Here is a 57,671-nt window from a genome sequence, read left to right as displayed (position 1 = left end):
AGGTCACGGGCATCCTGGACCAGGTGCGTCCCGACGGGCAGCGGATGCTGTTCTCCGCGACCCTCGACGGCGACGTCGACCAACTGGTGCATCGCTACCTGCGCGACCCCGCCGTCCACTCGGTGGACCCTTCGTCCAGTGCCGTCTCCGCGATCGAGCACCACGTCTTCGTCGTGCACGGCCCTGACCGGTACGCCGTGACCACGGAGATCGCCGCTCGGGACGGCCGCGTTCTGCTGTTCCTGGACACCAAGCACGGCGTCGACCAGCTCACGCGGCATCTGCGGGCCAACGGCGTGGCCGCCGCCGCCCTGCACAGCGGGAAGTCCCAGCCGCAGCGTGCCCGGACCCTGGCCCAGTTCAAGAACGGGCAGATCACCGCGCTGGTAGCGACGAACGTCGCCGCACGCGGCCTGCACGTCGACGACCTCGACCTCGTGGTCAACGTCGACCCGGCCGACGACCCCAAGGACTATCTGCACCGCGCGGGCCGCACGGCCCGGGCCGGCCGCTCCGGCACCGTCGTGACACTCGTCCTGCCGGGACAGCGCCGCGAGACGAGCCAGGTCATGGCGGACGCCGACGTCGCCCCCAAGGTCACCAAAGTGCGGTCCGGCGAGGCGCAGCTGAGCCGGATCACCGGCGCCAAGGCACCCTCCGGGAAGCCTCTCGACGGCGGGCCGGCCGTACCCCGCCCCAAGAACCACAACGTCCCGTTCGGCGGCCTGGGCAGCACCAAGGACGCGAAGAGCGGCTCCGGTGGCAGGTCGTCGTCCCGCAAGAGCAGCGAGGCCCGCAAGCTCGCGGAGGCCCGCAAGGCGGCCCGCGTGCGGCGCAGCGGCTGAGACCGGCTTCCCGGACTGCCGGGCGGTGTCCTCGCCTGCTGATCCGCCCCGTCGTACGAAGGCTCTTCCCGGTGCGAAATACTCTCCCGATGAGTTCACGCCCTCGCCCGACCAGCCAGCCGATCACGATACGGAGGGCCGTCGCGCGGGATGCCAGACGGCTCACGCGGCTCGTGCGTGGCTCACGCGCCTACGAGGGTAAGTACGCGTCCGCAGTCGCGGGCTACCGGGTCGGCCCTGATTACATCGAGGCCCACCGCACCTTCGTGGCCGTCGGCACCGACGAGCATGAAGACCGGGTCCTCGGGTTCTACTCGCTCGTCCTCGCGCCCCCGGAGCTCGACCTGCTGTTCGTCGCCGACGAAGCGCAAGGACGGGGCATCGGACGGCTGCTCGTGGCTCACATGCAGTCCGAGGCCCGTGCCGCCGGGCTCGACCGTCTCAAGGTCGTGTCGCATCTTCCCGCCGAGGACTTCTACCACCGCGTCGGTGCGGTGCGGACCGGGACCGCGCTCGCGAACCCGCCCGCCGTGCCGTGGGACCGTCCCGAATTCGAGTTTCGCATTCCTCCGGAATGACGCGGCGGGCCGGTTGGCGGGGACCGGCCGTCGAGATCGCCAACGGATCGGACCACGGACTGCCGCCGGGAGTCTGGCGTTGCCACCCCGGCGGCCGGGGTGGCTGCCGGCCCCCGTGCCCGGCGTCGATGCGGCGAGGCCGCGGCCGGAACCGGGACCGTGCTGCCGCGCTGCGGCTCAGGCGTCGATGATGACAGGGATGATGAGGGGCTTGCGGCGGTGGGTGCGGAACGCCCAGTTCGCCACGGCGCGGGCGACAAGTTGTTCGAGTTGGCGCGCGTCCCCGACGCCTTCCTCGGCCGCGGTGGCCAGGGTCTTCTCGATGACGGGGATGACCGGCTCGAAGGTGGTGTCATCGTGGACGAAGCCCCGGGCCAGGAAGTCGGGGGCCTCGGCCAGTGCGCCGGTGTCCGCGTCGACGATCGCCACCACCGTGACCACGCCTTCGGCGGCGAGGGTGAGGCGGTCCTTGAGGGACGCTTCCGTGGCGCCGCCGACTTCCATGCCGTCCACGTAGACGTTGCCGGCGGGGACCTTGCCGGTGACGGACGCGCGCCCGTCGACAAGGTCGACGACGACGCCGTCCTCGGCGATGACGACCCGGTCGGGGTCGACACCGGTACGGATGGCGAGGTCGCCGTTGGCCCGCAGGTGGCGCCATTCGCCGTGCACGGGCATGACGTTGCGGGGTTTGACGATGTTGTAGCAGTAGACGAGTTCGCCGGCGCTGGCGTGCCCGGAGACGTGCACCTTGGCGTTGCCCTTGTGAACCACATGGGCGCCCCACCGGGTGAGGCCGTTGATCACCCGGTAGATGGCGTTCTCGTTGCCGGGGATGAGGGAGCTGGCCAGCAGGACGGTGTCGCCCTTGCCGATGCGGATCATGTGGTCGCGGTTGGCCATCCGTGACAACGCGGCCATCGGTTCGCCCTGGGAGCCGGTGCACACCAGAGTGATCTTGTGGTCCGGGAGCTTCTCCAGCTCCTTCGTGCTCACCACCAGACCGGACGGGACCTTCAGATAGCCGAGGTCACGGGCGATGCCCATGTTGCGGACCATCGACCGGCCGACGAAGGCGACCTTGCGGCCGTGCTCGTGGGCGGCGTCCAGTACCTGCTGGATGCGGTGCACATGGCTGGCGAAGCTGGAGACGATGACCCGGCGCGGCGCGGTGCGCATCACCTGCTCGATCGCCGGATTCAGCTCACGCTCGGAGGTGGTGAAGCCAGGTACTTCGGCGTTGGTGGAGTCGGTGAGGAACAGGTCCACGCCCTCCTCGCCGAGGCGGGCGAAGGCGCGCAGATCGGTGATGCGGTCGTCGAGAGGGAACTGGTCCATCTTGAAGTCGCCGGTGTGCAGTACCATCCCGGCGCGGGTGCGGATAGCGAGTGCGAGGCTGTCGGGGATGGAGTGGTTGACCGCCACGAACTCGCAGTCGAAGGGCCCGAAACCACGCCGGTCGCCCTCCCGCACCCGCACCGTGCGCGGCCGGATGCCGTGTTCCTTGAGCTTGGCCTCCAGGAACGCCAGCGTCAGCTTGGAGCCGACGACGGGAATGTCGGACCGCTCCCGTAGTAGATAGGGCACCCCGCCGATGTGGTCCTCGTGGCCGTGAGTGAGGACCACGGCCACGACGTCGTCCAGGCGGTCCCGGATCGAGGTGAAGTCCGGCAGGATCACGTCCACGCCGGGCTGGGTCTCCTCGGGGAACAGCACGCCGCAGTCGACGATGAGCAGCTTGCCCGCGTGCTCGAAGACGGTCATGTTGCGGCCGATCTCGCCCAGGCCGCCCAGGGCGACGACCCGCAGCCCTCCTTCGGGAAGGGGCGGTGCGGCTTTCAGCTCGGGGTGCGGATGACTCATACCCTGACGGTACCCGGAGAGCGGGACGGAGTGATCCATTGCCTGTGCGATCTCCTTTTTCCCGACGGAGCGGGAGACCCGCAGTGGATGCCTGGCCTTGGCACTGGTCCACTCGAAGGGGTCGAGACGCGGGTGCCATCGGCGCACGACGTCCGGGTGGCGTGGGACCGCGGCGCAGCCGCAGCGATACCCGAAGCGACTGTGGCCGTTACTCGGGTTGCCTGGAGCGCGATGATGCCTCCAGGCAACCGACTTCAGGCTCTAGAAGAAGCCGAGCTTCTGAGGGCTGTAAGAACAAAGAATGTTCTTCGTCTACTGGTGGTACACGGCTCAGATGCAGCTTGACCAGCTAAAACAGCTCCGATCGCCACAAGCTGCGGACGGCTGGTCCGGGTATGGTCCGGATCTTGGTTCGAAGGTTCGTGGTGATGAGCGCTGCTCGCATGTTGCGCTTGTACGACGATGACGACCTCGGCACTGCTTCGAGAGGCGACGCAGAAGACTGTCCTGACCGGGCTGCACCAAGGCTGGATCCGGCGCTGGCGGAGGCCAGCTGCGGTTTCTTCGACCCGGCCCTACAACCGTGGCGCTGTCCTCGCAGGAACGCGACGACACCGCGTTGAGAATCGTCCTGTGAGGGCTCGGTTGGCCGAGGCGTCGCGGCGGCGGGTTGATCAGTGTCTACCAGTGCCTCCCGACCCTGTGACGCCCCCGGACCGTGGTCGCAGTACCACGGTTCGAAGGGGCGGCTCCGGCGCACTATGGCTGTGAGTGCGCCTCCGCTGCTTTTCGCCATTCGTCGGCAGAGATCCGCTTGGCGTGACCGGGGCTGTTTCCGCAGGTGAGAGACGGACGGTCACGCGCCGTATGAGGGCTGGCGGAAAGGGCCATGGTGAACCGCTTGGGAGCTGAGAAGGGCATTCGCCCAGCTGATCTGCCTCAGGCTCGCTGCCCCGTGAATTGGCCAGACAGTGTGGGCCCTCCTGGCCTGATGGCGACTCGACCGGGGCGTAGTGCCGTGATGACCCATCAGCTGCTGTCAGTGCCCACTGCTACACCCTTTTGTTGGGATGAGCCGCGTTCCGCGGCCCACCGACGGGAGGGGGAAACATGTCGAAGGTGCCGGACGGGTTCCACCGGGTACGCGGACACATCCGTCGCAATCCGAAGCCCAGGAGCGCCAAGCGCATGAGCGGTTGGATGATTGCTGGCTTACTGGCCGGCGTGTGGCTGTGGGGGCAGGTGTTCGGGTTCAGTGAGTCCACCGCCACGACACCGCCGACGGATCCGAAGCCGGCGGCCAGCGCGACGGCCGACCGCTGATGGGACGGATACGTCTGCGGCGCCCTCGCGGTGGCGCGGAACTGGTCGCAGCGGCTGTGGTCGCCCTGGCCGTGCTCGTGCTGGTGACGCGGACGGCGGCCACGGCGGTCGGCGCACTGAAGGCGGCCTGGCCTGCCCTGCTGGCTCTCGCCCTGCTCACGGGAGCCGTCGCGGCGTGGCGGATCAGGCAGGCGACCACGATGCGGCGTCGAGAGAAGGAGCGGCTGGCCACTCAGCGGATCACGCTCGCGGAGTTCGACGCCATGGACGACCGTCGCTTCGAGTACGCCCTGCGGGATCTGCTGGTCCGCGACGGCTGGCCGGCCCGCAGAGTGGGTGGCGGCGGCGATCAGGCCGCCGACGTCATCGGTGACCATCCGCAGCGCGGCCGGATCGTGGTGCAGGCAAAGCACACCCGCGTCGGCGGGAAGGTGGGCTCAGCTGTGATGTACGCGGTGAAGGGGACGGCCGGGCCGGTCCACAAAGCCGATCACGCTGTCGTCGTCACCAACGGAGCCTTCACCCGCGATGCCATGGCGTGGGGCGACCGGCACGGCGTCCACTGGATCGATCGGGAAAAGCTACGGCGCTGGGCCGAGGACGGTGCCGCTCTGCACGAGCTCCTCGGATTGTCCGGGCGCTCGCGCCCGAGCCGATTCAGGCGTGCGGCATGACTGGCAAAGAGTGTGATCGCTGCCCAAGACGTTTGGAGGTGTGGTGTTCGACGAGGACGGGTCGCTCGACCCGCTGCTGAAGTTCCTGCTGTATGCGGTCATTGCGCTGGCCGTCGGAAAGATGCTCTGGGAGTGGCTCACCGAGGACGTCGGCCAATGGATCACCGTAGATTTGTGGGGGCTGATAGCCGATCACCCGTGGTGGACCGGGCTCTTCGTGGTCGGCGGACTGCCCATGCTGCTCCTGCTCGGCAGAATCCTGTCGTTCCTGTTCGGCGCCAACACCTACGCCTACGCGGACGACACGTTCGCCGCTCCCTCTGGCGATGCGATCGAAGCGGACGCGCTGACCTCCAAGATGAAGCAGCTTTCGGCGATGAGCGCGACGGGTTTCGAGCAGGCGTGCACTGATCTCCTGGCCCGTGACGGATTCCGGCGTCCCAAGCGGGTCGGAGGTGCCGGTGACCTCGGCGTGGACATCACTGCCCGCGATGACGAAGACCGCCTCCTGATCGTGCAGTGCAAGCAGTATCAGAGCCCAGTCGGGTCAGGCCACGTGCAGAAGTTCAACGGGACAGCCCGACCGCATCACGGAGCCGATCTGCCGATCATGATTGCGCTCAACGGCTTCACGCAGCCGGCGATCGACTTCGCCCGGCATCACCAGCTCCTCCTTATGGGGCGCCCGGAATTGAAACGATGGGCCCACGGCGAGCACCTCTACGACGTCCTCGGTATCCAAAGCACGACACAGTGACGTCAGCGCACACGCAGCAGAGCCAGTCCCGGGAGCTCCCGCCTATCCGTCGGTGGTCCCTTCTCGGGATCACTCCGGAAGGCCCTACCCAGTGGGCCCGCGTCGGGATCCGCTTGCCCGCTACCCGGCCTGCAGCGTACGAGCGCTTTGATCAAACGGGCACGCTACGGAGTCACAGGGCCGCCGGTGTCAAACGCCCATCAGGGCTCCTTCGCGCTCAGTAGGATCACCGGCAAAGTGGGGCGGGAGGCGCACGGGGTGGGGAGCAGCGGTATGGCAGCGGGGGGCTGGCGACCGTCGGCGGAGCGTGCGCGGCAGCGCCGGTCGGCCGCTGTGCGCAGGCGTGTGCACGAGAAGGCGCTGGTCGAGGTGCGCGGCTGTCTGCGGGACTGGGACGACGGCCGTGACGCGGCCCGCGAGGCCAAGGCCGTGGCCGAGACGATCATCGCGCCCGAGTACGAGGGCCGGGTGCTCATCGAGTTGTTGCAGAACGCGCACGACGCGAACCCGGCCAGAGCCACCGACGGACGCATCGAGATCCGGTTGGACGAGGAAGAGGGTGAGCACGGCACCCTTTATGTGGCCAATCGAGGTAAGCCGTTCGGCGGCAAGAACTTCAAGGACCTGTGCAGCATCGCCCTTTCCAGCAAGCGTGCCGACGCCGGGATCGGCCACAAGGGCGTTGGTTTCAAGAGCGTGCTGCACCTGTGCGACGCGCCCGAGGTCTACAGCGTGGCCAGGGAGGGGTCCCGGCTCCTCGACGGGTTCACCTTCCGGTTCGCCCGGCTCGATGACTTCGACGCGCTCGCCCGGGAGGTGGCGCCCGAACGCGAGGGTTTGGCTGACTACTTGAAGGAGAACCTGCTCACGCTGAAGGTGCCGGTCTTCCTGGAGGAGCCACCGAAGACCGTCCAAAGCTTCGCGCGCCGGGGCTTTGTCACCGTCATCCGTCTGCCGCTGAAGTCGGCCGACGCGCGCTCGGCCGCCGGGGCGCAGGTGCGGGAACTCATGGACGACAACGCCCCGTTCGAGCTGTTCCTCGACCGGCTGGAACGTGTCCGGCTGGAGTGGCGGGCAGCTGGGGAGACCCGGCGCAGGACGTACGACCGTCAGGTGGAGGTGCTGCACCACGCCCGTGGCCTGAGGGTGCAGCAGATCACCTTGCGTCGGCGGATGCGTCTGATCGTCATCTGCGGGAAGGCCGACCCGGACCGCGCCCGGGAGGCGCTCGCCGCGTCGATCGAGAAGAGCGGGATGCGACGCGACTGGATGGCCTGGGAGAAGAAGGCCGAGGTACGCGTCGCCGTACCGGTCGCCGATCCCCTACGGGACGGGCGGCTCTACGCCTTCCTGCCGATGGGCGAGCAAATCCCGGCACCCGTCCGCGGCTATGTCCACGCACCGTTCTTCGCGGAGATGAACCGTCGTTCGTTCAACGAGGCGGTGCCGTGGAACGGCCTGCTGCTCGACACAGTGGCTGAGGTGTGTGCCCGCGCGGTGCTCGCAGCGGCGGATGGGCGGGCACCGATTCCGCCCGGCGCGCTCGTCGACCTGATGTGCTGGCAGCCCAAGGCACTGGCACGGCTGACTTCTGCCTTCCAACGGCTGGAGCGTGGCATCGCCCACGTGCCGTTCATCCCGGTGATCGGAACGACACCCGAGGCTCGCACCTCCCTGCACCGTGCCCTTCTGTGGGAAGCGAAGGACGGCTCCACGATCTTCACCCCGCACGCCGTCGCCGCCACGGGGGTCACGGATCTCCTCGATCCGCATCTGCACCCCATCCGGTTGCGGCGGCTGGCGTCCCTGGCCAGGAGCGCGGGCACGCGCCTCGAACCCCCCACAGAACGCCTCGCGTCCTGGGCGGAGGGACTCGCCAAGACCGCCGAATGCGACCCCTTCGATCCCGGATGGTGGGCGGACTTCTACTACGACCTCTCCCAGGCGTTCCCCGACGGCTCGGCCCTCACTGGCAAGCGGATCGTCATTACTTCCAGGTCGACGACGGCACCGGCCGGCGCGGACGGCGTCTTCTTCGACCGCGACACTCCGCAGGGCGGCTCCCTGCCAGCCCTGCCCGACGGCCTGTCCGACCGCCTGCACTTCGTGCACGAGGGCATCGCCTGGTCCGGCACGGGCCGCAAGCGCAGAGCCCAAGGCCGCAAGTGGCTCAGGACCGCGAACCTCGTCCACGACTACGGCGCCGACCGGGTGCTCGCGGTCGTCGCAGCCGCACTGAGCGCGGACAGCGAGGACAACGGCGTACGCCTGGCCTGCCTCCGCTACGCCTGCGCGGTCTCCCACGCACTGGAGACGGAGGGCCGCAGGGCTCCCTTCCTGGGGAATCTCCACGTACTGACCCGGGCCGGCTGGATCGACGCGAGCCGCGCCATGTTCGGGCCGGGCTGGCCCGGAGAGCACTCCTCCGTCGACGACACCCTGACCCGATTCCTGGAGCGCGTCCGGGAACTGTCTCCCGTGCTCACCCAGACGGAAGGACAGCTCCTTGTCCGCCCCGGCGAGCTGTGCGGCGACGCGATCCCCGTGGAGGCCATGCGGCGCTTCCTCGAACGGCACCACGTCGCTCATGGCCTCCGTCCCCGGCACGAGACCTTCCGCACCGGGGTCAGGGGAGACGCCCTCAACCGGCCCTCCCGTTTCTGGGCCCCGGACCGGCCGGATCTGCTGCCGCAGTGGCGGACGAGCGCCGAGCGCTGGCGGAACCGGCGTAGGGTCGGCTACATCAGCGTGGAGTACCACTCACGCTCCCGTGCCGCGGCCACGTTGCCCGGTCAGGACGACTACGCTGCCTTCTCCGAGGAGGACCGCAGACTCTACGCGGAGCTCATCGTGCACGGCCTCGCCTTCGCCTGGACCGACTCCGCACTGGAGATGCAATTCGTACGCCACAGCGATCCCACCGGGACCCCCTGGCCCACTCCGCTGTCCGCCTTCCTGACCCACGCACCGTGGATCCCGCAGACGGCCGCCTTGAGCGCCACCTCGGAGGGGACCGTGTTCGCCACCGCCGGCACGGCCTGGTGGTGGCACGGCACGCAGCCCCCGCCCCAATTCCTCGGCGTTGTGCCGGCTTCCTTGCGCAGCAGGCGGTCCACCAAGCTCGTGGCACGGCTCGGCCTGCTCGGCATTCGCTCCTGGGATGATCCCGGCACCGCGCTCGACCGGCTCCGCCACCTGCCGGACCTGGTGCAGGCCGACGTCCACCTCAGGGAAGGAAGACTCGCGCACGAGATCGGACGGGAGTACGAGAAGGCGTGGGCGCAGCTGCTGCCGGCGGAGGGCGGGACGCGCACCGCCGACGGCGGGCAGCCGGCGGCGCCGCGCCGGCTGCTGGTGACCCGCGCTGGTGCCCTCGCCTCGCTGGACCCGGCGGAGACGGACGAGACGGTCTTCGTCCCGGATCCTGACGGGGCCCAGAACCGGGCCCTTCTGGACCGGGTCCTCGTGCCCGTGATCCCAGTACGGGACAGGGCACTGGGCGGGCGGGTCCACGCCTTCCTCCAACGGAGGACGACGTTCGACGTCCAGCGGTGCGGCGAGGCCGCGCACGACATCCAGGCCGACGGGTTGCCCGTCCGTGACGCACCGCACGTGCCGTTGACGGAGTACGCGGGATCCTGGCTGCTCACCCTGGTCGCGGCCCTGGTGGAGTTCGACGACGAACGAGCGTCCCGTTCGGAGCCCGTTGCCGCGGCCGACGTGGCCGGCCTACTGCATCGCTGCGACGTGACCGTGGCCGGCGAGGCCGTCCTCTGGATCGCCGGCCACCGCCTCACCGAGCACGGAGCGGACCGAGCTCTGTTGCACCCGCACCCAGACCGGCCCCGTGTGGTCGTCGTGCACAGCGAGCCGCGTACCGGCTGGCGAGTGCTCCGCACCGCCGCCCCCGCCGTGGCTGCCCTGATCGGCGCACCCTACCTCGCAGACCCGCTGTGGAAGGCGCTAACCAAACTGGAGGAACGCGGCCTGAAGACCGACCACGTCCCGGAGGAGGATCTCACGGACGTCCTGGACCTGCGGCCGCACCAACTGCACGCCGTCCTCGCCGAGCGGGCGTCACAGCGTTCTGGCAGCGCGCGGCTTGTCCCCCTCCTCGCCTGCCTCGATCTCGACCTCGCGGAGCAACTGCGGCAACACGCCGAGGACTTCTCCGACCGCGCCGCCCTCCTCACATAGCTCACCGACCGGATCGGCGCACCGAACGCGGAACAGCTCATGCGGTTGCTGGAGGACGACGACCGGGAACGGCAACTGAGCGCCATATCCGTGCCCCTTGCCGACGCCAACCGCGCATGGCGCGCCCTGGGCCTCCCGGAGATCGACAACAGGGACCGGCATGAACGGCATTTCGCGGCATGGCTTCAGCGGAACCGTCCCGCGCTCGCCGAGCGGATCAGGGACGCCTCTAGGGACGTCCACCGGTCCGGTCGGTCCCTGGCCGGGTACGTGAAGCTGCGCGACCTCTCCCTACTCGCGCCGGACCCGGCCTGGCACACGACGCTGTGGCATCTCTCCGACGAACTCCTCCAAGCCCACGCGGACGCCTGGCTGATGAAACAGCTTCCCGCACCCGCGTCGACGTCACGCCCGCTGAGGCCGCTGGCCGAGGTACGCGAGGCATCCAGCACAGCGGTGCACAAGCAGGTACCACGGCTACGGCAACTAATCGAAGAATGGGAGCGCCTCCATCCCGCAAGCCGCCCCACGGTGCTGCCCCCCTCCCAGGAAGTCCTGCGGGAACTGGACGACGACGGCCTGCTGGACTTCGAAGTCTTGTCCGTGAAGGCATTGATCGCCTGGCTTAGGGCTCGCGACCACTGGCCCCAAGACATGCCTCTGTCGGACCGGCGCGCGGACCTCGGACTGGCCGCGACACGTCTCCCGGAGTCCGCGGGGAACACCGGCGGAGCCACGGGCGGAGGCCGACCCGGAGGGTCCGCACCCGGCCCCCATGCAATGCTGAACGGCAGGCCCGTGTCGGCCCTGCCCGACGACCTCGCGGCGCTCGCCCGCCAGGTGGCCGCAGACCTCACGCCTGAGCAGCGGGCCACCTCGGCCACGTCCGCCACGGCGCTCGCGCCCCGCATTCCGCAGCCACGCACCTCCTCGTCTTCCGGTGCAAGGCCGCACAGCGGTTCGTACCAGGTCCCCGCGAGCGACCAGGACCGGACATTGGCCGTGGGCCTTGCGGGGGAGGCGGCGGTGGGCGCGTGGCTGCAAGAGCAGTTCGGGGTCGAACCACAGGACTCATGGAAGTCCGGCCTGCGAGTCCACGGGCTCGCCGGCGCGCAGCCGGGGGACGACCGGCTCGGCTACGACTTCCTCATCCACGACGGCGACGCGACCTACCTCTACGAGGTCAAGGCATCCACCGGCGACAGTGGCGAGATCATCCTCGGCGAGTCCGAGGTTCGACGCGCTTCTCGCCTGAAGCCGGACGAGACGTACTTCATCGTGTACGTCTCTCACGTCCTCGACCGCGACCGCCGCAACATCACCGTCCTGCCCAACCCATTCGGCGCCCCGGACCTCGCTGGCTACGAACTGGTCAGCACCCAGTTGAGGCTCCGATTCAACCTTGGCTGAATTAACAAGTTCGTGCCCGGCTGACTGTGGGACGACGGAGGTGGAAAGTACAGGACTCGGCCACCGGGCTGGTCCGCCACCTCATTAGCCGTTCGCGGCACCAGCCCACCACGCGGGCCTCGGTCTGTGCGGGAGCTCCGACGGCTCGGGCGTATCGAGAGGTCACCATGTGGTGGGCTCGCACCACCAGCACCAACGAGTGGTCATGGCGAGGGGTGTTGACGCTCGAAGGCGCCGGGCATCGCCGCTCTGCACGGAGGCATCGGGGCCAGGTAGAGGGCAGGCGTCCGCCCGGCGCCCACGAGCGCCAGCCCCTCGCTTTGCGGTGGTGGCCGCGGGGATGCGAACGCCGCCGCTCTGTTGTGAGACGTCGACGACGCCAGGGCCTCTTGAGTAGTCCGTCCGACACCACACACGACCACCACCATGAGCATCGAGGCAAACACCGTTCTCAGTGGAGGCCTCAACTTCCAGGGTCCAGAAAGGCGTCGCAGTTCCGCGCTCGAACAGTCCGGCGTGGGGGTAGCCAGGGCTGCTGGAGATGTTGACAACGAATTAGGGCACTTTTCTTCTCGTCGGACTCGACAACCGCGAGCTACCAAGAGGCCCTTCTTGCATGCGCATGGATCCCCACTCACCTGCACCAATACGCTGTTCGAATCCCATCTGTCGGCGACGGGAGCGGATAGAGAACACCCAGTCAGCAGGCGGAAGCAGCCGCTACTACCGCTTCCGTGTCCGCTTCGGCTTCCGCTCAACGATCACCGTCTGCGGCGCGGCAGGTGCCTCATCCTCGGAAGCCGGTTCAAAGCGTCCCGGAGTGCTCCTGCGCATCGCCTCGATGTATGGCGGAAGTTCGAAGGTTCGCTGATCTCGATCGACCGGGATCTCTCCGAGGTGCCCAGAGGCGTCCCTGGCCCCGCGGGCTCCTCCTCGCCGTGTGAGCACATCGAGTGTGCCGTGGATGCGGTCGACCCAGTCACCGCGGTTCAGCCTGGGGTGCCAGCGCTGCTCCTCTCGCTTGGGGTCCCAGGGCGGGAAACCGAAGGCGTACGACCAGGGAAGGGCCGCCGACAGGTACTTCTGCACGCGGAATCTTGCGGCTGTGGGCCCGACGATGTCGCCATCGCTGAGCTTCTTGACGTCGTAGGAAGAGATGATGGCGCAGCCGTAATGGCGAGGCTCGGCGTGCTTGCAATCCTTGTACGAGCTCAGCCCGGGACAGGCGTTCCACTGGGCCGGTGGTGCCCAGTACGTTCCTTCCTCGAAGGTGCCCTCTGGCCAGCCGTTGTAAAAGACATGAAAGGCGTAGCGGGCCTGATCAGGGTCACAGCCCTTGAGTAACGTGTCGTACTGGAAGGCGTCTTCGCCTGCTCCAGGGTGTTTCAGCATCCGGTAGGTGTTGTCCTCGTAGACGCGCTTGGCCTGGATTCGAAGGCAGACCCACCCCGCCTGGTCGTCTCCGATCCACCACTCCCAGTCAGCGCCCGAATTCCGCTCTTGCACTTGGTTGCTCTGGTAAGTCAGTAGTCCAGGGACTTGGTTCTGGAGCGTGAAGAGCAAGTTGTCCGTGACGGACGCCTCGTCGAACCGTCGCCCGGGAAGTCGTCCGAACTCGATGCGTCTCCAGGTGTCTATTGCTGCCGTGTCCATAGCGGTGCACAGGACACGGAGACTCTCAATCGCCACAGTTGCACTCTCTCATGATGCAGCGATCAGCACGGGGCGCTGCGTGAGCTGGACTGCGCGATCGGTCCCAACGCACGTCTGAGTCTGTGCGGGTCCAGCAGTCCGACGCTCGCTGTGGCTCTGTGCGGCATCTACAGCGCTGACCTGGGGCCCTGTCTCGTGCCATCGAGGTGGACGTGAGGGTGAGAGAGGGCGCTGTCGAAGGTGGTGAGGGGCGGTCGTCACGAACTTCAGGCTGCTGCCGAATGGCGCTGGTCGTCTGCGGCGTTGTGGCTGGATACGGTTCACGAGCGCGCTGGACGGGATTGACGCGCGGACCCGAGCGCGGGGCGATGAGCGGCCCTACAACTGCTGTCCCACCTCGTTCGTCCTGGCCGAGAGTACATTGACAGAGTCAACGCGTAGGCTTTGCTCGCCAGTCGTATTGCACATCGGGTGCGTCGTTGCCCGCCCCATCCAGCCACACCATCCTTGAGACGAGAGACCATGGAGCAGCAGGACGAACCGGTCACGCTCAGCCTTGCCGGGATCGCACGGCTCGCTGGAGTCGGTCGTGCCGCCGTGAGTAACTGGAGGCGACGGCACAGCGACTTCCCGGATCCTGTTGGCGGTACGGATGCCAGCCCCCTGTTTTCCTTGTCGGACGCGGAGTCCTGGCTTCTCAGTCATGGCAAGATCGATGAGTCCTCTAGTGGCTGGGACCGTCTGTGGCCACGAATCGAGGACCTCGGTGACCGGGATCGGATGGCCCATCTTTTGGCCTCGGCAGGTGAACGCTTGGCAACCCCGATGATGGAGCCGCCGTCTGAAGCCCCGGGCCCCGGCGCTGCAGACCGGAGACTTGCGGACGAGGTCGTGCGGCTGGCCCGTCGTCAGTCACCCGCGGAAGCCTTCACGGTGCTGCTGGATCGTTGGCACGCCGTCCACGTCCGCCAGTTGACCGTCACTCCCCGTCAACTGGCCGACACCATGGTGGCTTTGGCTGCCGAGCTGCATGACGGCAGTACGCCGGTGCGTCGGGTGCTGGACCCCGCGTGTGGGATGGGCTCGCTGCTGGCCGCGTCAGGTCGGAGGTGGTCGGACCAGGTGCCCCCGCTTGTGCTCGCCGGGGTCGACAGCGACGCCGCTTTGGCCCGCCTGACCCGGGCCAGGCTGGCCTTGGAGTTCCCGGACTGCGAGCGCCACGTGCAGTCCGCCGACACAATGCGTGACGCACCCCTGCCGCAAGCCTCCCGCGCTGATGTCGTTCTGAGCTATCCACCGTCCAACGAACGTTCCTGGGGACACAGCGAGCTGGCGACCGACCCCCGCTGGGTGTGCGGCGTACCGCCGCGGACCGAGCCTGAGCTGGCCTGGGTGCAGCACTGTCTGTCCGTGCTGGAGCCCGGGGGTGTCGCAGTCCTGGTCCTGCCGCCCGGTGTCGCTTCGCGCAGGGCCGGACGGCGAATCCGGGCTGGGCTGGTGCGTTCCGGAGCTGTGCGAGCCGTAGTCGCGCTGCCGCCTGGGAGTGCGCCGCCTCACGGGGTGGGGCTCCACTTGTGGCTGCTGGCAACGCCCCGTGAGTGCCCTGGGAACGAGGTGACCTTCGTTGATGCAGCGGACTGCCGGACGACCGCACTCACCGGCCGTGGCACGGCTGTTGACTGGGACGGTCTGCGTGAGCGCACCGTGGCGGCCCTGCGTGGCAGTGCCGTACCAGGCATCACACGGGTGCCGGTCATGGAACTACTCAGCGACGACACCGATCTGACGCCCTCACGGCGCACCGTGACTGAGCGGTCCGTGGGGCCAGTAGAACTGCGCTGCGCCTGGGCCGCCTGGGACAAGGCACTGATGGACGTGGACGACGCCGCCAAGGCCGTTCGCGACCACGAGGTGGGTGCCGCGGTGCCGGACGACCTCAGCTACACCGTCGTAGGCGACTTGGAACGTTCCGGCGCCCTGGACGTGACGGCCGGAAAGGCCGTCGCCGGTGATCTGATCCAGCAGGGAACGCGGGCCGAGGGCGCGCTCTGCGTTATTACCCCCTGGGCCGTCCGGGGCGAGGAACCCTGGGTTGCGGCGGCGCAGGCCGCCGGGCTGGAAGATGAGGGGCAGGGGGTTCTGACGTCCTTCGGTGATGTCGTGGTCGTGACCGAAGCTGGCGGATTCGATGTCTGGGTCGAGACGGCCGGCCCACGCCTGCTCGGTGCCCACACTGTTCGGCTGCGCACCGACCTTTCGCTGCTCGACCCGTTCTTCCTCGCCGCGTGTCTGCGGGCGCCAGGCAACGACCAGCGGGCAGGAATTCGTGCCTCCGCCACATCCCGGATCGACGTACGCCGACTGCGCGTCCTGCGCGCGACAATGGCGCAGCAGCGGCGGATCGGGGAGGCTTACCGCCAGCTCGTGCGGTTCCGAGAGGCGGTGGCCGATCTGGACAGGAACGGTGAACTGCTCTCAGCCATGTTGTCGGGGCTGCTGGCCCAGGGCAGGCTGACGGGGGACTGAGGAACTGGGGCTTGGCAGGCGCTGGCTTCAGTTTCTGCGAGGCTCGTCAAGCTGGCTGTTGAGGCGGGCCAGCAGCTTGTGGATTGTTTCGGGCAGACCCGGAGACACTTCTCCTGGCCTCGCGTCCAAAGCAAGTTCCTCCACCTCGACGCCCACCTCCCGGCACAATTCCATGATCTGGTGGGAGGGCCCCGGCCCCGGCCAAAACGTGAGACCTTCGGTAAGTTCCCGCCAGTCGTCGGCCACGGCCTGGACTGGGCTTCCTTCCGCAGCCATCACCTGGACCGCTCCGAGCTGCGCCCGGACCCGCAGTTCACCGGTTTCCGTGCCCGCCTGTGCGTCTGCGAGCCGCCTGGCGACGTCCCGATAGGTGCGGCCGGCGGCGGCCGTCTCCCCACGCAGCAGCTGAGCACGGGCCACAATGAGGCGTGCGCCCTGCACTTCGCGGACCGCCCCAGGGAGGCACTGCTCGGCGCGCACCAGCATTGCGGTCAGCTCGTCGACGGCCGCGCCTGGTTCGCCGCGTTCGACTTCGATCTCGGCCTCGGCGCACAGATTCCGCAGGGCGGACCGCGTAGGACCGCCGACAGGGCGACGATGCACCCGGGGGCGGCGCACGCTGGCGGGCGATGCTGCGGCGGGCGGGGCCGCAGTGGTGTGCGCGGCGCGATGGGGCAGCGTCGGGTCAGGATCGAAGCCGGGACGCGGAGCCGGGTCGCCGGGCGAGGGTAGTAGCGGACGCCAGATCTCAAGGGCCAGTTCCAAAGGCGGCCTGTCGGTAGGTGACTTGGCAAGCATGCGGTCTGTGATGTCCACAATCCCGGACGGCAGGGTGGGGATGTCGTCGCTGAGCAGTGGTGGTCGCTCCTCGCAGTGCAGGCGGGCCAAGTCGTAGTCGGAGTGGCCGGCCTCGAAAACCAGCCGTCCGGTCACCATCTGGAAGGCGATGCAGGCGACACCGTAGAGGTCGGCCTCCGGGCCCGGGTTACGCTCGCCGCGGTGGATCTCCGGGGCCATGTAGCCGATGGTGCCGGGTGTCCGGCCGTTGGTGTATCGGGTTGCCGTCGGGTCTTGTGGCAGGGCGATGCCGAAGTCGGTGAGATACACAACGCCGTCGCGCCGGGCCAGCAGAACGTTGGCGGGCTTGACGTCCCGGTGCACCACGCCCGCCCCATGTACCCGCCCGAGTACCTCCAGCAGTGGAACAACCACACACGCCGCTGCCGAGAGCGTGGGTCTGTTCCGGGTCAGGAAAGCGTGCAGGTCCTCGCCATCGACGTACTCCGTGACGAGGTACGGGCGCGGCGGTGAGAGATCCGCGTGCACGAAGGCCGGCACGCCCTGGCCACCGAAGCGTCGGTGCATCTCGCACTCGCGGTCAAAACGCCTTAACTCTCGGGAGGTGGGGGCCCGGTATCCGCGTAGGGCGGCCTCGGAATCTCGCGGCCATAGGAACTTCACTGCGACCGCCCGCCCGGCGTGGCTGTCGTCGGTCGCCCGGTAGACGACGCCCATCCCGCCCCAAGTGCCTTCCCCGGCACGGCTGAATCTGCCCGCGAGCTTCTTCCCCGCCGGCCATGGCTCCACCACGCACGCTCCCTGCTTCTTCTGGCGAACCGTCAGACGTCAAGCTACAGCAGATTATTGCGTGCCTTGACTTTGTTCACAGACTTCTGTCACGGTGATGCACCTCACCGTCGAGACCGCAAGGAGTCCGCACCGTGCAGCCTTGGGTCAATCCCCCCGGTACGGTCGGCGCCGGGCGCCTGGCCCGCATCCCGGTCCGTCACCTGCGGGACGAGGAGCCCGGTTGTCCGATGAACCGTGCTCTCAGTGTCCGCCGCGATGTGTTCGCTGTGGACCGGGTTTCGTCCAAGACACCGCGCGAGGACTTCCCGTTCGCGCTCGCGCAGGAGCTGCTCGACCAGCTGGAGTCCGGTGCGGCGCAGAGCATCGAAGAGGCCCTGGAGCGGTGTCGCGGGACGCGGTCCCGGTGCCTGCCGCAGCATGTGGCCTGGTCGACGGCGGCCGCCGAGCGTTACCTCGATGCCCGCCGCAGGGACCAGGAAAGCCGCAATGGCGCTAATTTCCCCCGCACGTTCTGTGCCCCAGACGCATGGGTCGCGTTCCGTACGCTCGAGGAGCCCGACGTGCGCGGCATCACCGACTACGAGCGCAGTGTCTGGGGGCGGCAGTATGTCTCGGGCGACGGAACGCTGCGCGAACTCGTCATTCCCGCCAAAGGAAATGCCAAAGAGCGCCTTCCATTGCCCGAACTCGCCGCTGTCGCCTTTGTCCTGTACTACGGGATCCCGGCCCGCATTCCTTCCTTCAAGCACCAGTCCCCAGCCCTCAGGCACCCGGCGCCACCGCCGCGGCCAGAACGCGTCCGGGTCTACTCTGCCGGCCTCACCGAAGGCCGTATTCGTCTTCTGCGCGCAACCGAGACGGACGCCTTCGCGGATTGGAGCGCCGAAGAGATCCGGGACTTGCATGAGCAACACGTCGTGCCCCGGCTCGGCCGTGTCCTCGACGGCCGCGAACGCATCGCCGGTGCTCACTGCGCGGGTTGCAAGGTGTTATCCGAGTGCTCCGCTATACCGCGGGTGCCCGCTCTCCTCGTGGTTCCACCTCCCACGCGGCCTCGCAAGCGGCGCACCGTATCGGTCAGCGACCTGAGAGCACATCACGACTGCCCCGCCCGCTACCACCTGACCCGCGTGCTCAAACTGCCGAACTCGGTTCGAGAGAACGAGGCCGTGCGCAGAGGCCGGGCCGTCGACAGCTGGCTTAACGCCCGTCACGCCTCGGCGGACGCCCCGGCGTGTCACGAGGTGCCTCTGCCCCCGCACTTGCCGGGCCTCGCGGAGGACGAGCTGGCTTCTGCCCTCGGGATGCTCCGGGCCCACCGGGCCCGGTGCCCGCTCGACAATCCGGCGGCGACGCAGTTCCGCCCGCAGTACCGAGTGGCAGCCCACGATCCGCAGTCCGACGTCGTGGTCATCGCCTCCTGCGACCTGGTTTACGAGGAACGCGGCGGAGTCGTCGTTCGCGAGACCAAGACCAGCGCGTTTCCGCCGGGCGGTCGGTCCGTTCTGCTGGAGAAGTATCCGCAACTCGCCCTCGCAGTACTGCTGCTGGCGGCTGGCGTGCTCGGCGGCGATTTGCGACGGTCCCGTGTGGAGCTGGAGCTCCTGCGCCCGGACGGGGTGGCCCTTGAGGAGTTCGATCCGGGCGACGAGGCCACGGTCGAGCACGCCCGTAACGTTCTTGCCTCGTACACCGTGCCCTGGTCCGCCGAGACCCGCTACGACGCGGCGCCCCGGCCCGGTTACGACTGCACCGACTGCGAGGCGCTGTCCTGGTGTGGCACGGGTAAGGAGCGCGTGGCTGCCGCAGGTTGAGGGAAGTTCCCGCCTTCTCCGTCAAGTCGCTCGTCGCAGTAACTGGAGTGAGAGCCGTGCCCGCAAGTCCCCTTGCCGCTTTCGATTCGTCCGCCGAAACGCTCGATGCCTGGGCCCCCCACGACGGCGTCCCGCTGCTGGCCACTGTGGCCCGGGCTCTGTGCGTGCTGGACCACACCACTGGGTTGGACGCCTTCTCTCTGCCATACCCTCCCGTCGTCCAACTCGCCCTGGACCGGGCGGTCGTCGCCTGGCTGCGCCGCGGACTCCGGCCACCCGCCTCGCTCGCGGAACTCGTCCAGCGGTGTGCCGACATCCCGTTGGAAGACTGGCCCCTGTCTCTGCCGTCGGACGCCGTCGGCCCGGACGACGTTTTGCTCGACCCGTACTCTCATCGCCCCACCCAGTTGTGCCATGAGTGGAGTGAATGGGAGCGTTCGGCACCTGACCCGGCTGTGCGGCATCGTGACCAGCAGGTGATGCGGACCGCTCTGGACCGGTGTCGCAGTCACGGAGAGGAGGACGCGTACACCGAGTTCCGCGGTCTGCTGGTCCGGCGGCCGGTCTTGACGGCTCAAGAACTCTTCGCCCTGCATGGCGACTTCACGTTGGAGCCGGTCTGGGAGCTCATCGACTTGATCTACCCGGAGGTCCCTCTTTCCTGGAGCCGGGAGGGTTGCTACGCGGTGTGCGGCCGCTGCGGGACACTGCTGACGCCGCTTGCGGGCGGAGAGTGGTGGTGCGAGCGGGATCGCTGTCGACGGCAGGGAGATCCACCGGTCGGCCGTCTGATCGAAGCGGCCCACGCTGGCACTGTTTACCAGTTGGAGCGCCCGTTGCGCCGACACGTCACCGGGCCTGGACTGGCCGAGGTGGAACTGGAGGAGCGGCTCGCCGGTCTGGGCCTGAGCGTCACCATGTGGCCCGGCTTTGACGCCTACGACCTTCTGGTGGTCTTCCCCGACGGCCACCGCTGGGCCATCGATGTCAAAGACTGGGCGCATCCAGCCTTCCTCGGCCGAGCCGCCCGCCCCGTGCGGCCCGAGCCTCCGTACGACGAGGCGTTCTGGGTGGTGCCTGTCTACCGGGTACGCGAGCGCCCCGGATATCAGCAGGCGTTTCAGCGAGCTCGGCCCGCAGCGGCCGCTGCTGTACGCCTGCTTACTGATGACGAAATAATCCGGGCCGCCCGGCAGCGGCTGGCCGAGTCGCGCCGTGGCACCCGCGGCGACAGCCGGGAGAGAACAGATGCGTGACGAGAAAGTCTGGTGCGAGTCGGTAGCGGGGGAGCTGGGGGACGAGTGGTCGAAGGCCGGTGCCCCGGACGGCTTCGGCCCGGTCGAGTTGTGCCGTGTCGAGTTGGGGCTGCGGCTGCTTGAACTGCTCGCCCCTTCGGCGGATGCCGCAGACGCGTACGTGCTGTTCGGAGGCTATCCGTTCGCGCAGCGTGCCGGGTTGGCGCAGCAGCCGTGGCAGCGCATGGCCCTCGCAGCCGCCCGGCACCTCCTGTGGCAGTTCCGGAGGCGCGCCTGGCGGCAGGCGCTGGACTCCTACCGGTTGGTCTCCGACAGGCTGCGGGCTTACGAGCTGCCGCCTGACGGAACTGCCGGCGGTCCCCGACCCGTGGTGCCGATGGTGGCCGGGCGCCGGATGGACGTCTACGACCAGGCCCTTACCCAGTTGCCGAGCCTGGTCACCCGTGCCCTGAAATCGGCCCCCGCAGGGACAAGTTCCTTCCAGGAACGCCGCCGCATTGCCTCGGTCACCATTCCTGAGGAACTCGTCTTCGCCAACCCACCCGGCCACGACCTTGCCGCGGGCCGGCCCGGTGGCGGCGAGCCCCTCAGCGTGTGTCGCGCCGAACTGTGTGCGGCGGCGCGATGGATGGACGAGCGCGAGCGTGAGGCGGGGGTCCAGCATCCCGGTCACTGGGAACAGCGGCTGGAGGGGGTCAGGTTCGCACCCCGCGATGCCGCGGGAATGGACTATACCGAGGCAGACGAGGTTGAACTGGCCGGAATGGTCCACCTGGCCGGCATGGTCGGTGCGGGCAAGAGCACTTTCATGATTTTGGTGGCCGTATGGGCCGCCCGGCGGGCAATTCCGCTGCGCACCACGCTCGTTGTCGGCGATGTCGCCGAACAGCTACGGCTGTGCGGTCTCTTCGACCTCCTCGGTATCGCCGTCGCGCCGGTGCTCGGCGCTACCACTCGTGAGCAGCACGTCCAGCGTATGCATCGACGGCTCTCCGCCCGAGGGCTCGACAACCTACTCGACCACGATGACCCCGGCTTCGACCTGCTGAGCACCGCGTGCCCGGTGAGCGGTCTGCGCGGTATCGAGGGTGATCCGCTGGAATACCGCGACGCACCCTGCACCCGGCTGCACCCTGAGCCACAGCGCGGCGCGGCAGAACCGGAAACGGTTGTTCTGGAGCAATGGGATCCCGACCGGAGGGCCACTGCTCCCCGCATGTCCCACGCCCAGGACCGCCTGCTCGGCCGCCCGCACGGTTGCCCTCTGTGGGCTGAGTGCCCGCGTCATGCGGCTGCCCGTGCGCAAGTCGACGCTCTGATCTGGGTGGCCAACCCGGCCAGCCTGGTGCAGAGCCAGGTGCCCGAGCACCTCAATGAAGAGCGCTTGCGTCAGCTGGAACTGGCTTGCCTGCGCAGCGACTTGATTTTCGTGGACGAGGCGGACAGCGTCCAGATGGCATTGGACCGCCTTTTCACCCCATCTGGCACCCTGGTCCGCCCCGACACCGACTCCTGGCTCGACCAGCTCAACCGCTACAAGATTGAAGAGTTGAGCAGGCGGGCCCGCCTGCCGTTGACCGACGGCCAGGTCGCCCAGTGGAATCGGGCCCTGGGAACTGTCACTCTTGCCGTCGACCCGCTCTGCGCTCTGCTGATCAAGAACGAAGACCTCAGGGAGTGGGCTGATCCCGCCTACTTCAGTCCGTGGACGCTCCAGCAGAGCCTGCTCGACGACCTGTTCCGCGACGTGACCCAGCGTTACCGCGAAAGCGTGCAGGGTCAGGCCGCACAGGAGGCGTCCGCTGCAGACGACACCGCTGCCGACAGCGCTGAGCTCTACGAGGGCTATGACGACGTGGCGCAAGGGCCCGACCCTTCCCCGCACCTCGCGCTCTCCCCGGTCCGCCGCCTGCTTGAGGAAGCCTGGGATACCTTCCGCGACGATCCGTTCGGGGAAGGCGAAGCCCTCGACCCGCTCAGCCACGTCCTTGCTGATACAGCCGACGCTCTTCTGCACCATATGGCAGCAGGCCGCACGAAGGAGCGGGTGCGCAAGCTAGCCGGTCAGCTCGTCGACCAAGTGACCGAGGAGGTACGGGCGGAACAGCCCGCAGCCGCCACGCCCCCGCCCGAGCCAACGCAGGACTGGTGGGATGCCCTGTGTTTGCGGCTCTCCTTCCTCCTGCTGCTCAGCACCCTGCATCACCGGCTGGAGCGGCTCACGTTCCTGTGGCCGCATGTGGAGGCCGCCCTCCGACTGGACTCCCAGGGCAGGGAGCTGGCCCGGCGCGTCCCGCTGGACTACGCCCCGCTGGTGCCCGAGGCGCCCATGGGGAACATCCTCGGCTACCAGTACCTCCCGGACGGCGAGGAACGTGACGACGCCGGACGCCGCGGCGGCACCCTGCGCTTCTTCCGGTGTGCGGGAGTCGGGCGCGAGCTGCTGCTGAATCTGAACAGCCTCGGCGCCGACCCGGCCACCGGCCTTTGCGGCCCGCACGTCGTGTTGATGTCCGGCACCAGCTGGGCCGGCGAGTCCAGCCGGGCCCACGTCCGCGTCCCGGTGAGCCTCGTCCTCAAGCCCACTGACGCGTCCCTGGCTGCCGTGGCCCGAACCTCGTTCGCCACCCGTTTCCTCTACGACCGCGACGGCCGCCCGATGAGCCTCTCCGGCACACCGCCGCGCGACCGCCTCGCCCAAGCGGTCGCGATGGCCCGGCGGCTCGGTGAACCTGGCCTGGGGGGCACTTCGGTGCTGGGCCAGGAGATCAGCCGTATCCCCGAGACGACCCGGCGTCGAGCGCTGATCCTCGTAGGCAGCTACCGGGAAGCTACTGCAGTGGCCGAGGCGCTGCACCGGTTCGACGCCTGGCGCGGCAAGGTGAGTGCGCTGATCCCGGACGACGAAGCCCGCGGCAGCGGTGGACCAGCCGGCACTGCACCCGGGCAGCCGGACGATACTCCGGCGACGCTAAGGCGTGGCGACGTCGCCCGCTTCGCCGACGATGACACCGCAGAAGTCCTGGTCGCTCCGCTGCTGGCCGTCGAGCGTGGCCACAACATCCTCAACGAGGAGGGTAAAGCGGCCTTCGGCACCGCCCTGTTCCTGGTCCGCCCGCACCCCCGCCCCGACGACCTCGACCTGTCCGTCTTTGCAGTCAACGACTGGCTGAGCGGCATGCTGCGTGACGAGCCGCGCCGCGACACTCTCGACGGCCCGCACACGCTCACCGAACTCATGGAAAAGGAAGGTTCGCTGGACGAAGCGGCCCGAGCCCTGCGCCACCAGGGTCGCCGCGAATGGCGCAGACTGCTCAACCGCAGGTACGCCTACAGCTCACTGTCCGTCTGGGAGAAGCGCGCCTTTGCCTGGGACCAGCTTGTCACGCTGTGGCAGGTCATCGGCCGTCTGGTACGCGGCGGAGTGCCTGCGCGGGTGGTCTTCGTCGATGCCGCCTTCTCGCCACGCCTGGCGAGGCAGCTCGCACCCGGCAGTACAAGCCAGCCGTCCTCCGTGAACGATGTGCCGGGCACCGACGGCCTGCTCCATGCCCTCGGTGGCATCCTCGACCCCTACTTGACAGACCGGCCACGCGCCGAACAGGCCGAGCCCGACTCCTCATCGCCCCACCCCGATGCGGCGGCTCGCGCGCTGGTCCGTCTCCTGTACCAGCCGTTCTACAACGCCCTCAGCACGATGACCCACCGCTGACCCCCCGCCTCTGCTCGCGAGGAGTTGTCCCATGCCACCCGTCTACCGCTCCGCCCGCACCACAGCCTGGCGCCCGACTGACGCCTTCGCCTCTCATACCGCGCCCTACCGCGTCCTGCCCTTCCCTGAGCAGTGGCGGGACGCCGTCCTGACCCTGTGCAACGCGCCCCGGGTGGCAACGGGCAAGGAGCCGTGGAAGACAGCACCGACCTGGCGCCTGGAACAGGTCCTGCAGGCGTTCGCACCCGACGTCCTCGCGCTGCCACGCCCCTTCCACGACCGCGACCCGGGCGCGCCGGCCCACTGGCTGTGTGCGCCCGCCGACCTCCCCGACCCGCTCCCCGGCCCGGTCCTGGACACCGTGCTCAAGCACTGGCTGCGGGACTTGCGGCCCGAGCCCGAGTACCGCGGCCTGCTGAAGGAGACCATCGCAGAACTGGCCGCCCATCCGCCGCGCTGGGAGACCGTCCACCATGAACTCCTGCCGCGCGACGTCCCGACCGATGGCGGCACCGCACGTCCATCACCGCACCAGTACAGCCTCAGCCCCGACTGGCTGGCCCGCCGGATCCTCGCTCTTGGCCCATACCTGTACGACGGTGGGCAGCTCATCTTCCGGGCCATGCCACGTGGACCACGTGACCAGGGTGCCCAACTCGTCTCCGAGCCGATCCGGTTCCCCGGGCCGGACGAGAAGCAGGACTCCTGGTGGTCGGTGACGCTGTCGATCACGCTCCAGACCGTGCCGTTCGACCCGCTGCCGCGCTTCAACCTCCGCTGGTCGGTTCGCCGTTGGGCCACTCGTACCAACGCCAAGACGGGCCGCTTGCGCCTCCCGTGGGGTGCGAGCACCACCGTCCTGCTGCGTCCGCGCAGGCCGTTCCTGCCGGGCACCCCCCGCAGCGAGCGGTTCGCCGTCGCCGCTCTGGAGCGCTACTGGGACAAGGACCTGGGCGAGAAGGGCGACTTCGCCGACCGGTGGCGCGCGGGCGGCCCCGCAGCGATGCTCGCCGGGCTGCCCCTGGGCGAGCCCTTCCCGGACGTCGACGCGATCCTGACCGACCCCGCGTCCTGGCTGCGCGACGATGCCCGAGCCGGCATTCTGTACCGCACCGCTATGGGTCGGCACGACGTGGGCCCCGGCTTCATGGCACACCAGCTCTCGCAGCTCACAGCCTGGGCGGAAGGCGCCCTCACGTCGGAACTGCGCCGCGCCCCGGACCTCTCGCTGATCGACCGAGGCACGCCCGCGAACATCCCCAAGGGCGATAAGGAGACGGCCGAAGCGGAACGGTGCGCTCAGCGTCGGCTGGCGACGGCCTACGCGCTGAATGCTCTCGACGGCGTAGCGCGCCAGGGCGGCGCTCCCGTGCTTGAGGCACGGCTGCTGTGGCAGTCGCCGCGGCTGCGCGACGCCGCCTTGGCCTCCCTCGGCGAGCTTTTGGGCCTCAAGGGCGACGGCGGATCCTTCACCGCACAGCAGTACGACGACGCCACGGCCGGCGCACCGGTCGTGCACGAGTGGTCCGCTCCGGAGCTGACCGTGCGGGTCCACTGCATGCGCCCGCTCGTCGCGCTCGGTGACCGTACCGCCGACAGCCTCCTTGCCCCCCTCGACCTGCCCACCGGCACCCATATCAAGGACGTCCAGGTGACCGCCGCGACAGTGGCCCGGCGCGACAGCGCCGCACAGTGGCTGGCCGCGGAACGCACCACCGACGCGCCGGCCCTCGCCCTTGTAGAGATCGGCCGCGCCGCGTCATATCCAAGCAGGCTGCACGACCCGAAGTTCGCCATGCGACTCGGCTGTGCCAAGGCAGGCTTCGTCACACAATTCACCACAGTGCCCGAAGCAGGCGACGAGAACGGCAAGGGCGCGGAAACAGCGTCCAGCCTGCGGCACCGCACGCTAAGTGCCTGGAACGACGGCCTGCGGCAGCTCGGCGCGCGCACCCTCCCCCGGCTCGCCAAGGACGACGGGCTGCCCGACGGACTGCGGCATGCCGCACTGTGGATGGTCCGCAAGAACCGTACGACCCGGAATCGCTGGGCCGCGTACCTTCCGGTCGGCGTCATGGTCACCCCCGATCCGGCCGGCACTGACGCGGCCCGTGTCGAAGGCTGGGACCCCGAGGCGCGCTCTGGCGCAGGCGCCTGGGTCCCCTACCCCGAACTCCTGCTGAGGTTGACCACAAAAGCTGAGGTCAAGCCCGTTCTGCCCAGCCAGCGCGGCTCACAGGACGACGAGGCCGACACCTCTGAGGTACAGACGGAAAATGGGACCGAGCGCCCGAAACGCTACCAAGAACGCGAACGGCAGCGCCGTGAGGCCGCCGAGTGGCTTCAGGGTCTGCGTACCTCCTTGCGCACCGCACCAACGGTCCTGTTCGCCGAGGCCCACAACGCCCGCTCGCACTGGACCTGGCTCCAGGACGGCCGGATCGAACGGGATCGCCTGCAGGACGGCCTCGCTCCCGCTCGTCGCCTCGACCCCGACCTGCGGATGGTTCGGGTCCGCGCAGGCGCCCGGAACGAGACTCCGCAGTGGTGGGGGAGAGCCCCGGAGGGCAAGGCGAACGGCATCCAGCAGGGCTTGTGGGTGCCAGAGGATGCCGCTGAAGACGCCCGTGTGTTCTTCAGCACGACGGCCAAGCCCGTGCAGTTCAAGCACGCGGCGGTGACCGCCGACAAGCTCTCGCCCCGGCCGATCGCTCAGGGCAAGCGCAAGGGTGAACCCACCATCGACACCGGCCAGGCGGCCTGGATGCCGGGGCTGCTGGAGATCGCCGTCGTCGGTTGCCATCGGGACGACGGCGACGACCCGAGGTCCCTCGCGCTCCTCACCCATGTTCTGCGCCAGCCCTCGGACTACGACCAGGCCCTTGCGCTGCCCCTGCCACTTCACCTGGCCGGCCTGGCACAGGAGTACGTACTGCCGACACCGAAGGACGACGAGGCGGAAACGGGAGACGCAGGGGACGCGGTCCAATCCGCTGCTTCGGACGATTTGGATGACGCGCAGGACGCATCGCCGGTGGAACAGCCTGTGCCGGACTTGGAGTTGGAGGCACTCGACGTCGACACTGAAGGGCAGCTGCAACTGTTCGAGATGTAGGTCTGGCCGTATTCGGTGGTGACGGTGGGTAGCCATCACCGATCATGACCGTTCAGTCGCTGTGCCATGCGGCCGGTGGCCGCCGCGCCCAGGGCCGCGGCCACGCTCACACAGAACCCGCCCTCACAGACCAGATTTTGCTGGGTAGGGTGATCCGTGTTGCCGCGGGGCTCGGCACCGAGTCAGGAGCGGGGGTGGGGACGGGTGTCGATACCCGCACTGCAGGCCATGGAGCGCGCCCGGGCCGCCGGAGGCCGCCTTGTGGACTTCACTCAGCGGGAGAGCCGCGGCATCGGACAGGTGTGCCCGTGGGACTTGGTGGTAACCATCGGGCCGGAGCCCGAGGACCTTGATGCGGCAGCCTGGATCATCGCCGACGAGATCATGCGGGCCCGCACCGACCTGGACGACCTCGCATACCGGCTCTGGCGCGACAGCGTCCTGGCCGGCACCCCGCTGACCGGCCCCGATCGCGCCCACGTCCTGCTCTACGCCGGCCCGGTATTCGAGGCCAACGACACCACCGGCATTACCGGCTACGTAGGCGAGTGGCTCTGGTATCTCTCCACCCGCGACCTTCCCCCCGAGCCGGGGCGCAGTGTGGAGATCCTGGACCCGCCCTCATCGACGGTGACGGACAGCGGGCCGGACGGGCTGGTGATCCACCGAGTGCCCGGCAGCGAGCTGGGGTTCGTCTTCCGGTTGTGGGAGATGAAGAAATTCACCGCGGAAAAGACGAAGCCGAGCGACACGATCCGCAAGGCATGGCAGCAGTTGAACACCTGGGGGGCGCGGTACCTGGGCCAGATCTCGTGGGGAGGCAGGGAGCTGGCCCCCGACACCCGGGAGTTCGTCGCCTCAATGGCTCGGCAATGGGTGGACGCGAAGGCGTCGGGGAACGGCGGGGTCAGCATCGCGCTCGACGCCGCTTACACCCCGGACACGGCCTTCGAGCGCTCGCACCAGCACTTCACCACTCACACCCACCTGGGCGCGCTGCAGGGCGTGGTGGTGGCGATCGAGGATCTTGAAGGCTTCGCGAAGGACGTGAGGAGGTACGTGTGGAGCGCACTCTAGACCCGGAGGTGCTCGCGTCCGCGCTCGGCGAGTACCGGGCGGGCGGGGTGCTGCCCAGCGCACAGGACCTGCTGGCGGCAATGACCGAGCTAGAGGTCGCGGCCTTCCGCGGTGAACGGGAGATCGAGGACGAGACCCTCGCCACGGCGTGGTACCTGCACGGGCTCGCCGCGCTCGCCCCGGAGACTCCTGGCTACGACCCAGTGCGGGTGCGGCGAGCCTTCGCCGCAAGCGCGCACCTGATGGACCTCGCCCTGGGCGACGAACGCAGACCCGAGGCTGAGCGGCTCCAGATCGCCTTCGCTGCCCAAGCCGGGTACCGGCGCAGCGAGCAGGACCCGAACGCCACCGCCGTCTACCGGCAGGTTCGCGCTCTCGTCGACATCAGCGGTGAACTGCGCGGGCACATCGGTACCCTGGCGGTGGAGGCTGGCATCGTCTTCCTCGGCTTCGACCGCCCGGAGCTGGGCCGGGCGGTGCGTGCGTGGCGGCGGCAGCTGCGCGGGGTGCGGGCGGTGATGCGCCGCGAGTCCCTAGCGGGGACCATGTACGGGCCCGCAGAGGCCGTCGTGGAGGCTGTTGTCCACCTGTACCAGTTCCTGGGGTTCGGCGAGGAACGGGACCTGCTGGCGGCGCAGCGGCTGCTGCGGGACGTGATGACGCAGACGGCTGGCCGAGGCGACCGGCTGGCGCGGTGGGTCGCCGCGCACCTGTTCCAGATGAGCGGGGAGATGGCGGCCAGCAGCCTGTACCAGCTGCTCCCCCCGGGAACTCCTCCAGAAGTGGCGCGGAGCTTCGCACTGTCGAAGCCGCCGGTGATGACGCTCTGGCCGCCGCAGCGCCAGCTCCTGAAGCTCGAGCGTGGCAACCCGCTCGACCCGGCGACGTCGCGAAGCCTGATCAGCGTGCCGACCAGCGCGGGCAAGACGCTGATGGCCCAGCTGGTGATCTGCTCGCACCTGGCACAGCGCTCCGGGCGCGTGGTGTACGTGTCCCCGATGCGCAGCCTGGGGCGAGAGATGCGCGGGACGCTGCGAGGCCGGCTGCGCGTGCTCGGGCGGCGCCTGGCCGCAGAGCAACCGGAGTTCCCGCTGGGCCCCTGGAGCTCCCCGGCCGAGTCGGACGGCGGGGACGTGGAGATCGTCACCCCCGAGCGGCTCATGCACATGATCCGAAACAACCCCGGCGAAGCACTGGCGGAGGTCGGGCTGGTCGTCGTCGACGAGGCCCACCACCTGGGCCAGGGGCGGCGCGGCTTCGTGCTGGAGAGCCTGCTCACGCTGCTGCAGGCCCGTAGCGACATCCGACTCGTGCTGCTGTCCGCGGCAGTCGGCAACAAGGGCGACATCGCCTCGTGGCTCGACCCGCATCGCCCCGAACGAGAGGTTTACTTCACCGACACCTGGCGGGGCCCGCGCCGGATGCACGGGCTCATGTACCCGAACCTCATGACGGAGCAGGCCGAGCTGACGCAGCGGCGACCGACGGCAAAGCACGCCTCGCCGGTGCTTGCCACCGTGCCCGTCGAGACCCTCCTCGATGTCCGGCCGACCGCCTCCTCCGCCATCGCCCGGCTGACCACCGGCGAGGTAGGCACACGGCGCTTCGCTGGCACCGCAGGCCGGTGGACCGCGCGGACCCGCCTCGCCGGCGGGGTCCCCGACTACCAGGTCTTCGCCGCCGGCGCCGCGGAACTCACCGCGAACGGCAGCGTCCTGATGGTCGTCGGCACCCGGCGGGCAGCCCGTGACGCGGCACTCGCCATCGCCGAACGCCTGCCCGAGCGGCCCGAGTCCGCGGCCCTGACCGACTACCTCGCCGACACCCTCGGCGCGGAGCACCCGCTGGTGCGCTGCACCCTGCACGGCGTCGCCTACCACCACGGCGCCCTGCCCGAAGACGTCCTCCACGCTGTCGAGGGCGCGCTGCGCCGCGACCAGCTCCTGGCGATCGCCAGCACCAGTACCCTCACCGACGGCGTCAACCTGCCCGTGCGCACCGTCATCGTCCACCACAAAGTCGACGGCGACCCGCTCACCTACGACGGCCAGCGCGCCCTGTCCCCTGCCGAACTCCTCAACGCCATCGGCCGCGCCGGGCGGGCCGGCCGGGAGAGCGAGGGATGGATCTTCCTGACCCGCCCCTACCCGCCCCGCCCCGCAGAGTTCGACTCCCTCAACCCCGACCCGGAACAGTTGCGCGTCGTCTCCGCACTGCTGACCAGCGAGGCCCTGGCCGAACTCGCCGCCGCCGAGGACACCCTGCGGCAGGACGCTGACGGTGTCTTCGCGCTGGCGGACAGCATCGCCGCGGACTTCGCCTCCTTCGTCTGGCTCGTCCTGCAGCTCCATGCCTCCTCGGCGGCGCCGCAGGGCAATCCCATCGACGCCTTGGACGCACTGTTCGCCCTGTCCCAGACCGGCAACGGCCGGCACACCAGCCGGTGGCTCATCCTCGCGGACAAGGTCGCCACCGTGTTCGAGACCACCGACCCCACTCAGGCCGGCCGGTGGGCCGCCACCGGCACCAGCCTGAGGTCGGCCCGCTACCTCGACTGGCTCGCGAACCAGCTGGCCGTGCTGCTCGAGCGGCACACGGTGGACAACGCCACCGGAGGCGACCGGCTCGCCGAGCCGGAGGAATGGCCACTGCAGCGCACCCTCGATTTCCTCACCGAGCACCAAGTTTTCGACCGTCTGCTCGACCATGTCCCGGAGGTCACCAAGACCTGGAGCTTCAAGGATAAGGAGACGCGGGGCACTCAGATGAACGTCCCGATCGCCCCCGCGCTCCGCGAGTGGATCTCCGGCACCACGATCCCCGACCTCGCCCGTTCCTGGCAGCCCGGCGTCGCTGCCGCGTGGGCGCTCGAACAGGCGGTACGCAACATCAGCACCGCCTTCGGGCACGCTCTGAGCTGGACCGTCGGCGCCCTCATCAACCTGGTCAACACCAGCCCCGCGCTCTCTCCCGGCGCACCCAGGCTCAACACGCACACCGCGTGGCACATCCGCCACGGCGTCGACACCGAGCAGGCCCTGACCCTGCTCACCTCCGGCATCACCTCCCGACGCATCGCCCACCTCCTCGGCCGCGATGCCGCCCGCCTGGGGCACCGGTCGGCCGGCCTACGGCAGTGGACCGCCCAGCACCACATCGACGGCTGGACACGGCGGTACGAGGCGAACGACTACGAGATCCAGGACCTCCTCGACTACGTCCGAACCCCCTCCGACCCGATCAACCAGCTCCTCGACAACCGCGCCGCCACCACCCCGCTAACTCGGCTGGCAGCAGGGACACCGGACGGCCCAGTCAGCGTCGCACGGCCCAGCGAGCGCCACCCGACCATCCGCGTCGGCCGCGACCGCCGCCGGGTGGCGACCGTGCCCGCCGACCGCCACCTCGATGTCCTCGCGATGCTCGACAGCGGCCTCGACCTCAACCACCGCCTCCACAACGGTCAGCTCATCACCACCCGGCGCGCCCGGTAGCGCTTGGCCCTGTCGCAGGGAACCAAGCGCGGGGACTGCGGTTCAAGAGGAGGGCGATGACCGCAGAGTCACCGACTTGCCGCCGCCCGTGGAGGCTTTGACGCGGAAGTACGGGTGCCGACGGTTCGGCGCTGCTTACCGGTATCGACGGATCGCTGCGCTCATGAGGTGCGGCTCGTGGGTTGGGCCCTTCGGAGATCTTTGGTCCGCGAATGGTCCTACGGGAACTCCCCTGGACGCCAGACTGTAGCTCTAAAAACTCAATTGATTACAGTGAGTATCTTCTATGATGGGTTGCCTGGAGCGCAACGATGCCTCCAAGCAACCCGACTTCAGGCTCTAGAAGAAACCAAGCTTCTGAGGGCTGTAAGAACAAAGAATGTTCTTCGTCTGCTGGTAATGGTCGAGCATCATCTTGTGCGTCTCGCGTCCCATCCCCGACTTCTTGTAGCCGCCGAACGCCGCGTGCGCCGGGTAGGCGTGGTAGCAGTTGGTCCACACCCGGCCCGCCTTGATCTCACGGCCCAGGCGGTAGGCCGTCGTGCCGTCGCGGGTCCAGACCCCCGCGCCGAGGCCGTACAGCGTGTCGTTGGCGATCTTCAGGGCCTCGTCGACCGAGTCGTACGTCGTGACGGAGACGACCGGGCCGAAGATCTCCTCCTGGAAGATCCGCATGTCGTTGGTGCCGCGGAAGATGGTCGGCTCGATGTAGTAGCCGCCCTCCAGACCGGGCACCGTGCGGGGGTTGCCGCCCGTGACGAGCTCCGCGCCCTCCTTCCTCCCGATGTCGAGGTAGGAGAGGATCTTCTCGTACTGGTCGTTGCTCGCCTGCGCGCCGATCATGGTGGCCGGGTCCAGCGGGTCGCCGCCGACGATGGCCCGGGTGCGTTCGACGCAGCGGGCCATGAAGTCGTCGTAGATCGACGAGGGGATGAGCGCGCGGGACGGGCAGGTGCAGACCTCTCCCTGGTTGAGGGCGAACATCACGAAGCCCTCGACCGCCTTGTCCAGGAAGTCGTCGTCGGCCGCCATGACGTCGGGCAGGAAGATGTTGGGGCTCTTGCCGCCCAGTTCCAGGGTGACGGGGATGATGTTCTCGCTCGCGTACTGCATGATCAGACGGCCGGTGGTCGTCTCACCGGTGAACGCCACCTTCGCCACCCGCGGGCTGGACGCCAGCGGTTTGCCCGCTTCCACGCCGAAGCCGTTGACGACGTTGACCACGCCGGGCGGGAGCAGATCGGCGATCAGGTCGATCACGTAGAGCAGGCTGACCGGGGTCTGCTCGGCCGGTTTGATGACGACGCAGTTGCCTGCGGCCAGAGCCGGGGCGAGCTTCCATGTGGCCATGAGGACGGGGAAGTTCCACGGGATGATCTGGCCGACCACGCCCAGCGGTTCGTGGAAGTGGTACGCGACGGTGTCGGCGTCGATCTCCGCGATGCTGCCCTCCTGCGCGCGGACTACTCCGGCGAAGTACCGGAAGTGGTCCACGGCCAGCGGGATGTCGGCGGCCAGGGTCTCGCGGACCGGCTTTCCGTTCTCCCACGTCTCGGCGACCGCGACCTTCTCCAGGTTCTGCTCGATGCGGTCCGCGATCCTGTTGAGGATGTTCGCGCGTTCCGTCGTGGACGTGCGACCCCACTGGTCGGCCGCCCGGTGCGCGGCGTCCAGGGCGAGGTCGACGTCGGCCGCGGTGGAACGGGCGACCTCGCAGAAGGCCTCGCCGGTCACGGGCGTCCGGTTCTCGAAGTAGCGGCCCTCGACGGGCGCGGTCCAGTCGCCGTCGATGAAGTTGTCGTAGCGGCGGGCGAAGGTGACGATGCTGCCTTCGGTTCCTGGCTGCGCGTACACCATGGCGGCTCTCCTCGGTGAAGGGCGGTGCGGGACGGTTGCGACGTCCCTCACTGTGCTCCGGGGAGGTTGGCGCAAGGTTGGCGCCGCTGAACGCGGACGTCAGTCGCGCAGGGCCGCCGTCAGCCGGCCCTTCGCGATCGCGCGGCGCGTGTCGTCCGGGCCGAGCAGCCGCAGCGCGTGCTCGTGGACCCCGGCGTCGTACGGGGCCCGTTCGCCGTAGCGCAGGGCGTGTTCCGGGTGCGTGCTCGCCAGCACGGCCTCGCGTACCGCCACTTCGAGGCGCGTGCGCCACTCCTCGATGCCGGGGGCTTCGGAGCGGGGCAGCAGCGGGCCGCCCCAGCGGCGCAGCGCGGTGTCCGTGTCGCCCTGCTCCAGTGCGCGCAGGACGTCGGCGGCGTCGCAGGACACCGGGGCGGTGAGGGCGTAGTGGCGTGGGGATATCGCACCGCCCAGCGCCCGGCGCAGGTGGGAGATCTCCGCCTTGAAGGTGGAGGACGTGACCGGCCGGTCGCCGTACAGGGCCGCCCGCAGCCGTTGCGGTGAGAAGCCCTCGGGTTCGAGGGCGAGGAGGGTGAGGATCTCCAGCTGGCGAGGGCGCAGGGGCAGTGGCCGCCCCTCGTGCACGGCCTGTTCGGAGCCCAGGCACGTGAGCCGCAGCCGGCCCGGTCGGGGTGCCTCCGTCGTCAGGCGGGCCTCGATCGTCGACACCAGCGTGCGGACGGTGGACATGGCCAGGGGGTGCGAGCGGTCCCAGGTCGTGGACAGGTCCAGCACGCCGAGGACGCGGCCGTCGCGGCCGTGCACGGGTGCGCAGTAGCAGACCCAGCCGTGCAGGGCGGACACCAGGTGCTCGGCCGAGAAGACGGAGCTGGGACGGCCGGTGCGCAGGGCGAGGGAGAGCGCGTTGGTGCCCATGGCCTGCTCGTCCCAGCGGCCACCCGGCGCGAAGTTGACCCGTTCGGCACGGCGGCGCATGGTCGGGCCGCCGCACGTCCACAGGATGGTGCCGGCCTCGTCGGTGACCGCGGTGACGAACCCGGCGTCCTCGGCGATGCTGTGCAGTTCCCCGGCGAGGGCGGAGACCGGCCGGTACAGCGGTGAGGACATCCAGCGCCGGTGCACCTGGCCGCCGTCAGTGACCGGGGCGCTGTCCCGGCCCGGGTCCACACTGCCCAGCGAACGCGCCCAGGAATCGGTCACCTCGTGGCGCAGCGCGGCGGTGCCGCCGGGCCGCGCGCCCGGGACGCTCAGCCGCGGCACCCAGCGGGACCACTCGTGCTCCAGCACGGCCCTGCGCCGCTTGAGGTCAGGGCGCTGTGACATGGCCTCTCCCTGCCGTCGTACCGTTTCTCGGCGTGAGGTCAGTGTTACCGGATGCGCCCGCCCGGGTCGAGAATTCCGCCGGACCCAAGTCAGCTGTTCTGAACGGGCGACCGCCTGACTGGATGTTTGTCCGGTGCCCGGGTGCCGCCGTCCGGGTGACGGGTTCACTCGACCCGACGGACGGGGCCCGGCCCGCGTGCCACCGGTGTGCGGCGCCGCGTTCCCCTGGCATGGACAGCACGGAGACGGCGCGGCGCCTTCCCGGGAACGACGCCGCGCCCCGCTCGTACGCCGAACTCACCGCCGGATACGCGGGACATCCGCCGATCTACGCGGCCCTGGTCGCCGAGTGGGAGGCGCGCGGCCACACGGTGCCGGAGCACCGCGACGGCCAGTGGGTCTCCTTCGCCGCACCGGCCGAGAGCGAGACCTGGACCGCCGTCACCTCGTGGACCGCCGGCCGGCACATGGGCCCGGTCGTCCCCGCGGCTCCTCACCCCACTGCCGGACGGAACCCCGCAGGGGCCGCCCCCGGCGGCACCCGCCCCGGCTCCGGCCGTCACCCGGGGCCGGCGGGGCTCTCCGCCGGAGCCCGTCTCACCAGCCGTCCGGCACCGCCGGCTCCGCGCTGACCGGCGCCAGCACCGCGAGGGTTCCGCTGGCCTCCCGCAGCGCCGATTCGAGGGTGCCCGGGGTGTGCAGCGCGCCGGTTCCGTCCGGCGGGACGAGCCACTCCAGACGGCCGGCGGGCCGGTACGGCGGCGGCACGGCGACCCAGGAGCCCCGGCCGACGTGCCGCACGCCGAAGCCGACCCATTCGCTGACCGGGTCGGGCGGCAGGAAGAACCCCACTCTGCGGGCCGTGCAGTCCACCAGGGTGGGGCCGGGCACCTTCAGCGGATCGCGCCACAGGATGTCCAGCGCCAGGAGGCCGAGCCGGTCGGGGACGCTGAGCACGTCCCAGTACCGCCCGGCCTCCACGAGCACCGTTCCCGCGCCGTAGTCCCACTCCCGCTTGCACTCCTGGGGGTCCGTGGCGGCCGCGGCGAGCCACTCGACGGCTTGCTTCCACATGACGCTCTGCATGGCCACCCCAGCACAGTCGGCGGCGCCGCGGTCGGGCGCGCACTGGACACGGGCCGGTGACCCGCTGGTTCCGCGTGCCGCCCGGCCGTAGCCATGCTCGTAGATATTTCTACGGCCCGGAAGGGGTGGCGCGGTCTGGCGTTTGGGTCGGACATGGCCCGGTCGGAAAGGGGCACCTGTGGGTGCCGTCCCGTAAGGCCGCGATCAACTTCGTGCTTGGCCGGTACGCAGCAGGAGGCCGTCGGGGCGGGTCTCCGCCCCCATCGGCCGCCCTCACGGCTGTCACCAGCGGGGGAGCTTCAGCTCGTACTCCGGCTGGAACCGCCGCATGTAGCCGGTGTCGTCCCGGCTGCGCATCCCGGAGTCGACGTACCTCCGGTGCAGGCGCTCCAGCCGGTCGTGGTCGAGCTCGACCCCCAGGCCCGGGCCGGTGGGCACCCTGACCTCGCCGTCGCGCAACTCCAGCACTCCGGGGACGATCACGTCGTCCGCCGAGTTCCAGGGGTAGTGCGTGTCGCAGGAGTGGTCGAGGTTGGGGATGGCCGCGGCGACATGGGTCATGGCGGCGAGGCTGATGCCCAGGTGCGAGTTGGAGTGCATCGACAGGGCGAGTCCGAACGCCTCGCACACGGCGGCCAGTTCACGGGTGCGCCGCAGACCGCCCCAGTAGTGGTGGTCGGTGAGCAGCACCTGGATCGCGTCGTGCTCCACGGCCGGCTTCAGATGCTCCCAGGCGATCACGCACATGTTGGTCGCGAGCGGCATGGGGGAGTCCTTCGCCACCTCCGCCATGCCCTCGATGCCCTTGGTGGGGTCCTCCAAGTACTCCAGGACACCGTCGAGTTCCCTGGCGACGTACTTCGACGTCCCGACCGTCCACGCCACGTTCGGGTCCAGCCGCAGCGGCTGCCCGGGGAAGGCGTCCGCCAGGGCCCGCATCGCGGCGATCTCCTCGTCGGGCGGGAAGACGCCGCCCTTGAGCTTGAACGACCGGAAGCCGTAGCGCTCCTGCATCAGCCGGGCCTGCTCGACGATCCCGGCCGGATCGAGGGCCTCGCCCCAGTCGTCGCCGACCGCCGCACGTCCGTCGAGCTCCGGGTGCTCGGCCCACTTGTAGAAGAGGTAGGCGGCGAACGGCACCGCCTCACGGACCCTGCCGCCCAGCAGGTCGCTGACCGGACGGCCGAGGAGCTTGCCCTGCGCGTCGAGACAGGCCACCTCGACCGCCGAGGTGGTCCAGCCGCGCTCGTGGGAGCTCGGCACGGCCGGCAGCAGCGCCGCGTCGATCGCGGCCGACACGGCGGTGGTGTCGAAGACGTCCATGCCTGCGACGACCTGCGCGGCCGCGTGCAGCCGCTCCAGCCGGGCCGCACCGCCCGGCGACTCCCCGAGCCCCACCGTGCCGTCTTCCAGTACCAGTTGGAGGATGATCCTCAGGGCGAGCGGCTCGTGCACGCCGTTGGAGTTGAGCAGCGGCGGGTCGCCGAAGGCGATCGGGGTGACGATCAGCTCGCGGATGCGTGTGGCGCTCATGCGGCGGCCACCTCCAGTCCGTGGTCGAGCAGTTTCGCGAGCCGGGCGAGGTGCTCCGGCGTCGGGTCGAGCAGCGGCGCCCGTACGCCGCCGACGTCCAGGCCGCGCAGGGTCACTCCCGCCTTGACGAGCGACACGGCGTACCCGGGGACCTCGTCGCGCAGGGCGACCAGCGGGCCGTAGAACTCGTCGAGGAGCCGGGAGACCAGGGCGTCGTCGCCGTCGGCGAGCGCCCGGTGGAAGGCCAGGGCGATCTCCGGGGCGAAGGCGAACACCGCCGAGGAGTACAGCTCCACGCCGACGCCCCGGTAGGCGGGCGCGGTCATCTCGGCGGTGGGCAGGCCGTTGAAGAACTGGAAATCCTCCGTGCCCGGCACGGCACGCACCGCGCGCACGATCCGGTGCATCCGCTCGATGTCCCCGATGCCGTCCTTCAGGCCGACCACCCCGGGCAGGGCGGCGATCCCGGCGGCCGTCTCCGCGGTGAGCCGGGCGGTACCCCGCTGGTAGAAGACGACGGGCAGGTCCGTGGCCGCGGTGACCTCCTCGACGTACCGCACGAGGCCCTGCTGAGGGGCGCTGACGAGGTACGGCGGGAGCAGCAGGATGCCGTCGGCGCCCGCGCGTTCGACGCGGGCGGCCTGGTCCCGGGCGACCGGGGCGGGACCGCCGGCCGCCGCCAGGACCGGCACCCGTCCGGCCGTGGTGCGCACGGCGACCCGGGTGGCCCGCTCGATCTCCTCGGCCGACAAAGCGTGGAACTCACCGGTGCCGCAGGCGACGAACACGCCTCCCGCGCCCGCGGCGACCCCCGACTCGATGTGCTGGGCCAGCCGTTCCTCGTCCAGTGAACCGTCCGCCGCGAACGGCGTGACCGGGAAGAACAGCACTCCGTGGAACTTCATGTCTCCCTCATACGTGGGGGGTTGTCAGCCCTTGGTGGCCCCGGCGGCGATGCCGGTGACCAGCGAGCGCTGGAGGAGCAGATAGACGATCAGGCTGGGGACGAGGGCGATGACCGCACCGGCCAGGACCACCCCGGAGCCGACCTCGGGGTCGGTGCGCAGAATGGACAGGGCGACGGTCACCGTGTAGTCGGTGGGGTCCTTGGCGGCGATCAGGGGCAGCAGGTACTGGTCCCAGATCATGATGAAGCCGAGCACCCCGGCGACACCGAGCGCGGGCTTGCACAGCGGCAGGACGACCTGCCACAGCATGCGCAGCTCGCCGACGCCGTCGATGCGGGCGGCCTCCTCGATCTCGGCGGGGATGTCCTTCATGAACTCCGTCAGCAGCATCACGGAGAACCCCCAGGCGCCGAGCGGCAGGATCACGCCCCAGACGGTTCCCTTCAGGTCGACGCCGACCACGGGCACATGCCCGAGGACCAGGGACAGCGGGATGGCGATGACCTCCTCCGGGAGCATCATCGTCAGCATGAACAGGGTCAGGATCAGCGCCTGCCCGCGGAACTTGTGCCGGGCCAGCGCGTACGCGGCCAGCGTGCACACGGCGAGCTGGAGCAGCAGTCCGCCGCCCGCGATGACCAGGGAGTTGCCGAAGTAGTCCCAGATGCCGCGCTCGCCCGCGACCCGGAAGTTCAGCAGGGTCGGGTGGTGCGGGAGGAACGACAGGGTCGAACCGCTGGCCTTCTCGCTGAAGGAGCCGGAGAAGATCGTCAGGAACGGTGCCGCGAAGACGCCCAGAGCGAGCAGGCAGAGCAGGACGCGCAACGCCCAGGCGGGGCCCGGCCGGTCGCTCCAGCCGAGGGCCGTGTCGAAGCGGGCGGGGGTGGTGCGCTGTTTCCCGGCGGACTTGCGCGCGGCAGTGGTGCTCACCGGAGTCCGGACGGGGTCGATGGCGGGGGCGCTCATCTCACGTCTCCCCTCTTGCGGAGGTAGTTGACCGTGACGGTGAGCAGCAGCGTCACGCAGAGCAGGACCACGGAGGCGGCAGAGGCGCCGCCGATGTCGTTACGGGTGAAGCCGAGGGTGTACGCGCGGGTCATCCACACGTCGGTGGAACCGGCCGGACCGCCGCCGGTGAGGACGTAGACCTCGGTGAAGACGCGCAGTCCGCGGATGGCGGCGAGGGTGAGGACGATGCCGAGGGCGGGCCGGATCGCCGGCAGCGTGATGTGCCGCAGCCGCTGCCACAGTGAGACGCCGTCCATCGCGGCGGCCTCGTACAGCGACCGGTCCACGCCCGCCAGCCCGGCGAGGATGATCACCATGTTGTACGGGGCGAGCATCCATATGCCCATGGCCATCGTCGCCCACAGCGCGGTGTCGGGGTTGTCGAGGTAGGGCACCGGCCCGAGCCCCAGGAGTCCGAGACCGCTGTTGATCAGGCCGTCCGAGGTCGGGTAGTACATCAGCCGCCACATCTCGCCGACCACCGCGGTCGCGGTGACCACGGGCAGGAACACGGCGGTGCGGATGAGCTTCAGTGAACGGGCCTGACCCTCCAGCAGCAGCGCCAGCGCGGATCCGACGAGGATCCCGCCGAGGGACATCCCGACCCCGAGGAGCAGGGTGTGGCCGATGGCGTCCTGGAAGCGGTGGTCGGTCAGGACCCGCGTGTAGTTGTCGAGGCCGACCCACCGGTCACCGAGGAAGGGGCGCACCTCGAAGAAGCTGAGCCAGACGCCCTTGCCCATCGGCAGGAACTTGAAGACGAGGGCCAGCAGCAGCCCCGGGGCGAGGAACAGCCAGGGCAGGACGGCCTTCTTGCTGATGATCCGGGCTCTGCGCGGCCCGGGTGTCGTGACGGTCGCGCTCATTTCAACAGGTCCTGGTCCTTGAGGTCACCGGCGAGGGTGTCGTTGAGTTCCTTCAGGCCGGAGCCGACGTCGCTGCCGCAGTAGGTGAAGATCGCGTTGAGCGCGTCGGCGGTGTCCTGCTTGATCGGGGCGAAGTTCGGCGCGTTGGGGAACTGCACGGAGGCGGTCTCGTACGCCTTCTGCACCACGCTCCAGCGGGGGTCGTCGCGCACCTTCGCGGCGTCGAGCGTGGAGTTGACCGGGATGCGTACGACGGGCTGGTGGTCGCCGGTCATGGCGAGTTCCTGGCCCTCGGGGGAGACGAGGAACGCGGCGAGCGTCTGCTCCTGCTTCGCCTTGCCGGTCCTGGCGCCGAAGTAGATGTTCTCGCCGTCGGCCAGCACGTCGTTGTTGCCGACCGGGCCCGAGGGGGCCGGCAGCACCTCGTACTTGTCCTTGCCGAGCGCCTTGTCGAACGTGGAGATGTTGTACGGGCCGGTGAGGTACATCCCGGCGTTGTCGTCCTGGAAGTTGGTGGTGTTCGCGGTGACGGAGGTCAGGGCGCTGGGCTGGATGACACCGTTGTCGCCGCAGAAGAGGTTCTTCTTCATCCAGCTGACGGTGTGCAGGGCCGCCGCCGAGTCCATGGCGGGCCGGTAGCCCGACCCCTCCTTCCGGATGATCTGCACACCGCCCTGCCACAGATAGCTGGCGCCCCACCAGGCGACGTAACCGTTCTGCGCGCTGCCCGGGACGACCATGCCGTACGTGTTCTTCCTGCCGTCCCCGTCGGGGTCGCGGGTGGCGAAGGCCTTGGCGAGGGCGAGGGTGTCCTGCCAGGTCTTCGGCTGCGGCAGGCCGAGCTTCTCGCGCCAGTCCTTGCGGACGAACAGCGTCATGGCCTGCCGGGAGTACGGGACGCCGTAGTGCCTGCCGTCGAGGCCGACGGTGGACGACCAGGACTTGGCGGTGATCTCGTCGTGTCCGGATATCGAGGCCGGGGTGATCGGCTCGAGCAGGCCCTGGGCCTGGTAGCTGCCCATCAGGGCCGTGTCGTTGATCATGACGTCCGGCAGGTCCTTGACGGACGCGCGGCTCTGCAGCTGCTGGTCGAAGTTCATGACCGGCTTGTAGTCGATCCTGATGCCGGTCTTCTCCGTGAAGGCGGCGAACACGCGGTCGTAGGTCTGGGCGGACTCCGGGTCGCTCCGGGTCCACACCTCCAGGGTGTTCGGGTCACCGGCCCGGGCGCTGCCTGCGCCGGAGCCGCAGGCGGCCGTTCCGAGCAGGAGCCCCGAGACGGCGAAGGTGGCAGCCAGGCGGTGCACGCGGCGGAGCCGCATGGCGATACAGCGTCGGCGATCCCGCATGGATGGTTCTCCGTTCATATCCGTGAACCCGCTTCACGAATCTAAATGATCGGCCAAGTTACGGATCGCTTCAACGTCATGTCAATACATGGCCGAAAGATTTCACCGACACCGCACGAGGCCCGGGAACACCGAGGAAATGGCGACGGCCCCCACCGGATCATCCGGTGGGGGCCGTCCGAAAAGGAGGGGCGCTCAGGTCAGGCCGGGCGCTCGGCGTTCTTCTTCTTGATCCGCTCCGCTTCCTTGCGGACCTCCGCCTGGGTGGCGCGTTCCCGCTCCAGCCACTGGGGGTCTTCCTTCTTCAGGGCCTCGATCTGCTCGGTGGTGAGGGGCTCGGTGACGCCGGCGCGCGCGAGGCCCGCGATGGAGACGCCGAGCTTCGCGGCGACCACCGGCCGGGGATGCGGGCCGTTGCGCCGCAGGTCTTGCAGCCACTGCGGCGGGTTCGCCTGGAGCTCGTTCAGCTCGGCGCGCGAGACGACATGTTCCCGGAAATCGGCGGGGGTGGCCTCTAGGTACACACCCAGCTTCTTCGCCGCGGTCGCGGGCTTCATCGTCTGGGTGTTCTGGTGCGACGTCATGGACCCCAGGGTAACGAGCATGTGCACGGCCCCTGACCACGGCCGGTAACCTGGCGAGGTGACAGGCTCGGATGCAACCCCCTCGTTCCGGCTCGCCTACGTTCCCGGGGTGATGCCCGACAAATGGGTGCGCATCTGGAACGAGCGGCAGCCCGGCGTCCCGCTGACCCTCACGCAGGTGCCCGCCGGGGCGGTGGCCGAGCGGCTGCTGGGCGGCGACGCCGACGCGGGCCTCGTCCGCACCCCCGTGGACCGCTCGGTCTTCAGCGCGATCCCCCTCTACACCGAGCAGACCGTCGTCGTGGTGCCCAAGGACCACCTGGTCACCGCCGTCGACGAGGTGGATCCGGAGGACCTGTCCGACGACATCGTGCTGCACCCGCTCGACGACGTCCTCGACTGGGGGAGCCTGCCCGGCAGGCCCGCACTGGAGCGCCCCGCGACCACCGCCGACGCCGTCGAACTCGTCGCGGCGGGCATCGGCGTCCTCGTCGTCCCGCTGTCGCTCGCCCGCCTGCATCACCGCAAGGACCTCACCCACCGGCCCCTCACGGAAGCCCCCGAGTCGAGCGTGGCCCTGGCCTGGCCCGAGGACGCGAAGACGGACCTGGTCGAGGACTTCATCGGCATCGTCCGCGGCCGCACGGTCAACAGCACCCGGGGCCGTCAGCAGCCCCCGGCGCGGGGCGAGTCCACGAACGCGGACCGGGGCGGCGCCCGACGGAAGCCGGCGCCCGGGAAGCCGGCGGCCGGGAAGTCCGCCGGGGCGAAGCGCACCGGGAAGAGCGGGCGTGGCGCCCCCAAGAACGACCGCCGCGGCAAGCCCCGCCGCCGTTCATAGGACCGGGGGCCGCGAACGATCCGCGACCCCCGGGAACGTCGTACCCGGCTCAGCCGGCCGACGGAGACGGTGCCGGTGCCCCGTAGGACGGGTTGGGGGCGACCGTCTGGAAGTCCTTCAGTTCCTCGGGGATCGGCAGGACGCGGACCGGCGCACCCTGCTGCGGCGGCGGCGGTGTCGTCTGATCCTGGGGCAGCTTGGGCGGGGCGGTGATCTGGAAGCTGACCTGCTCCTGATTGATCAGGCCGGTCTTCTCCAGAACGGTGATGTGGTCGAGAACGGTGTCGTTGGTGGTGTCGGCGAGCTCCCGTACCAGGCTGTTCCGGGTGGTCGCCCGGATCTTGGCGATCGCCGGGAAGATGCCGCCGTGCGCGACACGCATGACCGTCACGGCCGTGGACTCGAACTCCTTGCCCGTGCTGCCCTCGGCCGTCGCCACGAACTGCTGCTGCTGCGGGGACGCCTCGTTCGGCAGGGTGATGCCCATGTCCGTGGCGATCTTGCGGCAGCCCGCGTCGAGCCGGCCATGCCCCACGAGCAGATGCTTGGCGACCTCCTGCATCTCCGGCGCTGTGCTCCGCTCCTTGATCAGCTGCGCCATCGGGTACTCCCACAGGCCGGCCGCGCGCACACGGACCACGAAGTCGCGGTCGGCCTCGGTCAGCGGACCCCACTGGGTGTTGGCGATGATGCGGTCCTGGCCGGAAGCCGCGTTCTGCACGCCCAGCATGCTGGGATAGGCGAGCGCGGTCAGCGTAAGGACCAGCGCGCCGCCCACGAACGCGGTTCCTGCCGTGCTGCGCGAGATGCGCATCGTGCCTCCTGGGATATGAACGGCCCAACACCAAGAGGTACGGACGCCAGGGCCGAAACAATCATCCCTGCCGCAAAAAAGTTCGGCCGGATACGGCGTCCGCTCGAACGCCGCGCCCGGTCCGGCCGGTCAGGCGTTCAGGGCCGGTACGGAGCCCCCTCAGCCGTCGCCACCACTTGGCCCCGTCCGCCCTTCTCAACAGCCCGGCCGACACCCATGCGCGTTCGGCATCTCGAAACATGCGCGTCGGGTCGGCCAGACGTCATGCGTGCGCTGAAGGGCGTCAACGCTGTGGGCAGGATGGGCCTTCAGTGCCGATCAGGCCGGGGCACACGGGCCAGGGCGGCTCTGATGGTCACGGCGGGGTCGGGGACGGGGATGCCGAGGTCGTTGAGCAGGGAGACGATGTGCCTGATGCCGGTGCGTTTGCGGAGGGCCGTCTTGACCAGGTATTCGAGCGGAAAGTGTTCGGCCTCGGGGACTTCGCCCGCGTCCAGCTCTTCCGCTCGGATGAGCCGCAGGGCCTCGCTGAAGGAGAGGCCCTTGGGGAGGCTGTCGTGGGACGTCGGGATGTTGCAGGCGTGCAGACGCTTCGCGATCGTCGTGGGCAGGGCCCCCAACTCCCGTGCCGCCAACAGGATGTGACTGAACGGCACTGCTGTGTCCGTCTCCGTGTACCACCAGTTGACCGGGCTGCTCTCGCGCAGCAGCTCCCGGTCCAGCGGGGTGGGCCGGCGGGGGACCTCCAGAGGTGCGTCGAACCCGTAGGCACGCAGGCGGTGAATTTTGTAGCGGAGGTCGGCGAGGTCCTCGACGCCGCTGAAGACGTCTCCGTAGGACAGCGGCCCCGGCGGGACGAGGCACTCGCCGTACACCTGGTCGTCAAGGGCCCAGAGGTCATCCGTCGTGGCATCCGCCGGAAAGGTTTCCGGCGGGTCGACCCCGAGCGTGGCCAGCTTGTACAGGACTTCCGCCGGTTCCAGTTCCAGTTCTTCCGCCGCACGAAGGACCAGACCCGGTGGCGTCGGCCGCAGGGGGTCCAGCCAGGGCGGCCTTCCGTTCACATTCAGGCTCAGCAGTACGACGGTCTCTGCCGTGGGGTGGTCCGGCAGGTGGCCGGATTCGGCGCGGAGGCCCTGGGCTGCGAGCCGTCGGCACACTTCCGGCACGGAGAGACCGGACCGGAGACTTGCATACGCCAAGTGCCCTGGGGGGACCGCCACACCCGGGTCCAGGCAGCCTTCCGTCACTCTGTCCGGGTCGAGCCAGAGCAGGTCGTCCTTCTCCGCGGCCTTGCACAGCGCCACCACGCTGTTCGGTACCACGCTCCCGAAACGCCGCAGAAGTTCGGCCGTTGCGTCGATACTGTCGTTCGCGCGTGCCACCACCTCCATCAGGTCTTCGGTGGACAGAGGTTCCTTCCTGCCCACAATGCTTTTGCCGTAGAGCGGCCGGAAGGCACCGCTGTTCGCCCTTGTGAATTGTGCATCGGACGACCAGGACCGGGGATCGGCTTCCGGGTAGCCCAACGCGGCCAGTCGCATGGCTACGTCGCGTGAGGTGCACTGGAGGGTTTCGGCGACTTCGGCGAGGTTCCAGTAGTTGTTCGGAGGGTTGCTGTGCCAGCTGTGTGATTGGCGGCTCATCAGCAACCACTGATCGGACGGCCGGGGCCGCCTGACGGGGCGGGTGTCGTCCGCCTCCGGGCACACCTCGACCAGCTTCCGCAGAGCCCGCGCGGAACGGCGGGCGAGGACTCGCCAGAGGAACACGTGGTCCGGTGCGTAACCGCCGACGTCACTCCATGCGGCGGTGCTGTATCGCCCCTCGTCACGAGGATCGTGTGGCACGAGAGAGAAGTCGGCCGGAAAGTACCCGACGTCCGGGTCGCCGAACTTCACGCCTCTGAAGGCGAGTTCTTTACCACGGTCGGAGAGCGCCTCGGCCACGACATCGGCCAGAACCGCGCTCCCGCCGGCCACGTGGGAGAGCCAGGGGAACCCCGGCACGTCGTCGTCGCCCTCCGCGAGGACGCTGCCGGCCTTCTCCACCAGCTCCCTCACCGGCACGCTCACATCGTCCAGCACGTGCCGCCGGTCCACCGAGAGCTTCGCCGGGGACCACGGGCCGCGCAGGTTCACCACCACTCCGGTCAGCCCGGGACCCGACGCCGAGATGACCCCTTTGCGTACCGTCGGCTCGACGACCAGCCCGTCGACGAGCAGCGCTCCGCCCTCCTCGCACCAGACGACCTGTGCGCCCCTTCCGTCCCCGGACCAGGCCAGCAGGCTTCCGTGCGCGTTCAGCCCGGTGTCCGTGAGACCGGACTTCTCCCGCTCCTTCAGCCGCCCCGGCTCCCACGAGCTGCTCAGTACCCCCTTCCTCGCCGTCGTGGGGAACTCCGCGATCGCGAGCACCCGTTCCAGAACGTCGATCACGGACCAGCTCGCCGGCTCGATGTCGGGCCGCAGGTACAGCCTGACCCGGGTCCCGGGCTCGCGTCCGCGTGCGGCCTTGTGCACGATCCTGAAGAGGTGGCCCGGCCCGCAGATGGACACCTCGTGGACGGGACCGGGAACGCCGTCGGCGTCCATGCGGCAGGTGGTGACCCGGATCTCCTCGGCGAGCATGAAGTAGCTCAGCACACCGATCCCGAACCGGCTGTTCGGATACAGCGTCACCGGCGGATCCAGGGACTCCCAGCGGGCCCGCTCCAGTTTGAACTCCAGTTGCTCGGCGAAGCGCGCGCCGGCGTGGGAGAACACACCGCGCAGCTCGGCCTCGCCCATGCCGATGCCGTCGTCCTGGCACTCCAGATACGCCCGGCCGTCGTCGTCGGTGTCCTGCGTGAAGGAAATGCGGCCGGTGTACGGCGTGCCCGACGGTTCCGTCGTGCGGTCGAGGTACTCCTGCCTGGCGCGCCGGTAGCGGCAGGCGTCGAGCGCGTTCTGGTACAGCTCCCGCACGGCCAGGTCGCGGTCCTTGTACAACTCGATCCCCATCGCCAGATCGAGGACCCGGCGGCCGTCGCTCCGGAACCTCGCATACCCGTCGAAGGTGCCGCGGCTGGGGACCACGCCGTCGGCGGAAAGCCGGGTGGGGAGGTCGGGCATGGGCTGGTTGACCCGTTCCCTGGCGGTGCGCCGTATCGCGTGCAGCATGGCGTCGGCACGGGCCGTGTACTCGCGCAGACCCTCGACGACCGCCTCGTGGTGGCATTCGGCGCGGAGCACCGGCAGGTCGCGCGGGCCTCCCCAGTGTGCCTCCGCGAGGGTCCGGCGCAGCAGGGGCAGATCCACCGGATACGGGATGGCGAGGTGCTCGGCGACGATGTCGGGCAAGGCCGTCGTCTCGACGGACATGCCGTAGGCGAGGGCGACCAGGAGGCCGACGCGCTGGAAGCGGATCTGCTGGTGACCGGGTCCGCTGCGGACCCGGTCGTCGGCGGGCAGCAGATTCAGGAACTCGGGGTGACAGACGTCGGGACCTCGCCGGAGGCCGTGCAGCAGCACGGTCACCCGGTCGGCGGCGAGCGCCGCGCCCAGCTCCACAGCCGAGTCGCCCAACTCCGCCAGGAGCGTGTGGACGGAACCGGTGTCCGAGAACTCCCCGTGCTGGGCGAGACGGCGATGGCAGAGCCACCAGCCCACGAGCGGCTCCGCCTCCGGGTCCCGCAGAGCCCGCTGGACGAGCGCCTCACTCTCCTCGGTGAAGACCTCGAACGCCTGCCTGTCCGGGTCGGCGGCCCCCGCCGGCCGCAGGGACCAGGGACGGACCTGCGCGAGCCGTACCGCCCGCCGCAGGTAGTGGACCCGGTGAAGGAAAGGGAACAGGACGAGCAGGGACGCCTCGGCCGGATACAGGTCGAGGCCCTTCGTCCCGTCCTCGGGCGGCTCGCCGAGCAGCCATTCGACGTGGTCCAGGAACGTGGTCGCGATTCGGGAGTCGCACCAGGGGTCCTGCTCCAGCGACCGTTCCAGTTCGTCGCGCATGCGGGCGAGCCGGGCCGCGAGGGCGCCGACGTGCCGCCGGTGGTGGCCGGTGTCGCGGCCCTGCGGCACGTGCCGCCAGACGCAGGAGTCGCCGACCCGTCGCTCCCATGCGTCCACGGCGGCGGATGCGGGCGAGGGCCCCGTCGGCGGGAGGGCCGTGTGCACGTGCAGTGCCCCGATCGACCCGGCCTGGACGACCGTGCCCGCCACCGTGTCACCGCCGACGACGTTGCGGGTGCCACCCTCCGCCAATGTGCCGCTCCCCTCTGGCGCTTCCGAAGAATCTACGAGGAGCGCAGCCCGGGTGCGGCCGGTTTCGGGTGATTGAGCAACCGCTGGTCAGCGTCTCGCCGAGGCCGGGGGGAATGCGTCGTACGGCTGCCCGCCGAGCTACCCTGCACGGCACAGCCAGTCGAACGCCGCCTGCGCCGTGAACTCCTTCTGGCCGCCCCGCAGCAGCAGGCCGGCGGTCGTGAACTCCGGTGCGTCCACCTGCGCCGGCACGTACGGGATCGCGATGCACCGCATGCCGGCCGCGTGCGCGGCGGCGGCACCCGGGGCGGCGTCCTCCAGGACGACACAGCCGGACGGGGGCGCGCCGAGCCTGCGGGCCGCCTCCAGGAAGACGTCGGGAGCCGGCTTCCCGTGCGCGACCTCGTCGGCGGAGACCACGGTGTGCAGATGTGCGTCCAGCCCGGTTCCGGTCAGCACCGCGGCGATGGCCTCCGGGGACGAGCCGGAGGCCACGGCCATGGGCACGCCCTCGGCCGCCAGTAGTTCGACGAACGTGCGCATCTCGGGGTAGGCGCGGGTGGCGCTGCGGGCCAGCTCCAGGTAGCGGCTGTTCTTGGCGGCGAGCAGGTCGTCCACCGAGGCCGGCAGGCCGTAGCGGTCCTTCCAGTCCGCGACCGTCTCCTGCGTGCTGATCCCGACGTACCGCTCGTGGTCCGCCCAGGTGAAGTCCGCGACGCCGTACGTGGCGAGTGTCTGGCGGCCCGCCTCGTAGTAGTTCGGCTCGCTGTCCACGAGTGTTCCGTCAAGATCGAAGATGACCGATATACCGCGGAGCTTGCTCATGGGGTCATGCTCTCAAAGATCATCCACGAGCCGACCGCCCGATCGACTCCACCAGCGGCAGCATCCGGTGGGACACGCGCTCGCGCAGGGCGACCTCGGTACGGGTGCGCACCACCCCGGGCATGCTGATCAGCTTCTGGACGACGTCCTCCAGGTGCGCGTTGTCCCGAGCCACCACCCGGGCCAGCAGATCGCCGCCGCCCGTGATCGAGAACGCCTCGACGATCTCCGGCACGGCCGCCAGCGCGTCGCCCACCTCGTCGAGATGGCCCTGGGTGACCTCGACGTGCACGAACGCCAGCACCGGATGGCCGAGCGCGGCGGGGGAGAGGGCCGGAGCCGTGCCGGTGATCACGCCGTCGCGCTCCAGCCGGTCCAGCCGCGCCTGCAGTGTGCCGCGGGCGACGCCGAGGATCCGGGCGTACTCGCGCACACTCGTGCGCGGCTGCTCCAGCAGCAGGCGCAGGATGCGGGTGTCGAGCTGGTCCACGGGCACGGGGCGTCCTCCTCGTCCGTTGGCTCTGCCGCGGCCGTCTCCCGACCGCTCTGTCTGTACCAATGGACCAGTGTAGGAGGAGCCGGTTGAGCCAGTGGCCCCCGGGATGCTGATATGGGTGCGTCGATGGCGCTGCGGATCCCGCGGCGTCTTTTTCATGCGTACTCATGGCCGGTGTGGCGAAAGGGGCGGTAAGCGGTGCTGAAGAGGGTGTTCATGGCTCCGGATCCGGGGCGGACGCGGTTGCGGTTCGCAGCGCGCGCCGTGCTCGGCATCGCGCTCGCGGTCGCCCTGTGCGGCCTCGCCGGGCACTCCCTCACGGGCACCGTCACCGGCGGTCTCGCCGCCCTGCTCGCCCTGTTCACCGTCACTGACGCGACGGTCCGCGGCCAGGCCGTCACGACCGCGCTGCTGCCCGCCGTCGGCCTGCCCGTCCTCACCGCCGCGGCCGAGCTGCACGACCACCCGGTGGCGCGGGACCTCACCTTCCTCGCCGTGGTCGGCGCGGGCGTCTACGTGCGGCGCTGGGGTCCGCGCGGGCACAGCCTCGGCGTGTTCGCGTTCATGACCTTCTTCGTGGCGCAGTTCCTGCACGCCACCACCGACCAGCTGCCCCAGCTGTACGCCGCGGTCCTGCTGTCCGTCCTCGCCGCCGCCGCGGTGCGCTTCGGCCTGTGGTGCTACGAGCGGCGCCTTCCTGCGCCCGCCGCCCCCGCCCCGCCGGGCGGCACCGGTCTGGCCCGGGTCACCACCCGCCAGGCGATCCAGGCGACCGCCGGAGCCGGCTTCGCCCTCGTCGTGGGCCAGCTGGTGTCCGGGCAGCGCTGGTACTGGGCCGTCGGCGCCACCTGGTGGATCTTCGTCAACACCACCTCGCGCGGCGAGACCCTGGTCCGCGGCTTCCGGCGGCTGCTCGGCACGGTCATCGGCATCGGCCTCGGCCTGCTCGTGGCCCTGCCGGTGCACGGCGATCCCGCCGTCACGGCCGCCCTCGCCGCCGTCTGCGTCTTCGGCATCTTCTACACGGCCGCCCTGTCCTACACGTGGATGATGCTCTGGGTCACCCTCCTCGCCGGACTGCTCTACGGCCTTCTGGGAGTGCTCGGCCCGGAGCTGCTCGCCCTGCGGCTCGCCGAGACCGGTGTCGGGGCACTCGGCGCCGCGCTCGCCGTGATCCTCGTCCTGCCCGTCACCACCCACAGCATCACCGACGCCTGGATCCGGCGGGCCCTGCGCTGTGTGCACGCCTGCGCCGTCGAGACCGCCCGGCGGCTCGCCGGCGCGGCCGACGCCGACCCCGCCCCGCGGGTGGCGGAGCTGGAGCAGCTCCTCGCCCGGGTACGGCTCTCGGTCGCCCCGCTCGTGCACCCGCTGAACCCGATGCGCGGCCGCAAGCGCCGTGCCCGGCACGTCCTGGACCTCCTCGACGACTGTGCCCGGGAGATCCGTGGCCTGGTGGCCGTCGCCGCCGACCCGGAGGCCTCCCACGACACCCGCCTGGCCACGGCCTGCCGACGGGTGGAGGCAGCTGTCGAAGCCCTCACCGAGGGCAGGGACATCGCGCTCCACACGGACGGGCTGCCCCAAGCGGAACCGGCCCTGGCCCACCTGCACGGCCTGGAACGAGCCCTGACCGAACTGGCCCGCCCCCTGCGTACGCCGTCTGGTTCGCCGCTGGTCGGGGCCTGACGGGGACCTGCCGGGGCCACATCGGAGCCCGTGGACCGGACCCGGCTGCGGCAGCGGGGGCCGGGCCGCGCCGACCGAGCCCGCGCCCCCGAGGCCGGCCAGGGTCCGACCGGCCGAACCACCCCTTGACCGCTTGGTCTAGACCTTGAATGATCGGCTGCGCGGTCCTTCCGGACGGCACGGGCGAGAGGGGACAGCGGTGGCGGACGGCAGGCGACGGGCGTTCATCGGGTCGTTCACGGCGGCCGGCGGCCCCGGGATCGTGACCGCGGAGGCCGACCCCGGCACCGGCGCGCTGACCGTGCTGAGCAGCGTGCAAGCCGTCCCGGACCCCTCCTACCTGGCCCTCGCCCCAGACGGGGAAACGCTGTACGCGGTCAGTGAGACGGCCGAGGGTACGGTGGCCGCCTACCGGGTGTCGGGGGACAAGCCCGAGCCGGCCGGGCGGCCCGTGCCGGTCGGCGGCAGCGGACCGACCCACCTCAGCCTGTTCGCGGGGCACGTCCTGACCGCCAACTACGGCTCCGGCAGTGTCACCGCGGTCCCCGTCCGCCCCGACGGCACCCTCGCACGGTCCGCATCCGGCGTGCTCCGGCACACCGGCGCCGGGCCGCACACGCCCCGCCAGCAGGGGCCGCACGCCCACCAGGTACAGCCCGACCCGAGCGGCCGCTGGGCCGTCAGCGTGGACCTCGGCACGGACTCGGTGCGGGTGTGCACGCTGGTGGACGGCGCCCTGACCTTGTACCGGGAGACCGCCCTGCGCCCCGGCTCGGGCCCGCGCCACCTGGCCTTCCACCCCGACGGCACACACGCCTACGTCGTCAACGAACTGAGCCCCTCCGTGACCGTGTGCCGCTGGGACGCGGCGGACGGCGTCCTGACGCCGCTGTCCGAGACCCCGGTCCTGCCCGGCGCACCGGCGAGCGACGCCTATCCCTCGGGCATCGTCACCTCGCCCGACGGACGCTTCGTGTGGACCGCCACCCGCGGCGAGGACGTCCTGTCCGTGCTCGCCGTGCAGGGCGAAGAGATGCGGCTCGTCACCACGGTGCACTCCGGCGGCCACTGGCCCCGCGCCCTGGCCGCCTGCGACGGCTTCCTGTACGCCGCCAACGAGCGCTCCGGCGACGTGACCTGGTTCGCGGTCGACCCGCTCACGGGCGTCCCCCGACGAGGCGGCTCGATCCGGGTGGCGGCGGCGTCGTGCGTGGCTCTCGCCTGAGCAGGACGTACCGCAACACCCACCCGACGTCGAAGGCCCGCTCCGAACCGGAGCGGGCCTTCTCGGTGTCTCGCGCAGCGCCGCGCGTCAGCGCACCGGCGTGCTCTGCGCCTGCTGCGGGGCGATACCCAGCGCCGTCGTGTACTTGGCCAGGGCGAGCTTGCCGATCGCCGGGTACGCGCCGAGCGACTCGGCGGCGGAGCAGCCCGCCTCCTTCGCGGCCTCCTCGATCAGGCCCTGCTCGATCTCCGGGCCGATCAGATACGGCGCGAGCGCCAGCTGCTGCGAGCCGGAGGAGCGCAGCTGCTCGGCGACGGACGCGATGGAGCCCTCCTGGTCCAGGGCCGCGGCCATCACCGGCACGGCGAGGCGCGCGGCCAGCAGCATGCCCGTGATCCCGGCCGCCTGCACGGCCTCGTCACCGCCCACGGACGCCAGGACGATGCCGTCCGCGGCGGTCGCCACGGTGAACAGCCGCGCACGGTCCGCACGGGCCAGACCGGCCTCGGAGAGCCGCACGTGCAGCGCCTCGGCGAGCAGCGGGTGCGGGCCGAGGACGTCGGTCAGCTCGGCGGCGACCCGGCTCTCCATGAGGGCCTGGCGGACCTGGCGCAGCAGCGCGCTGTCCGGGCCGGCGAGAAGCGGCACGACGACGGCGACGGGGCCGTCGGGCATCTTGACGTCCATGCCGGCGGCGCGGGCCTGCTCGAAGCGGGCCGTGCGCTCCTCGGCGGCGTGCACGAGCACGGCCTGCAGTGTGGGGAACTCCGCGTTGTCCCCGTCGAGGTATCCGATGCGGGCATCGAGGCCGGGCAGCTCGGAGCGGGCGATGCTCACGACCTCTTCGGCGAGGCTGCGCGTGGCGCTACTGGGCGTCCCCGGCACGGCGAGGACGAGCGCCGGCGCGCCCTCGGGAGCAACCAGCGGCTCGGGACGGCGGTGCCGTCCGGGCTGGCGGGGGCGCGGCATTCGTACGGGCAGGCCATCCGCGGGCCCAGTGGGGGAACTCATGGCGCCGCATGTTACTGGCTTCTTGGGTTCCCCTGTTCGGGGAGGGTGCAGGTGAGCGGTATCCATCCTGTTTTGTCTGATGTGTTACGTACCGATGGGATGTGATCGGATCAATCACCCGGCCGGGTGGTCACGGACAGCAGGGCCACGTCACCCGGCAGCGTGAGCGAACCCGTGCTCAGGTCCGTCGCGATACGCACCGCGCCGTGCAGCGGATCGCCCTCGGCCGGCACCCGCCGGACCTGCGGGAGCCGCCGCGTCAGTTCCTCGTCCAGCGGCCCGAGCAGTGGGTCACCGAGCTTGAACAGGCCGCCGGTGACGGCGACAAGCGGCTCACCGCCCGAGGGGCACACGGCCGCCGCGGAGTCGGCCATGTGCCGGGCGGCTTCCCGCAGGATGCCCGCGGCGACGGGGTCCTCGCCGGCGCAGGCGGCCACGCGGGGTGCGAAGGAGGCGAGTACGGCGGGCCGGTCGGGGCGGGGATACAGCGCGCCGGGCAGCCCGGCGGCGGGCCCGAACACCTCCTCGGCACAGGCCAGCAGCCGGGCCGAGCCGCCCTCGCGCCCGTCGTGGGCGCGCAGCGCGGCCTCCAGGCCGGCCCGCCCGATCCAGGCGCCGCTCCCGCAGTCGCCGAGCAGATGCCCCCAGCCGTCCGCACGTCGCCAGCCGGTCAGGTCGGTACCCACGGCGATCAGTCCCGTGCCGCCGGCGATCACGGCACCGGGCAGCGTCCCGAGCGCGCCCACGTAGGCGGTCACGGCGTCGGCGGCCAGGGCGACCCTGCGCACGCCCCACTCCCGCGCCAGGGCTCCCGGCAGTTCGGCGCGCAGCCCGGCACCCAGGGTGGCCAGGCCGGCGGCGCCGACGGCGACGGTGGTCAGCGGCACCGCTCCCGCCTCGGCCGTCAAGGCACGCACCAGCGGCACGAGTTGCGCCATGAAGTGCCCGGGATCGATGCCGCGGCCGCCCGTGCGGACCGGCTCACCGGACGCCCGCCGGGCCAGCGGCCCCTGCTCGGCGGTCCCCAGCACGGCCCGGAGCCCGGAGCCGCCGGAATCCACGGCGAGGAACCCGGCCTCCTCCGACGCCTTGCTCACGGCAGGCGCCAGTCCACCGGCTGGCCGCCCTGGCGGATCAGCAGGTCGTTGGCCCGGCTGAACGGGCGGGAGCCGAAGAAGCCGCGGTCGGCCGACATGGGGGAGGGGTGGGCGGACTCGACGGAGGGCAGGTCGCCGAGGAGCGGACGCAGATTGCGCGCGTCACGGCCCCACAGGATGGACACCAGCGGCTTGCCACGCGCCGCCAGGGCCCGGATGGCCTGTTCCGTGACCTCCTCCCAGCCCTTGCCGCGGTGGGCGGCGGGCCTGCGCGGGGCGGTGGTCAGGGCCCTGTTGAGCAACAGCACGCCCTGCTGGGTCCACGGCGTGAGGTCACCGTTGGACGGCTGGGGGAGCCCCAGGTCGGCGTTCAGCTCGCGGTAGATGTTGATGAGGCTGCCGGGCAGCGGCCGCACCTCGGGCGCGACCGAGAACGACAGCCCCACGGCGTGCCCCGGGGTGGGGTAGGGGTCCTGACCGACGATCAGGACCCGCACGTCGTCGAACGGCTGCTGGAAGGCCCGCAGGACGTTCGGCCCGGCGGGGAGGTAGGTGCGTCCCGCGGCGATCTCCGCGCGGAGGAAGTCCCCCATCGCGGCGATGCGTTCGGCCACCGGTTCCAGGGCCTTCGCCCAGCCCGCTTCGACGATTTCATGCAAGGGTCGTGGTGCCACGGGCGTCACCCTACTGCCGTGCGGGCAGCGGCGATCAACCGGTGGCCAACGCCTGTGCGCACCCTTCCCCCCCCCCGGGCCGTGTCCGCGCCTCAGCCGACGAGCGCGGCCCGCACGCACAGCACGTCCGGCAGGTGCGCGGCGAGCTGCTGCCAGCTGTCGCCGTCGTCCGCCGACGCGAACACCTCGCCGTTGCGGTTGCCGAAGTAGACGCCCGCCGGGTCGGCGTCGTCCGTGCACATCGCGTCGCGCAGCACCGTGCCGTAGTGGTCCTCCTGGGGCAGGCCCGCCGAGAGCGGCTCCCAGCTCTTGCCCGCGTCCGCCGTACGGTAGACCCGGCACCGGCGGTCCGCCGGGACGCGGTCGGCGTCGGCGTTGATCGGGAACACGTACGCCGTGTCGCCCCTGTGCGGATGCGCCACCGCCGCGAAGCCGAAGGTGGACGGCAGGCCCTCGCCGATGTCCGTCCAGTGCGCGCCCGCGTCGTCGCTGCGGTACACCCCCCAGTGGTTCTGCAGGTACAGCCGGTCCGGGGTGGCGGCGTCCCGCGCGACCTTGTGCACGCACTGGCCGAACTCCGGGTTCGGGTCGGGCAGGAACACCGCGGACACACCCGAGTTGGAGGGGGTCCAGCTCGCGCCGCCGTCCAGCGTGCGGAACACGCCGGCGGTCGAGACGGCGACCGTCACCGCCCGCGGGTCGCGCGCGTCGGTGAGCACGGTGTGCAGACCCTCACCGCCACCGCCCGGCACCCACTTCGACCGCGTGGGGTGCTCCCACAGGGGCCGGACCAGCTCGAAGGTCTCCCCGCGGTCCTCCGAGCGGTACAGCGCGGCCGGTTCCGTCCCCGCGTACACCACGTCCGGCTCGGCGGCGGCCGGGTGCAGCTGCCACACCCGCTCCAGGGACGCCCCGGTGTCCTGGGGGAACTTGACCGCCGGGCTGGCCGGTTCGGTCCAGGTGCGGCCCAGGTCGTCGGAGTGGAACACGGACGGGCCCCAGTGCGAGCTGTCGCCGCCCACCAGCAGCCGCGGGGCCCCGGCCCGGGTGTCGATGGCGACCGAGTACACGGCCTGCGCGTTGAAGTAGGGGCTCTCGTCGAACTCCCAGGCGCCACCCCCTCGCCTGCGCCCGATGAACAGGCCTTTGCGCGTGCCCACGGCGAGCAGTACCTCGGTCATGCCGATCACCTCCGCGGCGTCTCCGTCGACGCCTTCGTCCCGGACATCGGCCAGTCTGCACCCGGCCACTGACAGTCACCCCCGGGCCGTGCTCCGCCGCAGGTCAGCGGGGTGTCGGCGGCGAGGGGTGCGGGAGCCGCCCGGGCCCCTCCAGCGGGGCGCCGACGGGTGCGGGGACCGTGGGGACCGTCACGCAGGGTAGGTGCAGTGAGCATCCGGGCGCCGCCGTCCGTATGGGGAGGGCGGCGAGATGTCGTGGGCTCGTGAGGAGGAGGCCTTCGATGGCGTTACGTGGTCCGAGGGTGTGGCTGTGGCGCTGGCGGCGCAATCCGCTCAAGCGCCGCGCCGACAGGGTGGAGGCCTGGGTCCTCCTGGGCGTGTGGACGCTCACCGTGCTCGCCGGGGTGATGGCCGGGACGGCGGTGAGCCGTTCCGTGGCGGACGGACTGGCCCGGGAACGCGTCGAGTGGCGCCCCCTCGTGGCGCGGCTCGCCGAGCGCGCTCCGGGGACGGCCTCTGAGAACGGCCATGTGTCCCGCGCGCAGACGGTGTGGGCGACGGCACGGTGGACGGCCGCGGACGGGTCCGAGCACTCCGGCCAGCTGAGGGTCCCGGCGGGCAGTGCCGCCGGGGCGGCCGTCACCGTGTGGACCGACCCCGAGGGCCGCCAGGTCACCCGGCCCGTCACCGAGTCCCAGGCTCGCGTGCGGGCGCTTCTGATCGGCGGCGTGGCAGGCCTGTGCGGCGCGGCCGCACCCCTGATCGCCGGCCGTGCCCTGCGCAGCCGCCTGGAGTGCCGCCGGATCGACCAGTGGGACGCGGAGTGGGCCCGCTTCGGCCCGATGTGGGGGCGTACGACGGGGTGAGGCGGGGCCCTATCGGTGCGCCCGCCCGGTCAGCGCCTCCCGGCACTCCCGCAGCAACCCCAGGTCCTCGCGGATGCCCTGGCCGCCGGAGTCGGGGCGATGCCGCCGGGGAGCGGCGAGCTCCGCCCGGAGCACGTCGTGCAGGGGAGTTCCGGCCGGTCCCAGTGCCGAGAGGTTCACGGCGATCGTTCTACGGATGCGCGGGTGTTGCGCCCACGTCGAGCGGAGGAGGGGGAGGAACCCTTCCGGTTCCCCTGTGGTGCGCCACACCGCGCACGCCGCCGTGGCCCGCGCCCACGGGTCCCCGGAG

Annotated in this window: 39 protein-coding genes and 1 pseudogene (1 of these 40 running past the window's edge); 19 read left to right on the top strand and 21 right to left on the bottom strand. The window is 70.3% G+C overall.

Features of this window, described 5'->3' with window-relative positions; all coding sequences use genetic code 11:
* Together GTY56_RS37245 and GTY56_RS37240 are read left to right on the top strand one after the other, a co-directional pair.
* Positions 1–845, top strand: the 3' portion of a protein-coding gene (locus GTY56_RS37245) for a DEAD/DEAH box helicase (protein ID WP_346345671.1). It extends 538 nt beyond the left edge of the window; 845 of the gene's 1,383 nt are visible here — the last part of the coding sequence; its start codon lies off the left edge, out of view; the stop codon is at positions 843–845.
* A gap of 89 nt (positions 846–934) precedes the next feature.
* Positions 935–1,423: a GNAT family N-acetyltransferase gene (locus tag GTY56_RS37240; protein WP_161369684.1), complete on the top strand. Its 489-nt coding sequence runs from the start codon at positions 935–937 to the stop codon at positions 1,421–1,423.
* Between the two features lie 177 nt (positions 1,424–1,600).
* Here the strand turns inward: GTY56_RS37240 and GTY56_RS37235 are convergent, their stop codons facing one another.
* Positions 1,601–3,286 (bottom strand): ribonuclease J, encoded by a 1,686-nt coding sequence (locus tag GTY56_RS37235; protein WP_161369683.1) that lies wholly within the window; start codon positions 3,284–3,286, stop codon positions 1,601–1,603.
* A 1,110-nt stretch (positions 3,287–4,396) separates the two neighbouring features.
* Here GTY56_RS37235 and GTY56_RS37230 point away from each other — a divergent pair.
* The 5 genes from GTY56_RS37230 (at position 4,397) to GTY56_RS37210 (ending at position 11,647) form a co-directional block, all read left to right on the top strand.
* A complete protein-coding gene (locus GTY56_RS37230) occupies positions 4,397–4,609 on the top strand; it encodes a hypothetical protein (protein WP_079033661.1) in 213 nt (70 codons plus the stop codon).
* Entirely contained in the window at positions 4,609–5,283 is a 675-nt protein-coding gene (locus GTY56_RS37225; protein ID WP_161369682.1) for a restriction endonuclease, read from the top strand. Before GTY56_RS37230 ends, GTY56_RS37225 begins: the two co-directional genes overlap by 1 nt.
* A gap of 43 nt (positions 5,284–5,326) precedes the next feature.
* A complete protein-coding gene (locus GTY56_RS37220; protein ID WP_161369681.1) occupies positions 5,327–6,040 on the top strand; it encodes a restriction endonuclease in 714 nt (237 codons plus the stop codon).
* A gap of 273 nt (positions 6,041–6,313) precedes the next feature.
* On the top strand, positions 6,314–10,237 hold the full coding sequence (locus tag GTY56_RS37215) for an ATP-binding protein (protein WP_161369680.1): 3,924 nt from the start codon (positions 6,314–6,316) through the stop codon (positions 10,235–10,237).
* 39 nt (positions 10,238–10,276) lie between these two features.
* Positions 10,277–11,647 (top strand): protein NO VEIN domain-containing protein, encoded by a 1,371-nt coding sequence (locus GTY56_RS37210; protein ID WP_161369679.1) that lies wholly within the window; start codon positions 10,277–10,279, stop codon positions 11,645–11,647.
* Between the two features lie 723 nt (positions 11,648–12,370).
* On the opposite strand, the gene GTY56_RS37205 is transcribed toward GTY56_RS37210, so the two are convergent.
* Complete coding sequence (locus GTY56_RS37205) at positions 12,371–13,336, bottom strand: DUF6615 family protein (protein WP_161369678.1); 966 nt, start codon at positions 13,334–13,336, stop codon at positions 12,371–12,373.
* 486 nt (positions 13,337–13,822) lie between these two features.
* Between GTY56_RS37205 and GTY56_RS37200 the strand changes: the two genes are divergently transcribed.
* Complete coding sequence (locus GTY56_RS37200; protein WP_161369677.1) at positions 13,823–15,826, top strand: N-6 DNA methylase; 2,004 nt, start codon at positions 13,823–13,825, stop codon at positions 15,824–15,826.
* Between the two features lie 27 nt (positions 15,827–15,853).
* On the opposite strand, the gene GTY56_RS37195 is transcribed toward GTY56_RS37200, so the two are convergent.
* On the bottom strand, positions 15,854–17,416 hold the full coding sequence (locus GTY56_RS37195; RefSeq protein ID WP_161369676.1) for a protein kinase domain-containing protein: 1,563 nt from the start codon (positions 17,414–17,416) through the stop codon (positions 15,854–15,856).
* A 131-nt stretch (positions 17,417–17,547) separates the two neighbouring features.
* Between GTY56_RS37195 and GTY56_RS37190 the strand changes: the two genes are divergently transcribed.
* The 6 genes from GTY56_RS37190 (at position 17,548) to GTY56_RS37165 (ending at position 31,884) form a co-directional block, all read left to right on the top strand.
* Positions 17,548–19,230, top strand: coding sequence for a PD-(D/E)XK nuclease family protein (locus GTY56_RS37190; RefSeq protein ID WP_161369675.1), 1,683 nt, complete (start codon positions 17,548–17,550; stop codon positions 19,228–19,230).
* Between the two features lie 47 nt (positions 19,231–19,277).
* Positions 19,278–20,486, top strand: coding sequence for a pPIWI_RE_Y domain-containing protein (locus GTY56_RS37185; protein WP_346345669.1), 1,209 nt, complete (start codon positions 19,278–19,280; stop codon positions 20,484–20,486).
* Complete coding sequence (locus GTY56_RS37180; RefSeq protein WP_161369673.1) at positions 20,479–24,198, top strand: pPIWI_RE_Z domain-containing protein; 3,720 nt, start codon at positions 20,479–20,481, stop codon at positions 24,196–24,198. Before GTY56_RS37185 ends, GTY56_RS37180 begins: the two co-directional genes overlap by 8 nt.
* 31 nt (positions 24,199–24,229) lie before the next feature.
* Positions 24,230–27,313: a pPIWI_RE module domain-containing protein gene (locus GTY56_RS37175; protein WP_161369672.1), complete on the top strand. Its 3,084-nt coding sequence runs from the start codon at positions 24,230–24,232 to the stop codon at positions 27,311–27,313.
* A 228-nt stretch (positions 27,314–27,541) separates the two neighbouring features.
* Entirely contained in the window at positions 27,542–28,390 is an 849-nt protein-coding gene (locus GTY56_RS37170; protein ID WP_202511237.1) for a hypothetical protein, read from the top strand.
* On the top strand, positions 28,375–31,884 hold the full coding sequence (locus GTY56_RS37165) for a DEAD/DEAH box helicase (RefSeq protein WP_161369670.1): 3,510 nt from the start codon (positions 28,375–28,377) through the stop codon (positions 31,882–31,884). The genes GTY56_RS37170 and GTY56_RS37165 overlap by 16 nt, the downstream gene beginning before the upstream one ends.
* 339 nt (positions 31,885–32,223) lie before the next feature.
* Here GTY56_RS37165 and adh read toward each other — a convergent pair whose 3' ends face one another.
* Both adh and GTY56_RS37155 read right to left on the bottom strand, forming a co-directional pair.
* A complete protein-coding gene (gene adh, locus GTY56_RS37160; RefSeq protein WP_161369669.1) occupies positions 32,224–33,741 on the bottom strand; it encodes an aldehyde dehydrogenase in 1,518 nt (505 codons plus the stop codon).
* Between the two features lie 99 nt (positions 33,742–33,840).
* Positions 33,841–35,064: a helix-turn-helix domain-containing protein gene (locus tag GTY56_RS37155; protein ID WP_161369668.1), complete on the bottom strand. Its 1,224-nt coding sequence runs from the start codon at positions 35,062–35,064 to the stop codon at positions 33,841–33,843.
* A gap of 230 nt (positions 35,065–35,294) precedes the next feature.
* Here GTY56_RS37155 and GTY56_RS41000 point away from each other — a divergent pair, with 230 nt between their 5' ends.
* On the top strand, positions 35,295–35,696 hold the full coding sequence (locus GTY56_RS41000; protein ID WP_237525204.1) for a hypothetical protein: 402 nt from the start codon (positions 35,295–35,297) through the stop codon (positions 35,694–35,696).
* Here the strand turns inward: GTY56_RS41000 and GTY56_RS37145 are convergent.
* The 7 genes from GTY56_RS37145 to GTY56_RS37115 all read right to left on the bottom strand — a co-directional run bounded on the left by GTY56_RS37145 (position 35,662) and on the right by GTY56_RS37115 (position 42,398).
* Positions 35,662–36,150, bottom strand: coding sequence for a hypothetical protein (locus GTY56_RS37145; RefSeq protein ID WP_161369717.1), 489 nt, complete (start codon positions 36,148–36,150; stop codon positions 35,662–35,664). The two genes, GTY56_RS41000 and GTY56_RS37145, sit on opposite strands and share 35 nt — an antisense overlap.
* Positions 36,151–36,432: 282 nt before the next feature.
* Positions 36,433–37,683 carry a glucarate dehydratase family protein gene (locus GTY56_RS37140; RefSeq protein ID WP_161369667.1) on the bottom strand — a complete coding sequence of 417 codons (1,251 nt, stop codon included), beginning with the start codon at positions 37,681–37,683 and terminating at the stop codon, positions 36,433–36,435.
* Positions 37,680–38,588, bottom strand: a complete 909-nt coding sequence (locus GTY56_RS37135) for a 5-dehydro-4-deoxyglucarate dehydratase (protein WP_161369666.1) — start codon at positions 38,586–38,588, stop codon at positions 37,680–37,682. Before GTY56_RS37135 ends, GTY56_RS37140 begins: the two co-directional genes overlap by 4 nt.
* 24 nt (positions 38,589–38,612) lie before the next feature.
* Positions 38,613–39,557 carry a carbohydrate ABC transporter permease gene (locus GTY56_RS37130; RefSeq protein WP_161369665.1) on the bottom strand — a complete coding sequence of 315 codons (945 nt, stop codon included), beginning with the start codon at positions 39,555–39,557 and terminating at the stop codon, positions 38,613–38,615.
* Positions 39,554–40,465, bottom strand: coding sequence for a carbohydrate ABC transporter permease (locus tag GTY56_RS37125; RefSeq protein WP_161369664.1), 912 nt, complete (start codon positions 40,463–40,465; stop codon positions 39,554–39,556). The genes GTY56_RS37130 and GTY56_RS37125 overlap by 4 nt, the downstream gene beginning before the upstream one ends.
* Complete coding sequence (locus tag GTY56_RS37120) at positions 40,462–41,814, bottom strand: ABC transporter substrate-binding protein (protein ID WP_237525203.1); 1,353 nt, start codon at positions 41,812–41,814, stop codon at positions 40,462–40,464. Before GTY56_RS37120 ends, GTY56_RS37125 begins: the two co-directional genes overlap by 4 nt.
* A 200-nt stretch (positions 41,815–42,014) precedes the next feature.
* Positions 42,015–42,398 carry a DUF5997 family protein gene (locus GTY56_RS37115; protein WP_202511236.1) on the bottom strand — a complete coding sequence of 128 codons (384 nt, stop codon included), beginning with the start codon at positions 42,396–42,398 and terminating at the stop codon, positions 42,015–42,017.
* Positions 42,399–42,456: 58 nt separating this feature from the next.
* On the opposite strand from GTY56_RS37115, the gene GTY56_RS37110 reads away from it, so the two are divergent.
* A complete protein-coding gene (locus tag GTY56_RS37110) occupies positions 42,457–43,239 on the top strand; it encodes a LysR substrate-binding domain-containing protein (RefSeq protein WP_161369662.1) in 783 nt (260 codons plus the stop codon).
* A gap of 49 nt (positions 43,240–43,288) precedes the next feature.
* Here the strand turns inward: GTY56_RS37110 and GTY56_RS37105 are convergent, their stop codons facing one another.
* The 4 genes from GTY56_RS37105 to GTY56_RS37090 all read right to left on the bottom strand — a co-directional run bounded on the left by GTY56_RS37105 (position 43,289) and on the right by GTY56_RS37090 (position 49,618).
* Complete coding sequence (locus tag GTY56_RS37105; protein WP_161369661.1) at positions 43,289–44,053, bottom strand: DUF4142 domain-containing protein; 765 nt, start codon at positions 44,051–44,053, stop codon at positions 43,289–43,291.
* Between the two features lie 308 nt (positions 44,054–44,361).
* Positions 44,362–48,297, bottom strand: coding sequence for a wHTH domain-containing protein (locus GTY56_RS37100; protein ID WP_161369660.1), 3,936 nt, complete (start codon positions 48,295–48,297; stop codon positions 44,362–44,364).
* Between the two features lie 138 nt (positions 48,298–48,435).
* The gene (locus GTY56_RS37095; RefSeq protein ID WP_161369659.1) at positions 48,436–49,122 is read right to left on the bottom strand and encodes an HAD family hydrolase; all 687 of its coding nucleotides are present in this window, start codon (positions 49,120–49,122) and stop codon (positions 48,436–48,438) included.
* A 19-nt stretch (positions 49,123–49,141) separates the two neighbouring features.
* Positions 49,142–49,618, bottom strand: a complete 477-nt coding sequence (locus GTY56_RS37090; RefSeq protein WP_161369658.1) for an Lrp/AsnC ligand binding domain-containing protein — start codon at positions 49,616–49,618, stop codon at positions 49,142–49,144.
* Positions 49,619–49,816: 198 nt separating this feature from the next.
* On the opposite strand from GTY56_RS37090, the gene GTY56_RS37085 reads away from it, so the two are divergent.
* Both GTY56_RS37085 and GTY56_RS37080 read left to right on the top strand, forming a co-directional pair.
* Entirely contained in the window at positions 49,817–51,307 is a 1,491-nt protein-coding gene (locus GTY56_RS37085) for an FUSC family protein (RefSeq protein ID WP_161369657.1), read from the top strand.
* Between the two features lie 199 nt (positions 51,308–51,506).
* Entirely contained in the window at positions 51,507–52,532 is a 1,026-nt protein-coding gene (locus tag GTY56_RS37080; protein WP_161369656.1) for a beta-propeller fold lactonase family protein, read from the top strand.
* Positions 52,533–52,619: 87 nt separating this feature from the next.
* Here GTY56_RS37080 and GTY56_RS37075 read toward each other — a convergent pair whose 3' ends face one another.
* From GTY56_RS37075 to GTY56_RS37060, 4 genes are all read right to left on the bottom strand, one after another.
* Positions 52,620–53,543, bottom strand: coding sequence for a sirohydrochlorin chelatase (locus GTY56_RS37075; protein WP_033307137.1), 924 nt, complete (start codon positions 53,541–53,543; stop codon positions 52,620–52,622).
* A gap of 110 nt (positions 53,544–53,653) precedes the next feature.
* Complete coding sequence (locus GTY56_RS37070) at positions 53,654–54,640, bottom strand: BadF/BadG/BcrA/BcrD ATPase family protein (RefSeq protein WP_161369655.1); 987 nt, start codon at positions 54,638–54,640, stop codon at positions 53,654–53,656.
* Complete coding sequence (locus tag GTY56_RS37065; protein ID WP_161369654.1) at positions 54,637–55,314, bottom strand: uracil-DNA glycosylase; 678 nt, start codon at positions 55,312–55,314, stop codon at positions 54,637–54,639. The genes GTY56_RS37070 and GTY56_RS37065 overlap by 4 nt, the downstream gene beginning before the upstream one ends.
* A 92-nt stretch (positions 55,315–55,406) precedes the next feature.
* The gene (locus tag GTY56_RS37060) at positions 55,407–56,564 is read right to left on the bottom strand and encodes a beta propeller repeat protein (RefSeq protein ID WP_161369653.1); all 1,158 of its coding nucleotides are present in this window, start codon (positions 56,562–56,564) and stop codon (positions 55,407–55,409) included.
* Positions 56,565–56,776: 212 nt separating this feature from the next.
* Between GTY56_RS37060 and GTY56_RS37055 the strand changes: the two genes are divergently transcribed.
* On the top strand, positions 56,777–57,361 hold the full coding sequence (locus GTY56_RS37055; RefSeq protein ID WP_161369652.1) for an Rv1733c family protein: 585 nt from the start codon (positions 56,777–56,779) through the stop codon (positions 57,359–57,361).
* A 9-nt stretch (positions 57,362–57,370) separates the two neighbouring features.
* On the opposite strand, the pseudogene GTY56_RS40995 reads toward GTY56_RS37055, so the two are convergent.
* Positions 57,371–57,671, bottom strand: a pseudogene (locus tag GTY56_RS40995) (HEAT repeat domain-containing protein); the annotation flags it as partial.

This window comes from Streptomyces sp. SID5643, assembly GCF_009872555.1.
GTDB classification, from domain to species: Bacteria; Actinomycetota; Actinomycetes; order Streptomycetales; family Streptomycetaceae; genus Streptomyces; species Streptomyces iakyrus.
The sequence above is the reverse complement of the archived record's forward strand: the minus strand, read 5'-3'. Positions and strand labels throughout refer to the sequence as shown.

Excerpts from the sequence above, each read along its gene's own strand:
- GTY56_RS37240 (WP_161369684.1), top strand. The coding sequence starts at position 935 with ATGAGTTCACGCCCTCGCCCGACCAGCCAGCCGATCACGATACGGAGG.
- GTY56_RS37235 (WP_161369683.1), bottom strand. The coding sequence starts at position 3,286 with ATGAGTCATCCGCACCCCGAGCTGAAAGCCGCACCGCCCCTTCCCGAA.
- GTY56_RS37230 (WP_079033661.1), top strand. The coding sequence starts at position 4,397 with ATGTCGAAGGTGCCGGACGGGTTCCACCGGGTACGCGGACACATCCGT.
- GTY56_RS37225 (WP_161369682.1), top strand. The coding sequence starts at position 4,609 with ATGGGACGGATACGTCTGCGGCGCCCTCGCGGTGGCGCGGAACTGGTC.
- GTY56_RS37215 (WP_161369680.1), top strand. The coding sequence starts at position 6,314 with ATGGCAGCGGGGGGCTGGCGACCGTCGGCGGAGCGTGCGCGGCAGCGC.
- GTY56_RS37210 (WP_161369679.1), top strand. The coding sequence starts at position 10,277 with ATGCGGTTGCTGGAGGACGACGACCGGGAACGGCAACTGAGCGCCATA.
- GTY56_RS37200 (WP_161369677.1), top strand. The coding sequence starts at position 13,823 with ATGGAGCAGCAGGACGAACCGGTCACGCTCAGCCTTGCCGGGATCGCA.
- GTY56_RS37180 (WP_161369673.1), top strand. The coding sequence starts at position 20,479 with ATGCGTGACGAGAAAGTCTGGTGCGAGTCGGTAGCGGGGGAGCTGGGG.
- GTY56_RS37175 (WP_161369672.1), top strand. The coding sequence starts at position 24,230 with ATGCCACCCGTCTACCGCTCCGCCCGCACCACAGCCTGGCGCCCGACT.
- GTY56_RS37170 (WP_202511237.1), top strand. The coding sequence starts at position 27,542 with ATGGAGCGCGCCCGGGCCGCCGGAGGCCGCCTTGTGGACTTCACTCAG.
- adh (WP_161369669.1), bottom strand. The coding sequence starts at position 33,741 with ATGGTGTACGCGCAGCCAGGAACCGAAGGCAGCATCGTCACCTTCGCC.
- GTY56_RS37155 (WP_161369668.1), bottom strand. The coding sequence starts at position 35,064 with ATGTCACAGCGCCCTGACCTCAAGCGGCGCAGGGCCGTGCTGGAGCAC.
- GTY56_RS41000 (WP_237525204.1), top strand. The coding sequence starts at position 35,295 with ATGGACAGCACGGAGACGGCGCGGCGCCTTCCCGGGAACGACGCCGCG.
- GTY56_RS37145 (WP_161369717.1), bottom strand. The coding sequence starts at position 36,150 with ATGCAGAGCGTCATGTGGAAGCAAGCCGTCGAGTGGCTCGCCGCGGCC.
- GTY56_RS37140 (WP_161369667.1), bottom strand. The coding sequence starts at position 37,683 with ATGAGCGCCACACGCATCCGCGAGCTGATCGTCACCCCGATCGCCTTC.
- GTY56_RS37135 (WP_161369666.1), bottom strand. The coding sequence starts at position 38,588 with ATGAAGTTCCACGGAGTGCTGTTCTTCCCGGTCACGCCGTTCGCGGCG.
- GTY56_RS37130 (WP_161369665.1), bottom strand. The coding sequence starts at position 39,557 with ATGAGCGCCCCCGCCATCGACCCCGTCCGGACTCCGGTGAGCACCACT.
- GTY56_RS37125 (WP_161369664.1), bottom strand. The coding sequence starts at position 40,465 with ATGAGCGCGACCGTCACGACACCCGGGCCGCGCAGAGCCCGGATCATC.
- GTY56_RS37120 (WP_237525203.1), bottom strand. The coding sequence starts at position 41,814 with ATGCGGGATCGCCGACGCTGTATCGCCATGCGGCTCCGCCGCGTGCAC.
- GTY56_RS37115 (WP_202511236.1), bottom strand. The coding sequence starts at position 42,398 with ATGACGTCGCACCAGAACACCCAGACGATGAAGCCCGCGACCGCGGCG.
- GTY56_RS37105 (WP_161369661.1), bottom strand. The coding sequence starts at position 44,053 with ATGCGCATCTCGCGCAGCACGGCAGGAACCGCGTTCGTGGGCGGCGCG.
- GTY56_RS37095 (WP_161369659.1), bottom strand. The coding sequence starts at position 49,122 with ATGAGCAAGCTCCGCGGTATATCGGTCATCTTCGATCTTGACGGAACA.
- GTY56_RS37075 (WP_033307137.1), bottom strand. The coding sequence starts at position 53,543 with ATGAGTTCCCCCACTGGGCCCGCGGATGGCCTGCCCGTACGAATGCCG.
- GTY56_RS37055 (WP_161369652.1), top strand. The coding sequence starts at position 56,777 with ATGGCGTTACGTGGTCCGAGGGTGTGGCTGTGGCGCTGGCGGCGCAAT.